The sequence below is a fragment of the Actinomyces oris genome (assembly GCF_001929375.1).
Classification (GTDB): domain Bacteria; phylum Actinomycetota; class Actinomycetes; order Actinomycetales; family Actinomycetaceae; genus Actinomyces; species Actinomyces oris_B.
In genome coordinates, this window is sequence record NZ_MSGO01000041.1 from 57,672 (window position 1) to 101,427 (window position 43,756).

The window sequence follows — 43,756 nt, forward strand, 5'->3', positions numbered from 1 at the left end:
GGGTGGGTGTGGCGCAGGTGGACGAGGAAGCGCGTCGTGGTGACCAGGTCGCGCTGCCAGACCTCCAGGTTCCAGTCCACCCAGGAGAGCACGGAGTCCTGGCAGTAGCAGTTGTTGTTGCCCTGCTGGGTGCGTCCCATCTCGTCACCGGCCACCAGCATGGGGGTCCCGGCGCTCAGCAGCACGGTGGCCAGCAGGTTGCGCATCGACCGGCGGCGCAGCACCTCGATCGGGCCACCGTTGATGCCCTCGACGACGTCTCCCTCAAAACCGTGGTTCCAGGAGCGGTTGTTGGAGTTGCCGTCGCGGTTGTCCTCCTTGTTGGCCAGATTGTGCTTGTGGTCGTAGACCACCAGGTCACGCAGGGTGAAGCCGTCATGCGCCGCCACGAAGTTGACCGAGCCCAGCGGGCCGCGACCGCCGGGGAACTCCCCGTGGCTGAACAGATCCGCGCTGCCCGACAGGCGCGTCGCCAGGTCACGCAGGTCCGAGCCCAGACGGCCCTTGGAGATCTCTGAGGCGTCATGCAGCCAGAAGGAGCGCGTGGTGTCGCGGAAGTGGTCGTTCCAGTCCTGGAAGGGCTCGGGGAACTGGCCGGTGCGCCAGCCGCCGGGCCCCACGTCCCAGGGCTCGCTGATGAGCTTGACGGTGCTGAGCACCGGGTCCGTGGCGATCGCCGTGAGCAGCGGGTGGCGCGGCGAGAACTCCGCGGCATGGCGTCCCAGGGTGGTGGCCAGGTCGAAGCGGAAGCCGTCCACGCCGACCTCGGTGACCCAGTAGCGCAGCGAGTCCAGGACCAGCCGGATCGCCCCGGTGGCTCGGAAGTCCACCGTGTTGCCGGTGCCGGTGACGTCCATGTACTGCGCCGGCAGGTAGGGGGCGTGCAGGTAGTAGTCCAGGTTGTCCAGGCCGCGCAGGCTCAAGGAGGGGCCGTCGACACCGCCCTCGCAGGTGTGGTTGTAGACGACGTCGAGCACGACCTCCAGGCCGACCTCGTGGAGCATGGAGACCATGCCGCGCACCTCGTCCAGGACCGCCTGCGGGCCGGCCGCACGCGCCGCGGCCGTGGCGTAGGAGGGCTCGGGCGCGAAGTAGCTGAGGGTGGAGTAGCCCCAGTAGTTGGTCAGGCCCCGCTTGGTCAGGAAGGGCTCGCTCACCGAGGCGTGGATCGGCAGCAGCTCGATCGTGGTGATCCCCAGGCCCTTGAGGTGCTCGACCGTCACCGAGTGGGCCAGCCCCGCGTAGGTGCCGCGAAGTTCCTCGGGCACGCCCGGCAGCTGGTAGGTCAGGCCCTTGACGTGCGCCTCGTAGATGACGGCGCGCTCGCGGGGCACGCGCGGCCCCGGAACCACCGGGAAGGTGTCGCCGGTGACCACGCCGACGACGGTGCTGCCGGCCGAGTCCAGGTGCGAGGGCCTCCAGGGCTCGGCCGCCGGAACCAGGTCGTCAGTGACCTCGTGGGCGAAGACGGCCGGCCCCAGATCCACTCGGCCGTCCAGGGCGCGGGCATAGGGGTCCAGCAGCAGCTTGCGGGGGTTGTAGAGCAGGCCCTCGTGCGGGATCCAGGGCCCGTGGGCGCGGTAGCCGTAGCGCTGGCCGGCTCCGACGCCGGGGACGTGGGCGCTCCACAGGCCCCGCGAGGGCCCGTGCATCCCGATCCGGGTCTCCTCCACCACGGCGCCGTCGGCACCCATGGTCAGCAGGCACAGGTCCACGGCCGTGGCGTGCGGGGCATGGACCGCGAAGTCCGCGCCGTCTCCGTTCAGAGCGACGCCCAGGCTGTGGTCGGGAGCTGCTGGCAGCTCGGCACGCGGTGCTGGAGCGGGCTCTGGCGTCGAAGACATGGGCCCATTGTCCTGGCGGCCGGCGGTTGCTACCACTTGAAGGGCAGTGAGGTCTCCCTCGTAGGAGTGCGCCGCGTCGCGTTCAGGTCACTGGGCGTGACGGCGTCGTCATCATCTCGTCGTCCCGTTCCTCGTCCTGACGCCGTGTCAGGGTGACTGAGTGCTCAGTGGTGAGATGCCGCTGTTATGGCAACCTTGAGCCCATGAGAATCGTGGTCTGCATCAAGCACGTTCCCGACGTGCAGTCCGAGCGTCGCATCGAGGACGGTCGACTCGTGCGCGGCGAGGAGGATGTCCTCAACGAGCTCGACGAGAACGCCGTCGAGGCCGCCGTCACTCTGGCCGAGGAGGCCGACGGCGAGGTCATCGCCCTGACCATGGGGCCTGAGGACGCTGAGGACGGGGTGCGCCGCGCCCTGCAGATGGGGGCCGACTCCGGGGTCGTCGTCGCCGACGACGACCTGGCCGGAGCGGACGTCGTCACCACCGCCCGGGTCCTGGCCGCCGCCATCGAGCGCATCGGCGAGGTCGACCTGGTCGTCACCGGGATGGCCTCCCTGGACTCCATGACCTCCATGCTGCCCGGCGCCCTGGCCGCCGCCCTGCACCGTCCGGCCCTGACGCTGGCCAACCACCTCGAGGTCGACGGCGGCGCCGTGACCGTCACCCGCACCGTGGGCACCGTCCGCGAGGTCCTCAGCGCGCCGCTGCCCGCGCTCGTCAGCGTCACCGACCAGGCCAACGAGCCCCGCTACCCCAATTTCGCCGCCATGCGCGCCGCGAAGAAGAAGCCGATCGACTTCTGGGACGCCTCCGAGCTCGGCCTCCAGATCGCTGAGCCGGCCGTCGCAGTCGTCGACGACGAGGCCCGACCCGCCCGTGAGGCCGGCATCATCCGCACCGACGCCGGGGAGGCGGGCCGCGAGCTCGCCGCCTGGCTCGTGGAGAACAAGCTCGTCTGACGGCCGGCCGCAGCGCCCGCCCACGTTCCGGCAGGGGCGCTGGACGCCGTCGCGCCGCCCGTCCGCCTCATACCACTCGCGAAGGAAGCTGATTCCCATGCTCGATGCCCCCCTGCTCGTCCTCGTCGACCTCGAGACCACCGAGGCCGCCCCCACCGGCCCCAGCCTGGAGCTGCTCACCGCCGCTCGGGAGCTGACCGGCGGGGACGTCGTCACCCTGGCCCTCCAGCCCCTGGGCGAGGCCGCCCGCGCGGCCCTGGCCGGCGCCGGCGCCACCCGCCTGCTGACCGCCGACCTGGGCGAGGCCGCCCACCTGCCCGCCACCGCGGCCGACGCCGTCGTGGCGGCCGCCGGCACCGTCCAGCCCGCCGCGGTCCTGGTCGTCTCCGACTACCGCGGCAAGGAGCTGGCCGGGCGGGCCGCCGTCGTACTCGGCTCGGCCTGCGTCTGCGACGTCACCGCCCTGGACGCCTCCGGCGCCGAGCTGCGCGCCTCCAAGCTGGTCCTGTCCGGCTCCTGGTCCACCACTGCCGGCGTCGCCTCGGGCGGCAACGCGCCGATCATCGCCGTGCGCCCCGGGATCGCCGAGGTCACCACGGCCGAGGGCGCGCCCCTGACGGCCGAGCCCCTCGAGGTCCCCATCAGCGTCGAGGCTGCCGCCGTGCGCCTCGTCTCACGCGAGGCCACCTCCGTGGCCTCCGGTCCGGCCCTGAGCGAGGCGCGCACCGTCGTCGTGGGCGGCCGCGGCGTGGACGGTGACTTCGACCTGGTCCGCTCCCTGGCCCAGCCGCTCGACGCCGCTGTCGGAGCCACCCGCGTGGCCTGTGACGAGGGCTGGATCGAGCGCAGCGCCCAGATCGGTCAGACCGGTGAGACCATCTCCCCTCGTCTGTACATCGGCCTGGGCGTCTCCGGCGCCGTCCACCACACCAGCGGCATCCAGGGGGCCGGCACGGTTGTCGCCGTCTGCGATGACTCCGAGGCCCCGATCTTCGAGATGGCCGACTTCGGCGTCGTCGGCGACGTCACCGAGGTCGTGCCCCAGCTCGTCGAGGAGCTCGCCAGGCTGCGCGGCTGAGCAGCTTCTCCAACGACATTGTGGGGGTGCCCCGTCGTCTCATTGACGGGGCACCCCCACAACGCGCACAGGGCGTCAGCTCCTCCGGTGCCCCAGTCCGGTGACCGTGAAGCCGTCCCCACTGGGGGTGAGGGTGAGCCAGGCCCCGTACTCGAGCTGGGCGGTGCGGGTGGGCACCGGCTGCATCCAGGGCTTGGACTGATCCTCCGAGGTGATCGGGCAGAGGATCGACCCCGGAGCCAGCTCCTCAGTGACCACCATGGTCCCGAACAACGAGTCCTTGGGTCCCGCCAGCAGGCAGGAGGCCACCGTGCCTCCTTTGGACAGGTAGGCGCTGCGCGCCGTGGCGTCACCGGCCTGCGTGGAGCCGGCCGGCTCATCCAGGGAGGAGAGCACCGCGGAGTCGACCTGGTCGGTGACCTTGCTGTCCTCCTTGGCGGCCAGGGCGTCGTAGACGGCCTGAACCTTGACCAGTGACGGGCGGTGGATGTCCTGGTTCGGGAGGTGGTAGACGACGTCGAACAGCGCCAGGGACTCACCGTCCCACTGAGCGGCGACGGCGGCTGTCCCCGAACCGGCGCAGGCCTTGCAGTCCATGTCCCCGGCGACCATGAACTGGGGCATGTCGAACATCACGGTTCCACCCACGACGCGCAGGTTGTCCATACGGGTTGCCGGGTTGTAGCCGATCTCGTTGCTGCCCTCCATGATGAGGGAGCCGACCATCTGCTTGTCGCCGTTGTAGGCGGCCATGACGTCGAAGGCCGCAGGAGTGCCGCTGTTGCACTCCAGAACCGCGACCGTCACCGGGGAGGAGCCGAAGAAGCCCGGCTGCGCCTCCTTCATCGCGACCGTGGAGTTGCTTCCGCCAGGACCGTTGGCCCCCGCCCGGTCGCGCTGCCGCCGGAGAAGGTGAGACTGATCTTCTCATCCTTCATCTTCTCGACCACCTGCGACTTCGTCGTGCCCCGGACCACGGAGGCGAAGCCGTCGGCGCAGACCGCCGGGATATCGAGGGTGGCGCCGCCCAGCTCCTCAAGGCTGGGAGCGGGCTTGGCCGTGGAGGTCGGGGCCGAGGTCGGCAGCGCCGTGGCGCGCGTCGAGCTCGAGCCGGAGTCGAAGGTCATGATTGACGTCGTCGAGCCGTTGAAGACCACGACGTAGCCGTCACCGGCCGCCCACGAGGTCACCGGGGTGGAGACTCGCCAGATCGTGCTCCCGTCGACCGGGTCGAGGGCGCGCAGCGAGTCCGGGTAGGCCATGACGAGGGCGCCCTTGCTGGTCTGCCAGCGGGGCACCGTCTCGGTGCCCAAGGTGTTGAGGGAGCCCGCACCATCGGGGAGCTTGCTCGACCACAGCACGCTGCTGCCGTCCAGACCGGCAACCGTGACACCGTTACTGACCACCCAGACCTCACGGCTCATCGGCAGGCTGGCACCGACGAGCTTGCGGGACGCCTCGACTCGGGTCGCCCACACCGGCGTAGTGCCGTCAAGCTTCAGGCCGGAAATCTTCTCCCCGTTGACACTCACGGTGCCGTCGGAGCTGACCGACAGGGGCGTCCCGCCCCCGGGGGCCTCGCTCAGCCGCACCGAGGTGGGTGCCGGTCCCGACGTCGCGGTGCTCGGTGACGCTGTGGCGCCAGGACCGGAGGACGGGGTGGGGGAGGCGACCACGGGGTTCGTGGGGGCCATGCCTTTGGGGATCGTCGAGGGTCCGGTCTGGGCGGGAGCGGCCGAGCGGTTATCACTCGGCTGGGGCGCAACCGGTGAGGCCGGCGCCGTGGGGGCGGCGGCGGAGACGGTCGACGGCTTGGCGGGGGCGTTGACCCCCGAGGCCAGGTCGATGCTGATCTGGTCACCGCAGTCGAAGGTCTTCGCGTTCATCCGGCAGTCGAGGTACTGACCCGCCAGATTATCGGGGATGGGAACCTGCCAGGCGGAGTAGGACGACGATGAGCTCGGGTTCAAAGCCACCAGGGTCTCACGCCGATCGGCGATCACCCGCAGGATCGTCAGCTGCTTGTTGGTGATGGCCACGGTGCCGCTGGCGTCGAAGGGTGCCGCCGCGAGCTCCTTGCCGAGGTTGGACAGGTCCTGCTGGGCCTTGAGGATCGGGGCCTTGACCATGGAGAGCGGGTCGGAGCTGCGCGTCAGCGCCCAGATGCCTCCGCCGCCGAGTGCCAGGACTAGGGCAATGACGGCGCTGAGGATCCCGAGCCGTGCCCGACGGCGCCGCTGGGCCGGGGGCGGTGAGGCGAGGGCAGGAGCGCCCTGAGACGGTGCGGCAGGTGGTGGGGTCGCGGATGAGGGGGTCTCAGAGGAAGGGGATTCGGGAGCAGAGGAGTCAGGAGACGGAGACATAACCGCAGCCTAGAAGGGAACAGTCCGGACGAGAGGCGGAATAGGTGACCGATCAACTGGTGGATAGGCGTCTTGCTGTGCCGACGCATATCCGGAGGAATGTGCCGTCATTTCGGCATCCGGTGCAGCCCGGGTGGGACGTCAGGCGACCGGGTGACTGGGGACCTGAGCGGAGGCGACGGTCGCCTGGGCCAGGACCCGGTCGCCGTCGGCGCCGCCGTAGATGACCAGGCTCTGACCTGCGGCCACGCCACGCAGGGGCGCGGTCAGCTCGGCGTGCAGGAGTCCCCGCGCCGCATCGACGCGGACCCTGGCTGGGACCGGGCGGCCGTGAGCGCGCACCTGAACGCTGGCCTCCTGCCAGCCGATGGCGGGGGAGCCGCCAGGATCGGTGCCGCCGGTGGTCGGGTGAGTGGCGAGCGGCTCGGGATCGGCGAGCAGAATGAGCCCGTCGCCGTCGACCACGGTGCGGCTGAGCAGCTCCTCGGGGCCGACGACGACCTCGTTGGTGGCCGGGCGGGTCTCGATGACGTAGCGGGGGCGGCCGTCGTCGGCCGGGCGGGACAGGCCCAGGCCCTTGCGCTGGCCGACGGTGAAGCCGAAGTAGCCCTGGTGGGTGCCCAGGACCTCGCCGTCGGGGGAGACCATGGCGCCCTGGCTGGCGCCGAGTGAGCGGGTGAGGAAACCGCGCGTGTCGCCGTCGGCCACGAAGCAGATGTCGTAGGAGTCCGGCTTGGAGGCCACCGGCAGGCCCCGGGCCTCGGCCTCGGCGCGCACCTGCGCCTTGGAGGAGGCATCCCCCAGGGGGAAGAGGGCCCGGGCCAGGCCCTCGCGGCCGGAGACGGCCAGAACATAGGACTGGTCCTTGGCGGCGTCGACGGCGCGGCGCAGCGTGAGGCCCTCGGTGTCACCGGGGCGGCCGGAGGAGGCGCCGCCGCTCAGGCGCGCGTAGTGGCCGGTGGCGACGGCGTCGAAGCCCAGCGCCAGGGCCCGCTCGAGGAGGGCGTCGAACTTGACGCGCTCGTTGCAGCGCACGCAGGGGTTGGGGGTGCGCCCGGCGCGGTACTCGTCGAGGAAGTCGGCCACGACGCGCTCCTCGAACTCCTCGGACAGGTCCCACACGTAGAAGGGGATGCCCAGGATCTGGGCGGCCCAGCGGGCGTCGGCGGAGTCCTCGATGGAGCAGCAGCCGCGCGAGCCCGTGCGGGTCTGGGCGCGGTTGCGGGTCAGGGCCATGTGGACGCCCACGACCTCATGGCCGGCGTCGACGGCGCGCGCCGCGGCCACGGCGGAGTCGACTCCACCGGACAGGGCGGCCAGGACGCGCACGAGGATCTCCTTCAGACAGACGGGTAGCCGTTGCTACGGGCCGTGGCAGGCTACCGCAGGTCGGTGGTGGCCAGGCAACCGGGAGAGCCCGAAGGGTCTGGTATGTACCGCATAGGATGACGGTGAGGAAGGAGTTGTCATGACTGACGAGTACGCCATTGACGCCCCCAGCTTCGCCCGGACCCTGCGCGATCAGCGCCGTACGCGGATGAAGGGCGGCCTGTACCACCTCAACCAGGTGCTCATGGCGTACAACTCCAACCGCATTGAGGGCAGCCGGCTCGATGAGGAGCAGACCCGGTTCATTTACGAGACCCGCACCGTTACGGGGGAGAACGTCGCCGTTGACGACGTCGTGGAGACGGTCAACTCCTTCGAGCTGTTCGATGAGATGATCGACCGCCTCGGTGAGCCGATCACCGCCGAGACGATGAAGGACTACCACCGAGTTCTCAAACGGGGCACCGCCGATGCGCGGCGGCCTTCATTCGCCGTCGGGGACTACAAGCGCGTTCCCAACGTGGTGGGCGGGCGCGAGACCGTGGCGCCCGAGCAGGTCGCGCTCGCCATCGACGATCTCATCGCACGCACCCCGGCGAGCATGACCTTTGATGACATCACCGACTTCCACTACCGCTTCGAGAGCATCCACCCGTTCCAGGACGGCAACGGTCGGGTGGGGCGGATCCTCATGTTCCAGCAGTGCCTGGCCAACGGCATCATGCCGTTCATCGTGCTCGACTCGACCAAGGCCTTCTACTACCGCGGCCTGAGCGAGTACGAGCAGGAGCCTGGGTTCCTACGAGAGACCTTCAGGTCCCTCCAGGACGACTACTACGCGCGCTTCGCCCGGTTCGTTGAGATGACGCCAGGGGAGTGAGGGGCGGCGTAGCTGGATCGAGAACTGCGTTCTCCGTCCAGGACGTACTTTTCCCCCAAACGACTGCTGACGGACACCAGTCGTTTGGGGGACAACGCAGTCCTCGATCAACAAGTACGTCCCCGATAACCAAGAACTCGGGCTACAGAGCGGATGGCCGGCTGTCCGGCGCTGTTGCGTGGCCGTTGAGGGGCGCTCAACGGGCGGCGAACTCGTAACCGGCGCGAATGAGGTCTCTGAGCCAGTCGCTCTGTGCGGCCTCCATCGTCTTGACGACGACGTGGTGATTCCACCTGTTGGCACTGACCTGGTCGACGCGGTGGAAGTGCGGGTCCTCCACGGGATGGTCGAGCTCACGCATTCGGAGAGCTACGCCATCCCGGCCGTCGTCGTCGGCACGTAGCTGACCGGATCGAGTCGCTTCGATTGCGGGCGCCGCAACGGAACCCACCGCCACCAGGTGACGCACCGCCACGCCCACTCCAGGGGACCGTAGGCGAACCGGGAGAGCCAAAGACGGCAGAACACCCATTGGAGGGGCAGAACCGCGGCAGCGACGATGAGACCGGGAATCACGTCGTGGGTGGAGCGCGAATCGAGCAGCACTCCCGCCGGCACCATGACGAAGGAAGCGGTGACGTAGCAGGTCAGCGCCATGCGGCCCAGGGGCTCGAATACCGCGCTCAGGGCCCGCCGCACCGGGGTGCGCCAGAGCAGCGCCAGAAGGCAGACATAGAGACAGGCCATGAGTCCTCCGGCGACTCCGCCCGCCGTGAAGAACCTGGGATCACCGCCCTCGGCGGCCTGCCAGGGGATCGCGGCCGCGCTGGCGGCTGCGAATACGAGCGTCGCCGCCCCGATCCGACGGTCGGCGTGCTCGAGCCGTGCCGGAAGGCCGTAGGCCTGGGCCGCCGATCCCAGAAGGAACAGCCCGGGCAGCGATAGTGCCCCTCCTCCTGTGAATGCGTAGGCGCCGACCGTCGCCAGCAGACCGAGTACCAGACGCACGGAGCGCGGGACCTTGAGGACGAATGGCAGGAGGATGGCTCCCGCAACCGCGTAGTCGCGCAGGATCTCACCGGGATAGAGGATCGAGTGGAGCAGCCCGATCACCAGGAGCGCGGCCAGGCGGCGCAGCAGGATCTTCCAGGCAGGGGCGCCTCGGCGGATCGCGGAATCGATGACGAACCCCATGCTCATTCCGAACATGAAGGAGAAGATCGGTACGAAGCGGGTCGCCACCAGGAAGTTCAGGACGTTCTCCGCCAACGGGACGGCTTGGAAGGGCCGGACCGGGACGTCATATCCCAGGTACATGAGATCGGCGGCGTTGACGAGGAGAATGCCTGCGACGGCGAAGCCGCGCAAGGAGTCGAGGAAATGGAACCGGTTGCTGGAACTCATGGAGCCGACCGTAGAACTCGACGACGGTCATCGTGACCGATGGGGGCCAGTTTCCACCCGGGGTTGCAAGGCGTCGGGGCGATTTCCAACTCGGGGACGCGCAACCGGTGCCGGGCTACCCACCCACGCGCACGAGTCCGCTCTCGTAGGCCAGCACGATGAGCTGGGCCCGGTCACGCAGCTCCAGCTTGCGCAGGATCCGGTTGAGGTGGGACTTGATCGTCGACTCGGCCAGGACGAGGTGCTGGGCGATCTCGGCGTTGCTCATGGCGCGTCCGACCAGCGTGACGATCTCCTTCTCCCGGTCGGATAGAGCATCGATGGACTCTGTATGTACGGTGCCGGCGCCGGGCTCCGAGGGGCCGGCTGGGCCGGCGGTGGAACCGGCGGGGGCGAACCACCGCTTCAGCAGCCGGCGCGTGGCCGACGGCGCCACCACCGAGTCTCCTCGGGCCACGGCGCGGATACCGGCCAGGAGCTCGGGCGCCGTCGAGTCCTTGAGCAGGAAGCCCGAGGCCCCGGCCCGCATCGCCGCCACGAGGTAGTCGTCCAGGTCGAAGGTGGTCAGGATGAGCACCTTGAGGTCGGGGTGGCTGCCCAGAACCGCGTGGGTGGCGGAGATGCCGTCCAGGGTGGGCATCCTGATATCCATGAGGACGATGTCGGGCTGAGTGGCCTTGACCATGGGAAGAACACCGACGCCGTCGGAGGCCTGGCCGACCACGCACATGTCCTTCTGAGCATCGAGAATCATGCGGAAGCCGGAACGGACCAGGTCCTGATCGTCCACCAGCGCAATGCGCAGAGTTCGGGTCATATCGGTTCTCCTCCTGGGTTCACGGCTGTCGACTGAGGGGCCTCGGAGGGAATGCGGGCGCGCACGATGAATCCTCCCCCGGGGCCCGGGCCGGCCTCCAGGGAGCCGCCGACCGCCGCCAGGCGTTGGCGCAGGTTCACCAGTCCCTGGCCCCCGCCGGTGTCCGCGGGCGTCTGCTCGGACGACGGGAGGCGACCGCCGGCCCTCGGGGTAAGCGCCCCGGCGCCGGGAGTGCTGGGCTGATCGGCGACGGTCAGAACGACCTCCTTGTGAGCCTCGTCGTCACGGTACTCCAGCCTCACCTCGACCGCGGCCGCCTCGGCGTGCTTGAGCACGTTGGTCAAAGACTCCTGCGTCGTTCGGTACAGGGCGAGCTCCGCCTGCGCGCTGAGCGGACTGCGGCCTCCCGTCTGCTCGCCCTCACTGATCAGCCGGTCGTCCACTGACAGGGTGACCGGCAGCCCGGTCGCACGGACGTCGTCGACGATCCTGGGCAGATCAGCGATCCTCGGGACCGGACGCAGCGGCGTCTCGGCGACGGGGGAGGCGGGCCGGGCATCGTCGGGCTCAGCGGGTTCTGCGGCGCTCCGGTGCTCTTCCGATTGCGGGGGAGAGGCCAGAGTGCGGGTCAGACTGCGGGTGTCGGCCAGGGCCGAGTGCGCGGTCGCCCGGATCTGCCCGAGCGCCTGAGCCGCCTGCTCCAGTCGCTCGTCGGCGGGGAGGTCGATGTCCTCGGAGCCGGCCGCCAGGTAGTGGCCCGCCTCGGCCTGCACGGCGATCAGCGCCAGGGCGTGTCCGACGACGTCGTGAACCTCCCTGGCGATCTCGTTGCGCAGCGCTGCGTCGTGCGCAGCCCGGCGCTGCTCCTCCGCCGTCAGGCGGCTGGCCCGAAGCTGGCGGCGCTGCGTCACGAATCTTCCCAGGCCCCAGGCGATAGCGGCGCTGCACAGCTGTGCGAAGGCGGCCTGCGCCATGTCCCGGGCCCAGAGGGAGAGCGGGACGATTCCCAGCTCATCCCGGTTCCAGTCCCACGCCCCCAGCGTCGAGCCGACGACAACGGCTATGGCCCACACCGGCGTGAGCCCCCGTTCGCCCCACCGGCCTGCCGCGTACAGGGACACGACGATCGTCAGATCCGCGGGCAGCGGAGAGTCGGTGACGCCGAGCTGGAGTGCGCACAGCACAAGATGGACGCCGAGGACGGCGTCGGGCCTCTCTCGGCGCCACCGCAGCACGATGACTGCCAGCGCAGCGCCGGCCGTGATGCCCCAGGAGCCGTCGGAGCCCTGCCATGTGCCCACGATCGCGAAGAGCGTGAGAACGACGGCGCCCACGACTCGCACGCAGCGGGTCACGATGCGTCTGTTCTGCTTGGGCATGCCCTCACTATGGCAGAGAGCTTCGGGCCGTAACAGCGTTTCGCCGCCGGAGTCAACCCGCAATATCGTCGCGTCATATGTGTCGTAGGTCAGGTGTAGGGATGTAGGTGTAGGTCAGACGGACCTACCTCAACGAGGAGACCCTACATGTCAACGATCACCCTTCAGCACCTGCTTGACGCCTGCAGCCCCGGCGGAGCCAGCGTCCTGACCTCGGTCACCCCCTTGGAGCCGGCGGCCGGCCCTCATGCCTCGGTCGCTCCGGCCAAGTTCGTCTCCGGTAGTAAGCCCGTGTTCGCCTATGAGCGACGCTTCTGGAACGGGGAAGCCGTCACGGCCGTCCTCATCGACTCCAAGCAGTCGCAGAACAACAGGTTGGAGGCTGCCGTTTCTGCGGCCATCGCGGATGGGGACCCCGTACTGGCCCGCACTCCACGTATTGAGCTGCACTTCGAGAAGGACGGCAAGGAGATCGTCTACAGCGATCTTGACCTGCCGCACCGAGCCTTCGATGGGCAGATCCGAGCCGGCACCATCAACGGAGAATCGGTGACCGCGGCTCAAGAGTACCGGGAGCTGCGGGACGCCACCGTGGCCCATGCGCGCCCGTTGCTGGAGCACAGCCCTATGACGCTCCTGCTCGGCGGTTGGGACGCCAGCCGTAAGAGCCATCAGGGGCGCTACCGCAGCATCCTCGTCGGTGAGATCATCGGGATCCTCGCAGACCAGGAAGGTGGACCGGAGGCGAACCAGTCCAAGCGTGGAGGAGCCCGGATCGATCCCCTGGGTGCAAGAATCCAGCTGGACCGGGCGGGCCGTAAAGCAATCGCTGATGCGCAGAAGGAAGAATTGTCAAAAAAGACGTATGACAATTCCATTGGTAAGGATGAAAAAGAAGGGTTGGCTCGACTTGGCATTGGGGCTATCCCGCCGTCATTGGAGCAGCTCGGTGGCGTCACCTGCCAAGCGATCATCCGCTCCCACGTGCTGAGCTTTGCTGCGCTTCGTGCCCTGCGCTTCGACTCTCCGACGCCGGAGGGAGACATCGCCTGTCGGGCGCTGCTGGCTGCACTCGCTCTCAACGGCCTGGCACGTTCCGATGCCGAGCTCCTCCTACGGGCCAACTGCGACCTGGTGGAGGCCGGCCCCGCAGTCGTCACCCTGGACAAGCGTTACGGGCAGAAGGAGAGCTTCGAGCCGCTGAGCATCGATCAGGCCCAGGACCTGCTCAGCGCCGCCATCGACTATGCGGTTCAGACGGCCAACCTGAACTGGGACGGCTTTATTCTCAACGTTAAGGGCAATCCGGTGATTCTGGCTGCTGCGACTGACGATGCGCAGGATGACTGATGGCTCCTGTCAGCATTACCGCGCACTTTCCGCTCGGCGTCTACCACGGGCATGCAGCTGACGGCAGCCCCGATCCGTTCCCATCGCCGGCTCGGTTGTTCTCCGCATTCGTGAGTGCCTCCCATACCGGGGTCACTGCGGGCGCTGACGGCCAGGTGGCCCCCGATATTGATGAGGCGTTGACCTGGTTGGAGGAGCACCCTCCCAACGGTTTGCATGTCCCGAGCATGGCTCCAGTTCAGTCAAGCAGTAGAGTCGCCTACCGGAAGACGGGCACGATCGAGAAGGATCAGCCTAAGACCGCTGCCAAGGCCATCTCCGACGGTTACGCGATCACTGGTGAGATCGGCTGGCTCTGGGATGACATGCCAGACGGTGTTTGTGACGCGCTCTCGCGGTTGTGTGAGGACGTGCCGTGCCTTGGAGAGATGGACAGTCCCGTGGTCATGAGCACCGAGAAGGTGGAGGCGAACTGGCGGCTCGATCCTGCCGCAACCGCCTTCACTCCTGAGGGTCTGCGCGTACAGGTCCCCGCACCGGGGCGAACCCGCGTGCTCCGCGAGCTGCATTCTCGCTCCCGGCCTCCTAAAGCGCCGACGGCGTCCGCAGACATGTTCCGTCCCTCGGGAGATTCCGTCAGAGCATTGCCAACCTCCGAGGAGTGCCTGCGGACGGTCAGGTACGAGGCTGTGAAACCTGTTAACAACGATGAGTCGCCTTGGGGCGATGTCCTGGTCTTCTCCGCCGCTGATGGGACCGAGCGAGCTTTCTCTGCGGAACGCCGATTGGGTTGGTGCGTCGCCTTCCACAAGGCACTCATTAAACGCATTGGTGAGGGAGCTCCTCCAGTCGTCACTGGGCACTACCAACGGGATCTGGCGGCTCCCGCCAACCACCTGGCCATCCAGTACGTTCCCGCCTCCGTTCTTGCCCAGTCGACGCTCAAAGCGGCATCCGGTGCTCCAGGCGCCTTCCTTGTCATGCTGCCCTCCGACATCGGCGATGACGACCGGGCCGTCATCTGGAGAGCCTTGATCGGAATGACCCAGGTGCGCTCCCGTTGGGCCGAGGCCCGTCTGCACCGGCTGGGGGAGGTCGCCGATGCGAGGACGTTCTGGCGCCCACCTGCTGATGGGACCCGACGCTTGTGGTCCCCGACGCCGGTGGCGGTGCCGGAGGTGACCCGCCAGCGAGGGAAGTGGACCTTCGAGGATGCGATCCTCCTGTCCCTGGGATTTGTGTGGCGCGATCACCTCGAAGCCGTGCCCAAAGGCACCCGGGGCTACCGCTCGTTGGCCGCCCAGGTACGTGAGCATGGGGCTGGAGCGATGTGGTACCACCGCATCACGAGGAACCCGAGCTCCTACGCCCATAAGATGCAGCGCGGCATGACCGCCCAGCCCTACACCGCACTCCTCAGCGCCGGGGACCTCCTGGCGAACACTGAACTGGCCGCCGTAGGGCAGAGCCGGCACCTGGGTGGGGGCCTGCTGGTACCGGCAGACCTGCCTGCCGAGCTCGCGCAGAGCGTAGTCGGGAGGCGGCCGTGATTGCCATCGAGGACTTCGGAGACTTCTTCGAAGCGGTTCACGGTGCCGGGAGGCGGCCCTTCGCCTGGCAGGAGGATCTGCTGAGGCGCCTGGTTGACACCGGGACCTGGCCCGAGCAGATCATCGCGCCGACCGGCGCGGGCAAGTCATCGGTCGTGGAGATACACGTCTTCGCCATGGCTCTGCTCGCGGTCGGTGCTGCTGAGCGCCTGCCCCGACGGCTGGCCGTGGTGGTCAACCGCAGGGCGCTGACCGACTCCCACGCCGCACGTGCGGCAAGGATTCGTTGCATCCTGGAGGAGGCGCCCGCGGATGACTCGATCCTCAGTCGTGTGCGCGACGCCCTGGTCGGACTGCGTGCGCCCGACGCCGAAGACAGGATCCCGCTGGTCACTACCACGATGCGGGGAGCGGCGGCCACGGACCGGGCCTGGCTCAACGCCCCGGAGGCGTGCGCAGTGCTGTGCATTACACCGGCCATGTGGGCGTCGAGCCTGCTGTTCCGCTCCTACGGTGCTTCCCGGCTCGCGCGTCCCAGGCTGGCAGGGATGCTGGCCCTCGATGCCACCGTGGTGGTTGATGAGGCGCACCTGAGCCGCCAGATCCTCGTGACTGCCCGGAGGGTGGGGCAGCTGTGCGCTCCAAGCGCGCAGCGGCTCGGAATCCCGGCGCTCCAGACCGTGGAGATGACGGCCACGCCCTCAGACGACGCGACAGACATCATCGGCGTCACTCCGGAGTCGCTGGCTCATGACGCCCGGTTGGCCGCTCGGGTACGGGCACCCAAGTCGGCTCGGTACGTGGAGACGACCGCGTGGCCCGTTAACGGGAAGATGACGAAGGCCTATCGCGATGAGTTTGTCTCTCAGGTGCTCGCCACTGTTGAGGATGCGCGCGAGCTCCTCCCCGAGGACCCTCGGACGGTGGGGTGTGTCCTCAACCGCGTGGACAGCGCGGTTCAGGTGGCGAAGGCTCTCGGCAAGGAGGGGCTGAACTGCCGGCTGTGGGTGGGGCGCATGCGCCCCTGGGACCTGGAACGCATGAGGCAAGACGAGCCTGGACTCTTCGATGTCTCAGGGCAACCGGGTATCGACGTTCTCGTGGCGACTCAGACCATCGAGGTCGGGGTCGACCTGGACCTGGTCCATATGGTGACCGAGCTCGCCCCTGCAAGTGCCCTGGCTCAGCGCGCCGGCCGGGTCAACCGGCAGGGGCGGCGTGACCGCGCGTGGTTCACCGTCGTCGGCCCTCCAAGGGAAGCACCGTTGAGCAAGGACGTACTACCGTACCGGAAGGAAGACCTGCTTGCTGCTCGCACATGGATTCTGAACCGTGCCGATGACGGCGACCTGTCTCCTCTGACGGTCAGCGAGAAGCCGAAGGCACCGCCTGCGGAGTCTTCGCGCCGCCTGCTGTACCAGCGGCCTGAGCCCTGGGATGCGGCCCTGTGGTCGAAGACGTCGATGAGGCTCGTCGTCGAACCGGAGCTCGATCTGTGGATCCGTGATGACCTCGACCCTGAGTCCGGAACTGTGGGGCTTGTCCTGAGGCACCTGAAGGACCTGCCCGATGCGACGGAGTGCGAGACTCTGCTGACTGAGGTTCCTCCGCAGGATCGTGAGGTCTACCCCATGACTCTGGCCACCGCACGGAAGGTGGTGCAGCGCCTGATAGAGGATACGGATCATCCTTTGGACCGGTCGGTGTTGTGGCGAGACGGGGCGATCCTGCCCCAGTGGCAGACGATGGTCCTCGAGGATGAAGGCGGAGACAAGAACACGTCTCGTGTGCTTCGCCCCGGCGACATCCTCATCCTGGATGCCTCCGTACCGCTTCTGACCTCCGGCGTCGTCACAGAGGATGGTGAGGAACGGGGCGAGCCGGTGCCCTACGGGGAACTCGACGGGGTGGCCGACGTCGTGACCGATCCTGATGAACTGCGCCGGCTGGCGGATCTGGAACCGGATGAGCTGAGTGACATGTTTCCGGGGGAAACAGTGGTGTGGCCTCCGGGGTGGTGTGAGGAGGACGAGCCCGCATGGATGGTTCGGCGCAGCAGCGTGACACCGGACGACGATTCCGACGACCGTTCCACCTGGTCCGTGAGCCACCGGGTACTCCTTGCGGACCACAACGCGGCGGTCGCCGCCCGCGCGGGGACACTTGCCGATGGCATCGGTATTGAGTCGGTGCCTGCAGCGGCCCTGAGAGAGGCCGGCACCTGGCACGACGTCGGGAAGAACGATGCCCGTTTCCAGCGGCTTCTGTGGCGGGGTGATCCCGGCGGCAGGGAGGTGCTTGCCAAGAGCGGGGGCCGCAGTGCATCGCTGGGGGCCGTGCGACGCGCATGGGCCGATGCTGGGCTCCCTGCGGGGTGGCGCCACGAGCTGGTCTCCGCAGCTGCTTACTGGGAGCAGGCTGAGCCCGACGGCGTCGAGCGAGAGCTCCGGGACCTGGTCGCCAGGCTGGTGGGGACCAGTCATGGTCGTGGTAGGCCCCTGTTCGACCACGACCCGGCCACTGCGGGCCCAGACCATGCAGATGCCTTGGAGGAGCTGGTGGGTGAAGGCGAGTGGGAGTCATTGATCGCCCGCACTGACAGGCAGTGGGGTCATTGGGGGACCGCCTATCTCGAGGCGCTGCTGCGTGCCGCGGACTGCATGATCTCCATGGAAGGGAAGTGATGGGGATGATCCTTGGTGGAGAAATCACCAGCGCGCTGACAACCTTCGCGGGACTTGGGCTGGCGCTCATTCTGGAAGGTGACGGGGCCGAGCGCGTCCGGCTCGGCTGGACCGACGCCGCCGAGCCCCGGATGATTGTCACCGCGGACGGCTACGACGATGCGGACATCGCGGTTGCTGTTCATGAGCACGCCGCGGCGTCTGTGGCTCCAGGAAGTTGGGTGCAAGCTGACTTGGAAAGCGAACCGTGGGTCGACAAGAAAGGTAGGTGGGTGGCCGCTGTTATGAGTCCTCGGATTTCCAGGCCTGATCAAGGAAAAGAGTGTAAGTGGGGGTATCTTCAAAGGCGTCGTCATTTTGTGATTGATCGGTGTCGGGAGGATGGTTCCAAATGGGGTGATCTGGAATTTATGGGTGGGCTTGGTGAGCCTTCCTACTGGTGGAGTAAGGTTGATGGTGGAGCCAGTAGATGGGAAATGAAAACTCGACAGAATTATCAGAACTTTGTTCATGATCGACTGCGAGGCTTGGCTGAGATCGTCGCAACTCGAGATGGGGAGAGTGTTAGGTCTGGGTTAGTTGGTGAAGTGGTAATAGATGAAGCATACGCGAAGGAGTCGTCAGAAAAATCGAGGACGGCCACTGGGCTGACCTCGCCTCGGTTCACCGATAGTGCCGTCGCCTGGTGCGCCCTGTGGGGGATCTCGTCATTCCCTGTCATCCACCGACTCATGGGAGCCTCCGTCACTGCCGGGGCAGTGCCGATTGGCAACTTCATCCCGACGCACCTGGTGGTCCCGGTCCTCGTAGGTCCTCATTCCTTGGACAGGTGGCGGGCGGTGGTGGTCTCCGAGCAGGTCATCCAGGCTGCGACGAGTACGGAGTCGGCTGCTGCAGTGAGAATGGCGCGTGCCTGGCTCGTGGCGCACAGTGCCCGAGCGATCCTGACGTTCCGCGTCAACGTCAGTGATAACCCCAATGCCCCCGAGCGCTCTTTGGGCGAGGGGAGACTGGAGGTGCTGACCTGAACAAGAGTCGGTCGCCCTTGAATCGGAGCGCCGGGGCGGCAGACAGCATCGCATAGGCGGGTGCCCGCACGGTTGGCTGTGTGGGTGCCCGCCAGTACGGTGAATTTTTCGCTGTTCCGACCTATGTCTTGAAGGTTCCTCAGGGCGTGCTCAGGTGGTGGAGCTGACATATCGCCACCGTTTTATCTGTCAAAGGAGACAGAACATGGATACTGGCATGGTTGCGGACCCGATTCCGATCAGTCTCGTGGTGCACACCATCTACTGCCCGAGGAGAGCCTGGCTCGAATCGGTGGGGGAGAAGACGGACACCGTGCAGATGCAAGCCGGAGTGGACGCTCACCGGCGCGTCGACAATGCCGCGGAGAGCAGGGCGAGTGAGTATCGGGCGGTGAACGTGCGATCAGAGCGCCTCGGGCTGTCCGGGCGCTGCGACGTTATTGAGGGCACAGATGATGGCCCGCTGACCGTCGTGGAGTACAAGGCCACCCCTGTGCGGCGTCGTCCCGAGGTCACTTATGCCAACCGGCTCCAGCTTGCGCTTCAGACCCTGTGTCTCAAGGAGATGGGACGAGAGGTTCGGTGTACGGAGGTTTACTTCACCGGACACCGCCGGCGAGTCGAGGTCGACCTGACCGATACTGACTTCGCCCGGGCTGAGGAAGCGGTCGCACGTACGCGCCGTCTGATTGGGGCGCCCCAGGCGCCTGAGCCGCCTGACGATGACAGTCGCTGCCAGTGGTGCTCTCACGTTTCTGTGTGCCTGCCTTCTGAGCATCGGTATGAGAACGCCCGGCGGCGGGTTGTCGCCTCCGCCCCCGACGCCCAGATCCTCCACGCGGCCACCGCTGGTTCGTGGGTGTCCCTCAGTGGCGGGCGAGTCGAGGCCACCAAGGGCGGAGAGCGCCTTCTCAGCGTGCCGATTGAACGAGTACTCGGTCTAGTGGTCCATGGGAACGTCGATGTCTCCTCGGCTCTGCTGCGTGAACTGTGCTGGCGCGACCGGTGCGTGGTGTGGTGCTCATGGTCCGGCCGAGTGATCGGCTGGTCTCAGGGCGCGGACTCTCCCAATGGACTCCAGCGGGTGCGCCAGCATGTTGCCAGCGCCGAGGGGAGGCTGGACATCGCCCAGCAGATGGTCTCGGCGAAGATCGCGAACCAGGCCACGCTATTGCGACGTAACGGTGAGGCCGCTGATACCGTGGAGCGGATGCGTCGCCTGCAACGCGACGCCGTGTCAGCGCAGTCGCTGGCAGAACTGCTTGGAGTGGAGGGTGAGGCTGCCGGGCTCTACTTCGATTCCTTCCCGACGATGCTCACCGGAAATACAGCGGCCTTTGCCGCGTCCCGGTGGAAAGGAAGACGACGCCGGCCGGCGCCCGACCCCGCCAACGCGGCTCTGGATTACACCTACGCCCTGCTTCTAGGAGACTGCATCCGATCGCTGGTGGCCTGCGGCCTCGACCCCCACGCCGGGTTCCTCCACTCCAGCTCCCGTAACAAGCCCGCTCTGGCACTCGACCTCATGGAGGAGTTCAGGGCGCCGGTGGCCGATTCTGTCGTCGTGCGTTCCTTTCGCAACGGTGAGCTGACCGAGCAGGACTTTTCAAGGGAGATGGGGAGCTGCCGGATGACGGACCGTGGGCGTAAGCAGCTGATCTCCGGGTTCGAGCGCCGCATTGAGACCTCCTTCCGGCACCCGGTGTTCGGCTACGACGTCACCTGGCGGCGAGCCATTGAGGTCCAGGCGAGACTCGTGCTCGGGACCATCGACGGGACTCAAGCGGCTTACAAGGGAGTGACGGTGCGCTGATGCGTGATGATGTCAGACGTGTTCTCGTGGCCTACGACGTCCCGTCCGACCGACGCCGGACGCGGGTGGCGAAGACGCTGCTGAAGTACGGGGACCGCATCCAGTACTCCGTGTTCGTGGTGGATGCGGCGCCGGCCAAGCTCCTGCGGATGCGGGGTGAGCTGGAAGAAGTCATCAAGACGGATGAGGACTCCGTACTCCTGTGCGACGTCGGCCTGCTGTCCTCCGTCGATGAGCAACGATTCTCCTACGTCGGCCTGACCAGGACCATCACGCCGGAGGGGCCGCTTATCGCCTGACGCGAGCGCTCCGGTACTCAAAGAACCCTGGGCAGCGCTCGCGGCAACAGAACGTTGAAATGGCGGGGATTCTGCGAGGTGAGGTGAGGGGTGGGGCGGCTGAGCGGGAGTCCAAGCACGGAGCGCTCGCGAAGCAGCCTCAGAGGGGCTTGGTGACGGGCTATACTGAGCGGACCGTTGCAGTTCCTTCGGGAACTGCACTTCATTGAGGCGAGCCCTACCTCTACGGGTGGGTGACGGATCGGCGGTTGCAGTTCCTTCGGGAACTGCACTTCATTGAGGCCTCAGCAGGTGAGCCAGGAAGCGCGCCAGGCGTTCCAGGTTGCAGTTCCTTCGGGAACTGCACTTCATTGAGGCGCCATCATCGTTAGGCCCGAGCAGTCGAAGCTGTCCGGTGTTGCAGTTCCTTCGGGAACTGCACTTCATTGAGGCGGGTCCGGTTCGCAGGCGGGCACGTGGGTCACTGGGTTGCAGTTCCTTCGGGAACTGCACTTCATTGAGGCGCGGAGGGCGTGACGGCGCTGAGGATGGACACGAGGTTGCAGTTCCTTCGGGAACTGCACTTCATTGAGGTAGGTGGGGATTGATGCACCTACTACGGTCGTCGATCCCCACCTACTGCTCTTTGTGCGTCACCTTCCAGGCTCGCCTGGCCCCTTCCAGGGCGGCGGGCAGGGCGGCGAGCAGGCGCTCGACATCGTCGGAGCCCGTCTCCCGACCCAGGGAGCAGCGCAGCGTAGAGCGGGCCGGCCCCTCCTGAAAGCCCATCGCCAGGAGCACATGACTGGGCTGGGTGACCCCGGCGTGGCAGGCCGACCCCGCCGATGCATCAACCCCCGCCAGGTCCAGGGCCATGAGCAGCGCCTCGGCGTCGGCCTCCTCGAACCACAGGTGCGCCGTGGAGGCCACATGATCGGCACCCTCCGGCAATGTGGCGTGAACACCCGGAAGTGCCCCAGCGCCCTCCAGAATCCGGCGCCGCAGCGCCGCCAGCCGGGACTCCTGCTCCTCCCTCTCGGCGACCGCCAGTTCCACCGCCAGGGCCAGCGCCCGGGCCGCCACCACGTCCTGCGTGCCCGAGCGGAGCCCCCGCTCCTGACGGCCCCCGCCCGTGGCCGGCGTCAACGCCAGGTCGCGGCGAACCACCAGGGCCCCTACCCCCACCGGCGCCCCCAGCTTGTGGCCGCTCAGGCTCATCGCATCCAGGCCCCAGCCATGGAAGTCCACCGGAACCTTCCCCAGCGCCGCAACTACGTCGGAGTGGATGGGCACGTACCCGGTCTCGCCGGGGCGCCCGGCGCCACTGGCCTCACGCACGCGCTCCACCAGCGCCGCCATGTCCTGAACCACGCCGGTCTCATTGTTCGCCGTCATCACCGAGACCAGGGAAGCGGGGGAGTGGTCGGTGCTGCCCGCCGGCGCCACCGCCCGATCCACCGAGTCGAGCTCGACCCGTCCGGTGCCGTCAACCTCCAGCAGGCTCAGCCCCGCCCCCAGCTGGTCCACGGCGGTGCGCGCCGAGTCCAGAACCGCCGGATGCTCGATCGGAGAGACCACCAGCCGCCCGCCCGGCACCGCTCGCGCCCGCCCCGAGACCACCAGGGCATCGGCCTCCGTGCCACCGGAAGTCAGCAACACCTCATGCGCATCCACCCCCAGAGCACTCGCCAGGCGAGCACGCGCCTGCGCCAGCAGCGCCCCCACCCGCCGGCCCGCAGTGTGCTGCGCACTCGGATTCGCCCAGCCACCGAGCCCACTGGCCAGGTCCTCAGCGACCTGCCGGGCGACCTCGGGGCGGACCAGGCAGGAGGCGGCATGATCGAGATAGGTGCGCACACCCCCAGCCTAGACGGCGGCTCAGAAGAGCCAGACTTTGTCCACATGGGACGGTTTTGAACCCGCTTTTCGCATGCGGAGCCAACCAGTAACGCTCTGACCTGTACAGATGCTCATGGCTCTCGACCGACTCGTCGCTAAAACCGTCCCATATGGACACATTCCCGCCGGCCCCGCCTCGCACCCGCGCCTCCGAGCCACAGGATGCGTCGTGGACGTCGCCGAGGAAGCTCCCAAGTCCCATACTCACCTCCTATCGGTATGGGCGCGCCCATGTGCGCCTCGAAGCAGGGGATGGGAGAGTGAACCCATGCGCACCGACCAGCTCGCCCTGTCCCGCTCCGCCACCGACCGCGACGCCGAGCGACGCAGCGAGCCCGGGCTGCTGGAGCGCCTCGCCGCCGACCCCGAGACCCGCGTGCTGCTGGTCGACGCCCGCGGCCGTGTCGCCCTGACCGGCCCCGCCATCCACCCCGACCTGCCTGACGACGGTCTCACCCCGCCCAGCCTCATCGGCAGCCCCGGCGCCACCGCCTGGGAAGGCCCCGGCACCCGCAGCGGCTGGGGCCTTCCCGACCTGCGCGTCGGCTACCTCGGAGCCTCCGCCCCCACCTGCTGCCCCGACCTGGCCGTTCTCTACATGGGCCGCGAGCTCGCCGATGACGCAGCCCCCACCGGCCCCGCCTGGATCGCTGTCGTCGTGCCCCAGGCCCTCGAGGTCCCCGACGCCCCCGAGCCGCCCGCCACCGGCTCCGACGCCGAGGGCACTGCCGTCGACCACCCCGACCTGCGCCGCCTGCTGGAGCGCTACCCGCTCTCCGCCCTGCGAGCCATGGGTGCCCAGATGACGGCCCGCGACGCAGGCCTGGCCACCACGGCCACCGCCCTGGCCGCCTGGCACGCCCGCTCCGCCTACTGCCCGGCCTGCGGCGGACGCACCGAGATCATCGAGGCAGGCTGGGCCCGCCGCTGCTCCGACTGCGCCACCGTCCACTTCCCGCGCACCGACCCGGCCGTCATCATGACGGTCACCGACACCTCCGACCGCCTCCTCCTCGTGCGCGGCGCCACCTGGGCTCCCCGGCGCTACTCGGTCGTGGCTGGCTTCGTCGAGGCCGGGGAGTCCGTTGAGGCGGCCGTGGCCCGGGAGGTGTGGGAGGAGACCGGACTGCGCGTGGCCGATGTCGAGTACGTCGCCTCCCAACCCTGGCCCTTCCCGCGCTCCCTCATGCTCGGCTGCCGCGCCCACCTGGCCCCCGGCGAGGACCGGCCCCGACCCGACGGTCAGGAGGTCGTCGAGGCCCGCCTCGTCTCCCGTGACGAGCTCACCGCGGCCGCCGACGACGGCAGCATCCTCCTGCCCGGCCCCACCTCAATCGCCCGCCTCCTCATCGAGGACTGGTACGGCGGCCCCATCGTCAGCTGACGCCACCCGGCCCGGGCCAAGGACCGTCGATTCCTGTCACCGCCGCGTGGCAGGCTGGTGCCGATGAGCCCGACCACCCCCCACCCCGCCCCTCTCGACGCATCGAGGCTCCTGGAGGCCCTCGACCCCGACCAGCGCGAGGTCGCCGAGCACCTCGAAGGACCCCTGTGCGTCCTGGCCGGCGCCGGCACCGGCAAGACCCGGGCCATCACCTACCGCATCGCCCACGGCGTGGCCACCGGCGCCTACCAGGCCACCCAGGTCCTGGCCGTCACCTTCACCGCCCGCGCCGCCGGCGAGATGCGCTCGCGCCTGGCCGACCTCGGCGTCCCCGGCGTCCAGGCCCGCACCTTCCACGCCGCCGCCCTGCGCCAGCTCACCTACTTCTGGCCCACCGCCATCGGCGGGCGTCGCCCCGACATCCAGGCCCACAAGGCGCCCCTGGTCGGTGCCGCCGCCCGCCGCCTGGGCCTGCCCACCGACCGGGCCACCGTGCGGGACCTGGCCGCCGAGGTCGAGTGGGCCAAGGTCACCATGACCCTGCCCGAGGACTACGCCCAGGCCGCCGTCGCCGCCGGCCGCACCGGCGTGGCCGGGCAGGAGGCGGCCACGGTCGCCCAGGTCCTGTCCCTCTACGAGGAGGCCAAGAGCGAGCGCGGCGTCATCGACTTCGAGGACGTGCTCCTGCTGACCATCGGGATCCTCCTGGACCGCGAGGACGTCGCCGCCCAGGTGCGCGGCCAGTACAAGCACTTCGTCGTCGACGAGTACCAGGACGTCTCCCCGCTCCAGCAGCGCCTGCTGGACCTGTGGCTGGGACGGCGCCGCCAGCTGTGCGTGGTGGGGGACGTCTCCCAGACCATCTACTCCTTCACCGGGGCCACGCCCGCGTTCCTCACCGGCTTCGCCACCCGCTACGAGGGGGCGCGCACCGTGCGCCTGAGCCGCGACTACCGCTCTACCCCGCAGGTCGTCTCCCTGGCCAACCGGGTCCTCTCGCGCTCGCGGCGCGGGGGAGGCGGCCTGCACCTGCCCGCCGGCGCCGTCGAGCTGGTCGCCCAGCGGCCCAGCGGCCCCGCCGTGCGCTTCGAGACCTACGACGACGACATCGCCGAGGCCGAGGGCGCCGTCGCTCAGGTACGCCGCCTGCAGGCCGCCGGGGTCCCCCTGAGCGAGATCGCGATCCTGTACCGCACCAACTCCCAGTCCGAGGTCTTCGAGCAGGCCCTGGCAGGCGCCCAGATCGGCTACCTCGTGCGCGGCGGCGAGCGCTTCTTCGAACGCGAGGAGGTCAAACGCGCCATGGCCGTCATCCTGGGGGCAGCCCGCACCGAGAAGGCCACTCTCACCGGCGACCTCGGCCAGGACGCGCGCACCGTCCTGGCCCGCGAGGGCTGGAGCGAGGAGCCGCCCGCACCCCGCGGAGCCGTGCGCGAGCGCTGGGACGCCCTCAACGCCCTGGTGGCCCTGGCCGATGAGATGGCCCAGACCCGCGGAGCCGATCTCGACGCCTTCCACACCGAGCTGCGTGAGCGCGCCGACGCCCAGAACGCCCCCACCGTCGAGGGCGTCACCCTGTCCTCCCTGCACGCCGCCAAAGGTCTGGAGTGGGACGCCGTCATCCTCGCCGGCGTCTGCGAGGGGCTGCTGCCGATCTCCCTGGCCGAGGGGCAGGCCGCCATCGAGGAGGAGCGGCGCCTGCTCTACGTGGGCGTCACCCGTGCGCGCGAGCACCTCATCATCTCCTACGCGCGCGCCCGCAACACCGGGGGACGGGCCGCCCGCAAGCCCTCCCGTTTCCTGGACGGCCTGTGGCCCACCGGCCACGGCGCCAAAGACGCCTCCCGGCGCCAGGGCCGCCGCAGCGCCAAGGAACGCTCCCGGCAGTCCGCCGCCGACTTCGAGGCCAACAACGACCCCCGCACCATCGCCCTGTTCGAGGAGCTACGGGCCTGGCGCTCCCAGGTCGCCAAGGAGAGATCCAGGCCCGCCTACACGGTCTTCGCCGACGCCACCCTGCGGGACATCGCCGTCGTCAAACCCACCAGCCTGCCCCAGCTCTCCCTCATCCGCGGCGTGGGCGCCACCAAGCTCCAGGACTACGGCGGGCCGGTCCTGGCCCTCCTGCGCGACTTCGAGGCCGAGAGCTGAGCGGCCCAGGCGAGCTCCTGCCCGACGGCGCTCACAGCTGCGAGCACAGGCACTCGGGGTGACGCTCCCAGGCCCTGTGCCGCCCCCGGGGCTCCTGGCCGGTGACCTCCACCGAGTGCGTGGACCACCACGCGGCCGAGCCCCCGCTCGCCTCCTCGCCCGGTTCAGTCTCGTCCTGGGCGCCGTCGGCCCCGGACGCCTGCCCCACCAGCGTGTCGATGACGGCCCGAGCCGTCGACGCCGCCGCCTCGTGCAGGACCAGGTGCTCGACCTCGGGCATGGGCAGGGTGCGCATCTGCGTGGCCAGTGCCGGCCAGCACGGGTCGGCGTCCCTCTCCCACAGGTCCAGGCAGGTCGAGCACGGGCCGCCGCCGCCCAGGACCGGCCCGATGCGCACCCCCGCCTCGCCGACGACGACCGGCAGGTGCACCACGTCCTCCTGGGCGAGCCGGCGCGCGAGCAGCGGCTCGATCACGTGCGCGTCCACCGTCACCATGACGTCGGGACGAGTGCGTAACGGCGCCCGCGTCCTCAGGGCCGGGAAGCGCGCCGACAGGAGCGGAGCCAGGCCCCCGTCCTGCGGGGACCGGGTGGACAGGATCGTGCCCACCCCCGCCTCCGCCAGCCACAGAGCAGTCTCCTGAGCCAGGGTGCTCACGCCGTGAAGCGCCAGGACGGCCTGGGACAGGACCGTGCCGCGGCCCTTGGCGTCAGCTCCCAGCCGGTCCCAGTAGACGCCGTCGGCCCCGCCGAGCTCGCTGGTCGCCGAGGCCACCAGCACCCCCTGACGCTCCAGGTCCGCGACGATCTGACGCGCCCGCGTCACTGGCACCCGACTGCGCCGGGCGGCCCGGTAGACGCCTGTGCTCTCCAGGTTGCGCGCGAACTCATCGAGCAGGCGCTGCTCGGCCAGGCTCAGGTCACTGACAATGGTGCGCCGCCCGGGGCTCGTCCCGATCTGGCTGACGCCCTGCTGACGCCACAGGATGGCGCACCCACCACGTACACGCATCGTGCCTCCTCACAGTCCTCCTGGAACCCGAAGGGGCGCCGGGAGCTCGACATCCTGACAAGCGCGTCAGGACATGGAGCGACACTGGCACGGGGTGGAGCCGAGTCGCCAGAGGCAGTTGCCGGGCTGTGGATAACTATCCCCGGCGGGGCGCCGGGTCAGCGGGGGTCACCTGGCTGAGCAGGTGGCCAGGCCGGAGGTGTCACCCGAGGCGATCGCCTGAGTGGCGGTGACGGCCTCGTGCAGGGTTCTCACGGCGAAGACCTGCATGCCCTTGGGCTCATGGCCCTTGACCTCGTCGCAGTTGCTCGCCGGGGCCAGGAAGAATGTGGAGCCGGCCTTTCTGGCACCGGCCATCTTCTGCTGGATGCCGCCGATGGGGCCGACCTGCCCGGTCATGTCGATCGTCCCGGTCCCGGAGATGTCCTTGCCCCCGGTCAGGGCCCCGGGGGTGATCTCGTCAACGATCCCCAGGGCGAACATCATGCCGGCACTGGGCCCGCCGACGTCGGACAGGCTGAAGGTGGCGTCCACCTGACTGTCCACCGAGATCTTCAGGCTCAGCCCCAGCAGGGAACCGGTCGCCCCCTCCTGCGGGGCGATCGTGGTGAGTGCGGCGCTCGTCTGCTGCTCGCCGCGGCGCACCCCGAGTGTCACCCGAGTGCCCTCGGCGATGGTGGTCATGAGCTCTCGCAGCTGGGAGAAGGAGGTGATGGTCGTGGTCTGGCCGCCCTCGGGAGTGATGGTCTCCAGGACGTCCCCGGTCTGGATCCCCGTTGAGGTCTGCTGCTCGGTCACCTGGGTGACGGTCAGGTGCATGGCGCCGGCCTTGCCGGTCTCGACGAGCGCGGCGATGACGGCGGAGTCCTGCGAGGCGGTCATCTGGGCCTTACCGGTCGCCTCGACCTGCTCGGCGCTCTGGTCCTGAGGACACACCTGGTTGCGGTCCACGATCCGCCTGTCCGCCGAGAACCAGGCGACGATGAGGTCGGCCGTGGTGACCGGGTAGCCGGGGCAGCCCGACACTGAGACCGTCGTCATCCGCAGGGCTCCCTCGGTCGGGTAGGTCTCAGTGCCCGAGACCTTCAGGACGTCCTGGCTCGACGACGAGCCGTTGTCCAGCACGTTCCAGGTCGGTCCGGGGGCCTCAATGACCACGTTGATCGGCACCGTGAAGACGGCGACGATGAGGGCCACCACCACAAGGACCGCCCCGGCCACCACGGAGCGCCGCAGCTTGCGCCGACGCCGGTCCTGCGGGGAGGGCTGCGTGTGCGGGGCCTCGGCGTGCCCGGCCTGGTCGAGCCGGTCGTCCTCATGCTCCCGCACCGGCTGGGGGTTGTTCGGGGAGGCTGAGCCCGCAGTGTCGGCGGCGTCGTGCTGGTCTGGGTGCGTCACGCGCTCATCATGCGACATCTTCCTGGGGAAGACGGGCAGATACCGACACGAACCTGGCACGAACCCGGCACGAAGTCGACACAGTGCCGGCACGATGCTGGCGCGGAGAAGCCCCGAGCCTCACCGGGATGGTTACGGGCACGCCGTCGGCGAACGGAACATAGCCGCGGCACAGGAATGGGTGCGACCATAAGGCCGTTAGCGACAGTGTCCAGGCGCCCCAGACGGCCTGGACGATGCCCAAGGACGACCCGGCGAGAGGAAACCCCGTGAGCGAGGACGCCTTCGACGAGCTCGAGAAGATGCTCGCATCACTGTTCGGCGAGCAGATGGCCTCCGACGCCGTCGGCGCCCTGCGCTCATCCGGGATGGATCCCAGCTCCATCGCCCAGATGCCGGGAGTGGGGGACGTCTCCCAGCTCAGTCCCGCCCAGCTGCTGGCGATGCGCGCCCAGTTCCAGCAGATGTTCTCCGCCTCCACCACCGAGCCGGTCAACTGGCAGATGGGGCAGGAGCTGGCCCTCCGGCAGGCGCGCGGCGACGGCGACCCCACGGTGACCGCCGCGGTCGCCGAGTCCACGCGCCAGGCCCTTCAGGTGGCCGACCTGTGGCTGGACACCGCCACCGAGTTCATGCCCGCCCCCGGGCAGCGGGAGGCCTGGAGCCGCAGCGCCTGGGTCGAGCGCACGCTGCCGGTGTGGAAGGACGTGTGCGCCCCCGTGGCCGAGGCCGTCACCGCCGCCCTGGCCCGCACCCTGGAGAAGCAGATTCAGGACATGCCGGCTGAGATGGCGCAGGCCGCCCAGCAGATGGGGGCGCTCGGCTCCATCATGCGCACTATGGCCGGCACGGCCTTCGGCCTCCAGATCGGCCAGGCCATCGGTGAGCTCGCCAAGGAGGCGCTGGGGGCCACCGACACCGGCCTGCCCCTGACCCGTGAGCCCGGCACGGCACTGGTTCCCGCCAACGTGGCCGCCTTCGCCGAGGGACTGGAGGTCGATGAGGACGAGGCCCGCATGTTCCTGGCCGTGCGGGAGGCCGCCACCGCCCGCCTCTACGCCCACGTGCCGTGGCTGCGCGGACAGGTGCTTCAGGCCGTGGTCGCCTACGCCCGCGAGATCCGCATCGACACCGACACCCTGGAGTCCGCCGTGGCCCAGGTGGATCCCAACGACCCCGACGCCCTGCGCGAGGCCCTTGAGAGCGGGCTGTTCGCGCCCCAGGAGACGGCGGCCCAGCGCGAGGCCCTTGAGGACCTGGAGACGCTGCTGGCCCTGGTCGAGGGCTGGGTCGAGGTGGTCACCGCTCGCGCGGCCGCACCGCACCTGCCCCACCTCATGGCGCTGGCCGAGATGATGCGCCGGCGCCGGGCCCAGGGCGGCGCCGCCGAGCAGGTCTTCGCCCGCCTCCTCGGGTTGACCTTCCGGCCCCGCCGGGCCAGGGAGGCCGCCGAGCTGTGGGCCCACCTGGGCGCCCAGGCCGGTGACGCCGAGCGCGACGCCTTCTGGAACCACCCCGACGTCATGCCCACGGCCTCCGAGCTCGCCAACCCCAGGGACTTCCTCACCATGCGGCGCATGGCCCAGGACATCGACGCCGAGATCGACGCCGACCTGGCCTCCCTGCTGGACGGGACCCTCGGGTACGCCGAGGGCGCCAAGGAGGCCGATGAGAACAGCCCCGAGGGGCTCGGGGACCGGATCTCCGCCTCCGATGACGCCTCCTCCCAGGAGCCCGGCCAGTCAGCCGATCCCGCCTCGGACGGCGCCGGGGACGACGACTCGCCTGGCGAGCCCGACGAGCAGGACCCGATCGGCACGGACAAGGCCTGAGACGCACGGAGCCACGCGGTACCGGCGAGGGGCGTCGAGCGCTCGCCCGACGGTGACCGGCTACAGGAAGGTCGCCGCCAGGGCCTCGACCAGGCCAGGAACCAGGCGCTCGCCCTGGTAGACCGAGGCGTCGTCGTCGTGACTGCGTGAGCGCAGCGCGCACCAGGACTGCCCACTGCGCAGGACCCCCACCACCATGCGGATGTCCTCGCGGTCCGGACGTTCCTGGAGGAAGGCGAGACGCTCGGCGGCATCGGCGATGGCCTCGGCCTCCTTCTGGGCCGCAGGCGGCAGGACCAGCCTCTCGACGCTGATGGCGGCGCCGTGGACGGAGTCGGGCCAGGCGAGCTGGGCCAGCAGGTGCTCCAGGTCCGCGGCGGGCGGCAGCCCCTCCTGCTCCACCACCATGAGCAGATCGGGGGCCGTGCGGGCCTCCTCCACGGTGGCGGCGTCCAGGAGACCGGCCACGTCCGGGTCGGTCTCAAGCGCCTCGGCGGTGCGCACCAGCGCGAAGACACGCACCGGCTGGTCCCAGCCATGGGCCGCCACGTGGGTCTCCGTCTCGGTCACCGCGCGGGCCAGGGCCCGTACCGAGGAGGAGACGGATCTGTCCGTGCCCGGGGTGGCCGCCTGGTCATGCATTGTGTCAGTCACGCCGCCATCGTCTCACTGGCGGCGCCGCCTCCTCCAATGACGAGGCTTCATCGGTCAGGGGGCGCCGTCCCCGCCCGAGTTCTCATCCTGGAGAAGGTTATGGCCGTGTCAGAGGTGTGTGGGACGATGGCCCCAGCGGCCCCTCCGGCCGATGACGCCGTGTTTCACCGTGTGCGAGGCGGCGTCACCATGCACGTCAGACAGGGAGCAGGATCGTGAGCACCAGGCCCGACGACGAGTCTCGGGACTCCACCTCCGAGGAGTCCTCGAGCAAGTCCACCGGCTCGTCCCGGCAGGGGAAGCCTGACAACTTAACCGGACTGTTCAGCCTTGGACGCAGGGGCGGGGGCGGGACCCGTCCTCCCCGCAAGCCGCGCAGCAGGACAGGCGGCGGTCGTCCTGGCCCGCTGGCCCTGACGATCTCGATCATCGCGGCCATCGCCGTGGCCATCGGCATCCTGTCGCAGGTGTGGACCGAGGTCCTCTGGTTCAGCCAGATCGGGTACGCCCGTGTGCTGTGGACGCAGTGGGTCGCCCTCATCGTCCTCTTCCTCGTGGGATTCGCCATCATGTTCGGGGCCGTCTTCGTCTCGATGACCACGGCCTACCGGGCCCGGGAGATCGGGATGCCCGACGACGAGGCCTCGCGTAACCTCGAGGCCTACCGCTCCGTCATCGAGCCCCTGCGACGGCGCCTGACCTGGGCAGTGCCGGCGGTACTGGCCCTGTTCGGCTCGGCCTGGGAGCTGGCCCCCAGCTGGCGGGAGATTCTGCTGGCCTTCAGCTCCCAGTCCTTCGGAGTCAAGGACCCCCAGTTCGGGATCGACATCTCCTTCTACGTCTTCATCCTGCCCGCGGTGCTGACGCTCGTGTCCTTCCTGTCCGGCGTCATCCTGTTCTCCGGGGTGGCCTCCATCGTCGTCCACTACCTGTACGGCGGTATCTCCGTGGTGCGCAAGCCCCACTTCACCAAGGCCGCCCGCATGCACCTGGCGGTCTTCCTGGCGCTGTACGCCGTCATCCGGGCCGTGGGCTACTGGCTGGGGCGTTACAGCGCCCTGTACGCCTCCAACTCCAAGTTCGACGGCGCCAACTACACCGACGTCAACGCGGTCATCCCCGCCAACGCGATCCTCGCGGCCATCGGACTGGCCGTGGCGATCCTCTTCATCGCCTCGGTGCGCTCCAGCTCGTGGCGCCTGCCGATCATCGGTGTGGTCGTCATGCTCGTCTCCTCCCTGGTGGTGGGGACCGCCTACCCGCTGGTCATCCAGAAGTTCATCGTCGACCCCAACGCCCAGCGCCAGGAGGCCGAGTACATCCAGCGCAACATCAACGCCACCAAGGCGGCCTACGGTCTGGAGAACGTGGAGACCACCAACTACGACGCCACGACGAAGACGACGGCCGGCCAGCTGGAGAAGGACGCCGAGTCCACCACCTCGATCCGGCTCCTGGACCCCGGGCTCATCTCCCCGACCTTCCAGCAGGTCCAGCAGAACAAGCAGTACTACTCCTTCGCGAACCGGCTCAACGTGGACCGCTACAAGGTGGGCTCCACCAGCCGGGACACGGTCATCGCGGTGCGTGAGCTGAACCTGTCCGGCCTCGGTGAGGAGCAGCAGACCTGGGTCAACGAGCACACCGTCTACACCCACGGCTACGGTGTCGTGAACGCCTACGGCAACACGGTGGCCACCCGCGGCTACCCCTCCTTCTGGGAGGGAGGCATCCCGTCCAAGGGCGACCTGGGCGAGTACGAGCCCCGGATCTACTTCGGTCAGTCCTCGCCGTCCTACTCCATCGTGGGAGGCAAGGACAACGGCTCGCCGCGCGAGCTGGACTACCCCGACGACAAGTCCAAGACCGGTCAGGTCAACACCACCTTCGCCGGCAACGGCGGGCCGAGCGTGTCCAACCCGTTCAACCGTCTGCTGTACGCCGCCAAGTTCCGGGAGGCCAACATCCTCTTCTCCCAGGAGGTGCGTGAGGGCTCCCAGATCCTCTACGACCGGGACCCGGCCAAGCGCGTTGCCAAGGTGGCTCCGTGGCTGACCCTGGACAACAGCCCCTATCCGGCCGTCGTCGATCACGATGACAACCCGGCTACCCCCAAGCGGGTCATGTGGATCGTCGACGGTTACACCACGACGAACAACTACCCCTACGCCCAGCACGAGTCCCTGGCCAGGGCGACGGCGACCGCCGACAACAAGGGCGGTCTTCTCAGGGCGCCGGAGGAGTCCAACTACGTGCGCAACTCCGTCAAGGCCGTCGTGGACGCCTACGACGGGTCGGTCAAGCTCTACCAGTGGGATGACAAGGACCCGATCCTCAAGGCCTGGCAGAAGGTCTTCCCCGGGACGGTCACGCCCATGAGCCAGATGAGCGCCGACCTCATCGCCCACATGCGCTACCCCGAGGATCTGTTCAACGTCCAGCGCACCATGATGGCGACCTATCACGTCAACGATGCCGCGGAGTTCTACTCCGGTGGAGACTTCTGGAAGATCCCGGACGACCCGACCACGCCCGGCCAGGACCAGCAGGCCCCCTACTACCTGACCCTCAAGATGCCGGGGCAGGAGCAGGCGAGCTTCTCCCTGTCCAGCGCCTACATCATCGGTGGAAACACCAACCGCAACGTGCTCACCGGCTTCCTCGCCGTGGACTCCGAGACCTCTCCCGGCACCGGGAAGAAGGGGGAGCGCAGCCCGAACTACGGCAAGCTGAGACTCCTGGAGCTTCCCCGGTCCTCGAACGTGGCCGGGCCCGGGCAGGTGCAGAACATCTTCGACTCCAACCCGGAGATCTCCAAGGAGCTGAACCTCCTCTCCCAGGAGGGCTCCCAGGTCATCAAGGGCAACCTGTTGACGCTGCCCGTGGGAGGCGGTCTGCTCTACGTCCAGCCCGTCTACGTGCAGTCGTCGTCCGGCACCCAGTACCCGCTGCTGCGCAAGGTGCTGGTCTCCTTCGGGGACAACGTCGGATTCGCCGACACCCTCTCGGGGGCACTCGACCAGGTCTTCGGCGGTAACTCCGGGGCGACCACGGGTCAGGAGGCCATCGACGGCGATGCCGCCGCGGCCAATGACACCAATGAGACGACCGATGGCAAGAACCCGACGGCGGATGGCGGGGCCAAGGCCTCGCCGGCCCCGAGCGCCGCGCCCACGGCCTCGGCCAGCGCGCCGCCCACTGCCTCCGCCACCCCGCAGGCCTCGGGATCCTCGGACCCGAAGGCGGAGCTCAACCAGGCGCTCTCCGACGCTCAGACCGCGATGACCGACGCGGACAACGCCAGGAGCAAGGGCGACTGGTCGGCATACGGCGATGCGCAGAAGCGTCTCAACGATGCCGTCAAGCGGGCCGTTGAGGCCCAGCAGAAGCTGGGCTGAGCCCGCTCGGCCGCTACTGAGGGCGTGCCCTGCGACCCGCCTCACCGGGCGGTGAGCAAGGGCACGCCCTTGCCATTTGCCTTAGGGGTGGGATGCCCCCTAAGGTTGGTCACACCGACGCGGGGTGGAGCAGTTCGGTAGCTCGCCGGGCTCATAACCCGGAGGTCGCAGGTTCGAATCCTGTCCCCGCTACCACTCCAGAAGGCCTCGGTCCCATCAGGGACCGAGGCCTTCATCATGCTTGCTCCCCATGCGAGGGTTATGGTTTATCGGGGGGCGCACCGGGGCTGCTGCGGTGCTGATCGCCATCCTGAGACTCCCACTTACGCTGCCGGTCTAGTCTTCCAGAGCGCTCCGGAAGGCGCAGAAACGGCCGCTCGAGCTGTCTGCCTTTCGCGCCGATGCGGCGACCACCGGTGGACTTGTCTGCATCGTTGAGGAAGAGCTAACCGCCATCCCTCAGGCGAGCCGGCCCTCGGCCTGTGCGCTACCGCCCGAGTTCGCGGAGGAACATGACGATGCCGGCTGCGACGGACACGTTGAGTGATTCAGCACCGGGCATCATGGGGATCGACGCGGTCAGGTTGATCGCGTGCTCCATTTCGGGGGAGAGGCCGTACAGCTCGCTACCGAAGACGAGGCCCAAAGGCTCGTCGCGACCCATCAGCTCGTCGATTCGTACCTGGCCATCGGCAGCCAAGCCGATCAGGCGGCAGCGCTGCTGCCTCGCCCAGGAAATGAGCTCGCTTTCGGTAGCCAACACGACCGGCAGCGAGAAGACGTAGCCGCGGCTAGCGCGCACCAGGCGACGATCCATCACGGACTCCAATTCAGAGCCACACAACACGACGCCTGACGCGCCGAGCGCGAATGCCGACCGCACGATCGCGCCGATATTGCCGACGATACGGACGCCATCGAGGACGACGACGTCACCGTTTCGGAGATCGATTTCATCTAACTGATAGCGCCGCGGCGTGTGCGCGACGGCCATCACGTCTGGGCGGCGGCCTGCCTTGAAGATTTGCGAAACCAAGGAGGAAGCGATGGTACGGAAAGGGATCTTCCTCTCCGCACACAGCTCGGCGAGCGCAGCAGGAACATGGGCTTCGCTGGCGTAAACTTCCATGAGTTTCACGCCGCCGAAAATGGCCTCGCGGATGGGGATCTCGTCTTCGAGGAACATGACCGCGCCGGGTTTGAACTGCGGCTTTGAAATGTCTACTATCCTCTGGATAGCCGGGTCGGAACGCTCGCTGATCAAAGTCGGATTATCGTTCATGCGATTGATCCTAGCTCTTGGAGTCAAAGGGTGGAAGCAATGAGGAGGTGTTCGAAGGCTTCTCGTGGGGTGAGATAGTCTGGGTGGCGCAGGGCGTTCGCCTGTGCTCTTGGGGGGGGTGCCCCTATGTGGTGTGTCAAGCGGCTGCGGGTAGTTTCGTGGCTGGTTGGGGGTCGTAGAGTGCGCCGTTGCGGATCATGGCGTGCAGGGTCAGGATGCGGCGGTGGGCCAGGGCGAGAACGGCCTGGTTATGACGCTTGCCTTGGTCTCGTTTGCGCTGGTAGTAGGCCCGGGAGACGGGGTCGGAGCGTAGTGAGGCGAAGGCGGACAGGAACATGGCGCGCTTGAGCCTCTTGTTGCCGCCGTGGGAGACGTGCTCGCCACGGATCGATGAGCCGGAGCGGCGTGTGACGGGAGCGAGGCCGGCGTAGGAGGCCAGCTGGGCGCCGGTGCCTGGAGGTCTTGCCCAGGGTTTCGGCCAGGAAGACGGCTGCGGTCCTGACCCCTGATCCCGGGCATGGAGGTCAGGACCTGGCACATGAGGGTGGGCCTGCACCAGGGTCACCGGCCTGGGCGGCGACATCGGCCCGCTGAGCGTGCAGGGAGATGAGCTGCCTGGCCAGGTGAGGTAGCACCGTTGCGGCGGCGTCGGTGCCGGCGACCACCACGGTCTGGTGCTTCAGGGCCGAGACGATCTGGCCCGCCCAGGCGGCATGCCGCCTGCACCCGTGCTTCTTGAGCCTGGCGTCAATCCTTGCCTTGCCCGCTCGCTTCAGATCGGCTGGAGTGGGCCAGGCGGCGATGACCTCCAGAATGGCGTCGTGCGCCCGGCCAGGGCCCCACCACGGCCTCGAGGGCGGGGTGGATCTGGGTGTACAGCCCCCGGATCCGGTTCGCGGTCTGGTTGACCTGGCGAGCCAGGTCCAGGTCGAAACCAGTCAGCATGCTCAGCGCCGCGGCATCCTCGTCCGAGGCGCTGACGGCTCTCAGGGTGTGAGGCATGCTCCTGGCAGCGCCAGCGATGACGGCCGCGTCCTTCGCGTCGGTCTTGGCGCTGCCCGGCGTCAGGTCAGCGATGCGGCGCATCGACAGCCCGGGCAGGTAGCCCACGGTGATGCCCATGTCCTGAGCCACCGCCACCGCCAGGGCCCCGATGGTGGCAGGCTGATCGACCACCACCAGCACCTGCCCCTTTGCCTGCAGGCGCTGGTAGACCTCACGCAGCCGGTCCTCGTCGTTGGGTAGGGCCTTGTCGAGGACCTTCTGCCCGTCCCGGCTCAGGGCCGTGGCCCAGTGATCCGTCTTGCCGACGTCGATGCCGATGAAGACCTCGATGTCCTCGATATTCATCTTCGTGCCGCCTCTCGCTGCATGGGTGCAGGGCCAGCCGGTGGACGACAGGTCCCGCACCCACGTATGCGTTAGACCTCACACACAGCGGGCCGTTCCCCTTATCAGCGGTCACCAGCGCCCGGCTGCCGCCGGTGACTTTCGCCCCCCGGATCATTAGAAGACAGGGGCAAGACATCATGCCCACAGCAGCTGGCCCAGCCCCGGACCACCCGGGACCACCAACAAGGTAACGGGGCGGTCAGGTGGCTGGTGCTGGGGGTATCAGCCGGGTGGTTCGCCCCCTCCGGGGTGATCGCAGTGCTGTGCCCACGGGCCCCGGCGATCGCCTCGCCTTCCCAATGGGCCGCTGCCCGTCGGTCGGTGGCCTCTTCGAGGCGCTCATCGATACTGGTATAGCGATGATCGGGGCCTTGTGCTGGCCCAGGGGTCGGCGAGGACACCTCCGGGTGCGCTTAAAGCACAGCATGTCCCATGCTTGCCAAGCCTTGCCCGTGACTGTCTGGCATTGGGTCGTTCGGCACGCATTATCGACATGACCGTCTCGGTCCCGGCCCTCATGCACGCTTCTCCAGGCAGGCCTGGACTCTTCGGTGCCCGTAAGCACTATCGGATTCCTCAAAAGCCTCCTTGACCGTTATGGCCAGCTCCTCTCCTCATATAGCGGTGACGCACCAGGGTCGGTTACTCCAGAACTAAGCGGTTGGACCTTGAGACACCGGACCACTGACACCTCAAGAAGACAGAGCAACGATCTTCTTCACAGACGATGAGCCCGCCAGCGCACGGACGCGCTCGCCCCTCACGAAGAAGGCGTCCGCTGTTCTAGGAACTCGTTGTCCCGGCACGGCTGCCTGTACTCCGCTCTCAGCTTCGCGATCCCCACCGATTCGTCGGCCGTCTGACCGTCCTGGGCGGTGAGCTGCTCCTTCTTGTATCCAACGACCCTGCCGCCCACTGCCCGGGCCACAAGACTGCACGATGGGTCGCCAAGGCCATCGCGCGCTCCTTCGCCGACGGACCCCGCGTACCCCCGGACCGAGCCCCTCCAAGCATCTCGCCAGCAGCACGGCCCTCATCCCGCCGACCCACGAGAAGATCCCCGCTCAAGACACGCTGCACACCCCAGGCCGTAGAAGCGTTGAATACGTGTGTACTCAAGTGAGATGGCGGGTCGTGAGCGAGACGAAGCGTCCACACTCTGAGACGGTTGGTCGGCAACCTGGAGGTCTCAGGTTCGAATCCTGTCCCCGCTTTCACTACAGAGGAGCCCAATTCTTTCCGGGACTGGGCTCCTCTGATGCTGTTTCCGTTGAAGGTGGCTGTGCGTACGGGGATGTGTTGTGCGAAACTCAAGCATGGCAAAGAAGCACCCCACCATGGATCGTTCCCTGTACGAGGCCGAGCTGCTGAGGCTGCAGGCGGAGCTGGTTGAGATGCAGGAGTGGGTCAGGGCCACCGGAGCCCGCGTCGTCGTCATCTTCGAGGGCCGCGATGCGGCAGGCAAGGGCGGGGCGATCAAACGCATCACCGAGTACCTCAACCCGCGTATCGCGCGCGTGGTCGCACTTCCCGTCCCCACCGAGCGTGAGCGCACCCAGTGGTACTTCCAGCGCTACATCGCGCACCTGCCCGCCGCCGGCGAGATCTGCCTGTTCGACCGCTCCTGGTACAACCGCGGCGGCGTCGAGCACGTCATGGGCTACTGCACCCCGGAGGAGCACCGGCGCTTCCTCCAGCAGTGCCCGGTCTTCGAGAGGATGCTCGTCGACGACGGCATCCTGCTGCGCAAGTACTGGTTCTCCGTTCCCCAGAAGGAGCAGTACAAGCGCTTCAAGTCGCGGATGACCGACCCCATGCGGCGCTGGAAGCTCTCACCCACCGACCTGGAGGCTCTGCCCCGCTGGGAGGACTACTCGCGCGCCAAGGACGAGATGTTCGTCCACACGGACATTGACTCCGCGCGCTGGCACGTCGTGGAGTCGGCCGACAAGCGCAAGGCCCGCCTCAACATGATCCACCACCTGCTGGAGTCCATTCCCTACGAGCACGTGGAGCGTCCCAAGATGAAGTTCCCCAAGAAACCCTCGTTCCCGTCGTCGGGCTACCGCCGCACGGACCGATCCCTCCAGAGCGAGGTGCCCGACTACGCCGCCACCCTCAACGCGGCCGATGCGCCCGAGCGTTACGTGGACCTTGAGGACCTGGGGATCGGTTAGGTACTGGCTTGTGATGGAGCCTTGACCTGATTGCTCTCTCGAACCGGCTGGGCGTGAAATATACTGCAACGCTGAGAACCTGATCGAGGAGGCTTACGATGTCTCAGTCCCCATCCCTGTTGCGCCCTCTGGTGGTCCTGGTGCCTGGTATCGGAGGGAGTGTGCTCGCCGATGCGGGTGGCCGCACTGTTTACGACGTCAACACGTCGGTGGGGGCAGCTAGGGCCCTCGATCCTGCGGTGCTGGCCGTGGACAACGAGCTGCGTGCGACGAGGCCGATCTCCTCCTACGGCATCGCCTTCAAACAGCTGGTGACAGGTTATGAGCACCTGTGGTCCGCTCTGGTTCAAGGGCTCGGGCTGTCGCAGGCGGAGACTGCTGTTGCGGGAGAGAGGCTGGTCAGGCCCAACGCTTCGCTGCTTGCGTTCCCCTATGACTTCCGGCAGTCGGTCGCACATACTGCAGAGCTCTTGGATCGAGAGCTCCGCCGCCGGGCACAGGGGCGGCCGGTGGTGTTGGTGGCCCATTCCATGGGAGGGCTGGTGGCTGCCTGGTGGTGGGCTTTTCTCAGCGATGGGATCGAGGTCAAGGAGATCGTCACCCTGGGGACGCCGTACCGCGGAGCGGCGAAGGCGCTCGATGTCCTGGTCAATCAGCTCTCGTTCTCCGGCCTGCGGCTTTCTGGGATCACTGAGGTCATCAGAGGGTGGGACTCCGTCTTCGACCTGCTTCCGCACTGTCAGGTTGTGGAGAAAGGGATGGGGCACTGCTACCCGTATGAGCTGCCGCCAGCCGTGACGTCGGTGATTCCGGACTTCGCCGCCCGGGCGCGCAAGGCGTATGCGGCCAACAGGGAGCTTCAGAAGACGCTGGAGGAGAGGGCGAGCCGGGAGGGAAATCCTCTGACGCTCTACTACTCCCAGGGGCACGCCACCTTGTCGCGGACGGTCCTCAAATCCGGGGTCTTGACGGTGTCGAAGGAGCCGCCCTCGTGGTTGCCGCGGGAATGGGATGCGGGTGACGGGACGGTACCCATGTTCTCCGCGATTCCCCACTTCCTGGAGGACAGTGCCCGGGCGTGGCACCGGTTGCCTCAGAAGCACCTCGGGCTGGTGGAGGCCGATGCAGTGGCCAACCATCTTGGCGGCTACGGTCTCAGGCCGCTGTCCGCCGCTGCCCGTGGCGGCGGGGATGAGGGACGGGGGGCCTACCTGTGTGTTGACCTGGACGACACCGTTCCCGCCAACGAGGAGCAGGCAGCTGCCGTGAGGGTTCTCGACGCTGATGGTTCCCCTGTGATCGCCAAGGATGTCGGGCTGCTGGCGGCAGGTCATCGGGTAAGGGGCGAGCGGGATGGCGAGTCCTGGAAAGTGACACTGCCCCCGCTCGATCCGGGTGTGCACAAGGTGACAATCCAAGCAGTAGGTCTGCCCGGAGGGAGTCGGGCCGTCTTTCATGGTCGAGTAGGAGCGGTGTCGTGCGAGAACCAGTGACGTGGGACCGGGGCGGGGACCCGGTGGGTATTGCGGCGGTCGTCCACCCCGGATGGGTCCAACGCGCGCTCACGGCTGAGGACTGGCGTGGCTTCCCCGGGAATGAACCCGGTGGGGGAGAAGGGTTCAGCAAGGTTGAGCGCATTGCGCAGCAGATCTTCGACAAGCTTGCCGAGCTGCATATCACGTATGTGCACGAGCCTGCCGAGAGTGTTCCAGGGGCGCAACGAGTTCGCGCTGTCGATGAGGTATTGTCCCTGGGGCAGGCGACCTGCCTCGATATGTGCGCAACGTTCTGCAGTGCCGCTCTGGATGCTGGGATCTACCCGCTCCTCCTGACGGTCCGTCAGGAGGAGCGCCGGCGCCATGCGCTCGTGCTCGTGCCTGTGGATCTCAGGTGGTCCTTTGGGGCGCCCGCCCTCCTCGATGAGGGCTTCTCCCGTAGTCCACTGATCCTCGACGGTGACGATGTCAGGGATCTTGTCGCGAGTGCCCCTGATGACGCGATGGGTGCCTGGCTGGCCATCGATGTGGAGCAGGCGACCTACTCAACCGACAGGGACGCCGGTGACTGGGCCTGCGCAATCGCCTCCGGTGCCTCCTATGTCAAGGAGTGGGACTGGGATGTATGCGTCGATGTTGGTGGTATTCGAGCCCAGCAGGACAACAGCTCGGAGCTCCCCACCTTGGCTCGCACTGAGAAGGTGCTGGCCCCCGGATATCTGCCGCTGCCTGATGACAGCACGCCGTTGCAGATGATCCAGACCCGTTACGGTGTGGTGCCATTCTGCTCTCGTCCTGAGTATAGGGAGCTCAAGGAATGGACGGTGGGAACTGCCAAGAGTCCCGGGCGGAAGCCAGATGTCTCGGTCGCCGTGTTGACCGGCGCGGGAGGGACGGGTAAGACCCGTATGGCGGCGCAGCTGTGTCACGATCTGGAGGTTCTTGGCTGGTACACGGGTTTTGTGCCCGCCAAGAGCGTGATGGAGAATGACGAACTGGCATATCTTGCGGAGCTCACCACCGAGCTTCTTATCGTGGTCGACTACGCGGAGGAGTACCGGCAGGAGCAGCTCGCGGCTCTGCTGCGCGCCCTGCGCGGGCGGCGTTCTCCCACCAGGATCGTCCTGACTGCAAGGGGCATCGACTCCTGGTGGGAGGATTTTCGTGAGGAGCTGGAGTCGGATGGCATTCAGCTAGGGCGGGGGCTCGTGAAGGAGCTGGAACCCAGACCTGACCCGGTATTGCTCTACCGTCAAGCAGTACGGGGGTTCAGTAAGGTCATCAACGGAGTAAATCCTCCAGAAGTGGTGATTCCCGAGCGTGCGGGGGATACGGCGCTCGATATTGTGCTGCAAGCATGGCTCGCGGTCGTTGACGACGATGGGATGCAGGACCCGCAGTCTGAGCGTTCGGTAGAGAGGGGCGCGAAAAGCGCAAGAGCTTCGAATCCAAACGCCCGAGACTCCCTGTACGATCGCGTACTGCGCCTCGAGTTCAACCGCTGGAGGACGTTCCCTGAGCTGCAGGACATCAGCCTCATTCATCTGCGCCGCATCGCTGCGACGCTCAGCCTGCTTGTGCCCGATGCCGGCCAGGTGGATGACGTCCTTTTTCGCCTCCTCGAGTGGAGGAATGAGCATCTCCGCAGGAGCAGGGTAGCGGAGCTGATGAGTACCACGCTACTGCGCTCCGCTGGCGACGGCACTGTCAGCCTGCGTCCGGACCCCGTGGCAGAGCACCTGATCCTCTCAGTATTCGGTGACGATCCGGACCAGGTGGACGCGGTACTGCCCGGGGATCCTCTGGATGTTCCCGGCATTAGTGAACCTGATGCAAGCGAGGCGACAGTTACCCGAGCTTTGATGCTCGGGCAGCAGGCCCAGAACCTCAGCCAGGTGATTACCCGTGCAGCATCGCAGGACAGGGAATCCGCAGTGAGACTCGCGCATCATGTTCTGAAGGCGTGTCCTCACCTGTGGTCCAGTGCTTTGGAGGTGGCGCTTGCACAGGGCGGCCCCTTCGCTCACGCGTTGGAACAGCTCATCGAGTCTGGTGCCGAACTGCCATGTGAGGAGATCCAAAGTGCCATTCCGCTTGGGCACAGTACTTTACGAGGTGTCGCCCTGGCTGCCATGCAACGTATGGAGGCTCCTTCCGAGCGAGATCCCGTGAAACGAGCGATCTACCTCCATCACCTGGCCAACAGGTTGTCGGATGCGGGGCGTTCGGTTGAGGCGCTGGAGGTGGCCCAGGAGGCCGCGGGTCTGTACCGGGAGCTGGCGCTGGCCTCTCCGGAGGTCTACACCCCTGACCTGGCGGCGTCGTTGAACAATTTGGCCAAGTTTCTGTCAGAGGTGGGCTTTTCGGTTGAGGCGCTGGAGGTGGCCCAGCAGGCCGCGGGCCTGTACCGGGAGCTGGCGCAGGCGTCTCCGGCGGCCTACACCCCCGACCTGGCGCTGTCGTTGAACAATTTGGCCAGCAACCTGTCGGCAGTGGGGCAGTATCAGGAAGCTCTGGAAGTGGCGCAGGAAACGGTGCGCTTGAGGCGCGCTCTGGCGGAGGCTTGGCCGGAGACTTACACCCCCGGCCTGGCGACATCGTTAGGCAACCTGGCCATGTTCCTATCGGCGGTGGGACAGGAACGGGAGGCGCTGGTGGCGGCTGAGGAAACGGTGCGCTTGAGGCGGGCTCTGGTGGAGGTTTGGCCGGAGGTTTACACCTTCGACTTGGCCATATCGTTGAATAGTCTGGCCAAGATCTTGTCCAGGCTAGGGCGTCGGAATGAGGGGCTGGTGGTGGCGCGGGAGGCTGTGAGGTTATTTCGGAACTTGGTCGAGGTTTCGCCTGCGGCCTACACCCCTAACCTGGCACTGTCATTGAGTAACCTGTCCAACTTCCTACCGGAGGTGGGACTGGTTCCTG

The 43,756-nt window shown here is 67.8% G+C and carries 30 protein-coding genes, 1 tRNA gene, 1 pseudogene and 1 CRISPR repeat array (1 of these 33 running past the window's edge); of the genes and pseudogenes, 17 read left to right on the forward strand and 15 right to left on the reverse strand.

Annotation, left to right across the window (positions count from 1 at the left end; translation table 11 throughout):
• Window positions 1–1,844: the 5' portion of a glycogen debranching protein GlgX gene (glgX, locus tag BKH32_RS10230; protein ID WP_075249940.1), read on the reverse strand. 574 nt of this gene lie to the left of the window's left edge; the window shows 1,844 of its 2,418 coding nt (coding positions 1–1,844); it begins with the start codon at window positions 1,842–1,844; the stop codon falls past the left edge of the window.
• 203 nt (window positions 1,845–2,047) lie between these two features.
• Between glgX and BKH32_RS10235 the strand changes: the two genes are divergently transcribed.
• On the forward strand, window positions 2,048–2,806 hold the full coding sequence (locus BKH32_RS10235; RefSeq protein WP_075249941.1) for an electron transfer flavoprotein subunit beta/FixA family protein: 759 nt from the start codon (window positions 2,048–2,050) through the stop codon (window positions 2,804–2,806).
• 97 nt (window positions 2,807–2,903) lie between these two features.
• Window positions 2,904–3,884, forward strand: coding sequence for an electron transfer flavoprotein subunit alpha/FixB family protein (locus tag BKH32_RS10240; RefSeq protein ID WP_075249942.1), 981 nt, complete (start codon window positions 2,904–2,906; stop codon window positions 3,882–3,884).
• A gap of 75 nt (window positions 3,885–3,959) precedes the next feature.
• Here BKH32_RS10240 and BKH32_RS14490 read toward each other — a convergent pair whose 3' ends face one another.
• The 3 genes from BKH32_RS14490 to mnmA all read right to left on the reverse strand — a co-directional run bounded on the left by BKH32_RS14490 (window position 3,960) and on the right by mnmA (window position 7,576).
• Window positions 3,960–4,730, reverse strand: coding sequence for a hypothetical protein (locus tag BKH32_RS14490; RefSeq protein ID WP_256691613.1), 771 nt, complete (start codon window positions 4,728–4,730; stop codon window positions 3,960–3,962).
• Entirely contained in the window at window positions 4,727–6,247 is a 1,521-nt protein-coding gene (locus tag BKH32_RS10245) for a hypothetical protein (protein WP_256691614.1), read from the reverse strand. The genes BKH32_RS14490 and BKH32_RS10245 overlap by 4 nt, the downstream gene beginning before the upstream one ends.
• 141 nt (window positions 6,248–6,388) lie before the next feature.
• Window positions 6,389–7,576: a tRNA 2-thiouridine(34) synthase MnmA gene (gene mnmA / locus BKH32_RS10250; protein ID WP_075249943.1), complete on the reverse strand. Its 1,188-nt coding sequence runs from the start codon at window positions 7,574–7,576 to the stop codon at window positions 6,389–6,391.
• Window positions 7,577–7,715: 139 nt separating this feature from the next.
• Between mnmA and BKH32_RS10255 the strand changes: the two genes are divergently transcribed.
• A complete protein-coding gene (locus tag BKH32_RS10255; RefSeq protein ID WP_075249944.1) occupies window positions 7,716–8,456 on the forward strand; it encodes a Fic family protein in 741 nt (246 codons plus the stop codon).
• 196 nt (window positions 8,457–8,652) lie between these two features.
• On the opposite strand, the gene BKH32_RS13955 is transcribed toward BKH32_RS10255, so the two are convergent.
• The 4 genes from BKH32_RS13955 to BKH32_RS10275 form a co-directional block, all read right to left on the reverse strand.
• Complete coding sequence (locus BKH32_RS13955) at window positions 8,653–8,817, reverse strand: DUF5655 domain-containing protein (protein ID WP_256691615.1); 165 nt, start codon at window positions 8,815–8,817, stop codon at window positions 8,653–8,655.
• Between the two features lie 8 nt (window positions 8,818–8,825).
• Window positions 8,826–9,860, reverse strand: coding sequence for a DUF418 domain-containing protein (locus tag BKH32_RS10265; protein ID WP_075249946.1), 1,035 nt, complete (start codon window positions 9,858–9,860; stop codon window positions 8,826–8,828).
• A 115-nt stretch (window positions 9,861–9,975) separates the two neighbouring features.
• Entirely contained in the window at window positions 9,976–10,677 is a 702-nt protein-coding gene (locus tag BKH32_RS10270; protein ID WP_075249947.1) for a response regulator transcription factor, read from the reverse strand.
• Window positions 10,674–12,056, reverse strand: coding sequence for a sensor histidine kinase (locus BKH32_RS10275; protein WP_075249948.1), 1,383 nt, complete (start codon window positions 12,054–12,056; stop codon window positions 10,674–10,676). Before BKH32_RS10275 ends, BKH32_RS10270 begins: the two co-directional genes overlap by 4 nt.
• Window positions 12,057–12,203: 147 nt before the next feature.
• On the opposite strand from BKH32_RS10275, the gene cas7g reads away from it, so the two are divergent.
• The 6 genes from cas7g to cas2 all read left to right on the forward strand — a co-directional run bounded on the left by cas7g (window position 12,204) and on the right by cas2 (window position 20,780).
• Window positions 12,204–13,406: a type I-G CRISPR-associated RAMP protein Csb1/Cas7g gene (gene cas7g, locus BKH32_RS10280; protein WP_075249949.1), complete on the forward strand. Its 1,203-nt coding sequence runs from the start codon at window positions 12,204–12,206 to the stop codon at window positions 13,404–13,406.
• On the forward strand, window positions 13,406–14,956 hold the full coding sequence (csb2, locus tag BKH32_RS10285; RefSeq protein WP_075249950.1) for a type I-G CRISPR-associated protein Csb2: 1,551 nt from the start codon (window positions 13,406–13,408) through the stop codon (window positions 14,954–14,956). Before cas7g ends, csb2 begins: the two co-directional genes overlap by 1 nt.
• Entirely contained in the window at window positions 14,953–17,640 is a 2,688-nt protein-coding gene (gene cas3g / locus BKH32_RS10290; protein ID WP_081376776.1) for a type I-G CRISPR-associated helicase/endonuclease Cas3g, read from the forward strand. The genes csb2 and cas3g overlap by 4 nt, the downstream gene beginning before the upstream one ends.
• A complete protein-coding gene (locus BKH32_RS13650; protein WP_143222793.1) occupies window positions 17,640–18,668 on the forward strand; it encodes a hypothetical protein in 1,029 nt (342 codons plus the stop codon). Before cas3g ends, BKH32_RS13650 begins: the two co-directional genes overlap by 1 nt.
• A gap of 205 nt (window positions 18,669–18,873) precedes the next feature.
• Window positions 18,874–20,481 carry a CRISPR-associated endonuclease Cas1 gene (cas1, locus tag BKH32_RS10300; protein WP_256691616.1) on the forward strand — a complete coding sequence of 536 codons (1,608 nt, stop codon included), beginning with the start codon at window positions 18,874–18,876 and terminating at the stop codon, window positions 20,479–20,481.
• Window positions 20,481–20,780, forward strand: a complete 300-nt coding sequence (cas2, locus tag BKH32_RS10305) for a CRISPR-associated endonuclease Cas2 (protein WP_075249952.1) — start codon at window positions 20,481–20,483, stop codon at window positions 20,778–20,780. The genes cas1 and cas2 overlap by 1 nt, the downstream gene beginning before the upstream one ends.
• A 176-nt stretch (window positions 20,781–20,956) precedes the next feature.
• Window positions 20,957–21,355: direct repeats of the CRISPR family, unit length 37 nt; unit sequence GTTGCAGTTCCTTCGGGAACTGCACTTCATTGAGGCG.
• Between the two features lie 40 nt (window positions 21,356–21,395).
• On the opposite strand, the gene BKH32_RS10310 is transcribed toward cas2, so the two are convergent.
• Window positions 21,396–22,616: a cysteine desulfurase family protein gene (locus BKH32_RS10310; protein WP_075249953.1), complete on the reverse strand. Its 1,221-nt coding sequence runs from the start codon at window positions 22,614–22,616 to the stop codon at window positions 21,396–21,398.
• Between the two features lie 310 nt (window positions 22,617–22,926).
• Between BKH32_RS10310 and nudC the strand changes: the two genes are divergently transcribed.
• Entirely contained in the window at window positions 22,927–24,042 is a 1,116-nt protein-coding gene (gene nudC, locus BKH32_RS10315) for an NAD(+) diphosphatase (RefSeq protein ID WP_075249954.1), read from the forward strand.
• 63 nt (window positions 24,043–24,105) lie between these two features.
• Entirely contained in the window at window positions 24,106–26,193 is a 2,088-nt protein-coding gene (locus BKH32_RS10320) for an ATP-dependent DNA helicase UvrD2 (RefSeq protein ID WP_075249968.1), read from the forward strand.
• 31 nt (window positions 26,194–26,224) lie between these two features.
• Here BKH32_RS10320 and BKH32_RS10325 read toward each other — a convergent pair whose 3' ends face one another.
• Window positions 26,225–27,205, reverse strand: a complete 981-nt coding sequence (locus tag BKH32_RS10325; protein ID WP_075249955.1) for a hypothetical protein — start codon at window positions 27,203–27,205, stop codon at window positions 26,225–26,227.
• Between the two features lie 168 nt (window positions 27,206–27,373).
• A complete protein-coding gene (locus tag BKH32_RS10330; RefSeq protein WP_178384618.1) occupies window positions 27,374–28,621 on the reverse strand; it encodes a YlbL family protein in 1,248 nt (415 codons plus the stop codon).
• Between the two features lie 251 nt (window positions 28,622–28,872).
• On the opposite strand from BKH32_RS10330, the gene BKH32_RS10335 reads away from it, so the two are divergent.
• On the forward strand, window positions 28,873–30,435 hold the full coding sequence (locus tag BKH32_RS10335) for a zinc-dependent metalloprotease (protein ID WP_075249956.1): 1,563 nt from the start codon (window positions 28,873–28,875) through the stop codon (window positions 30,433–30,435).
• Window positions 30,436–30,495: 60 nt separating this feature from the next.
• On the opposite strand, the gene BKH32_RS10340 is transcribed toward BKH32_RS10335, so the two are convergent.
• Complete coding sequence (locus BKH32_RS10340) at window positions 30,496–31,077, reverse strand: PPA1309 family protein (RefSeq protein ID WP_081376777.1); 582 nt, start codon at window positions 31,075–31,077, stop codon at window positions 30,496–30,498.
• Window positions 31,078–31,304: 227 nt separating this feature from the next.
• Here BKH32_RS10340 and BKH32_RS10345 point away from each other — a divergent pair, with 227 nt between their 5' ends.
• Window positions 31,305–34,487, forward strand: a complete 3,183-nt coding sequence (locus BKH32_RS10345; RefSeq protein WP_075249958.1) for a UPF0182 family protein — start codon at window positions 31,305–31,307, stop codon at window positions 34,485–34,487.
• A 118-nt stretch (window positions 34,488–34,605) separates the two neighbouring features.
• A tRNA-Met gene (locus BKH32_RS10350) sits at window positions 34,606–34,682 on the forward strand.
• A 292-nt stretch (window positions 34,683–34,974) separates the two neighbouring features.
• Here the strand turns inward: BKH32_RS10350 and BKH32_RS10355 are convergent.
• The 3 genes and pseudogenes from BKH32_RS10355 to BKH32_RS14765 form a co-directional block, all read right to left on the reverse strand.
• Window positions 34,975–35,769 (reverse strand): TrmH family RNA methyltransferase, encoded by a 795-nt coding sequence (locus tag BKH32_RS10355; protein WP_075249959.1) that lies wholly within the window; start codon window positions 35,767–35,769, stop codon window positions 34,975–34,977.
• A 136-nt stretch (window positions 35,770–35,905) separates the two neighbouring features.
• A pseudogene (locus tag BKH32_RS10360) lies at window positions 35,906–37,119 on the reverse strand (IS110 family transposase).
• Between the two features lie 557 nt (window positions 37,120–37,676).
• Window positions 37,677–37,766: a hypothetical protein gene (locus BKH32_RS14765; RefSeq protein WP_430383801.1), complete on the reverse strand. Its 90-nt coding sequence runs from the start codon at window positions 37,764–37,766 to the stop codon at window positions 37,677–37,679.
• Between the two features lie 732 nt (window positions 37,767–38,498).
• On the opposite strand from BKH32_RS14765, the gene ppk2 reads away from it, so the two are divergent.
• The 3 genes from ppk2 to BKH32_RS10375 all read left to right on the forward strand — a co-directional run.
• A complete protein-coding gene (ppk2, locus tag BKH32_RS10365; RefSeq protein WP_075249960.1) occupies window positions 38,499–39,338 on the forward strand; it encodes a polyphosphate kinase 2 in 840 nt (279 codons plus the stop codon).
• 98 nt (window positions 39,339–39,436) lie between these two features.
• Window positions 39,437–40,831, forward strand: coding sequence for a lipase/acyltransferase domain-containing protein (locus BKH32_RS10370; protein ID WP_075249961.1), 1,395 nt, complete (start codon window positions 39,437–39,439; stop codon window positions 40,829–40,831).
• A partial coding sequence (locus BKH32_RS10375) for a tetratricopeptide repeat protein (protein ID WP_143222795.1) occupies window positions 40,816–43,756 on the forward strand: 2,941 nt, incomplete at its 3' end. The genes BKH32_RS10370 and BKH32_RS10375, both read left to right, overlap by 16 nt.

Bases quoted from the DNA above. Each gene is read 5' to 3' on its own strand.
- BKH32_RS10320 (WP_075249968.1), top strand. From the start codon at position 24,106: ATGAGCCCGACCACCCCCCACCCCGCCCCTCTCGACGCATCGAGGCTC.
- BKH32_RS10235 (WP_075249941.1), top strand. From the start codon at position 2,048: ATGAGAATCGTGGTCTGCATCAAGCACGTTCCCGACGTGCAGTCCGAG.
- BKH32_RS10355 (WP_075249959.1), bottom strand. From the start codon at position 35,769: ATGAACGATAATCCGACTTTGATCAGCGAGCGTTCCGACCCGGCTATC.
- cas7g (WP_075249949.1), top strand. From the start codon at position 12,204: ATGTCAACGATCACCCTTCAGCACCTGCTTGACGCCTGCAGCCCCGGC.
- BKH32_RS13955 (WP_256691615.1), bottom strand. From the start codon at position 8,817: ATGCGTGAGCTCGACCATCCCGTGGAGGACCCGCACTTCCACCGCGTC.
- BKH32_RS10370 (WP_075249961.1), top strand. From the start codon at position 39,437: ATGTCTCAGTCCCCATCCCTGTTGCGCCCTCTGGTGGTCCTGGTGCCT.
- cas2 (WP_075249952.1), top strand. From the start codon at position 20,481: ATGCGTGATGATGTCAGACGTGTTCTCGTGGCCTACGACGTCCCGTCC.
- BKH32_RS10330 (WP_178384618.1), bottom strand. From the start codon at position 28,621: ATGTCGCATGATGAGCGCGTGACGCACCCAGACCAGCACGACGCCGCC.
- nudC (WP_075249954.1), top strand. From the start codon at position 22,927: ATGCGCACCGACCAGCTCGCCCTGTCCCGCTCCGCCACCGACCGCGAC.
- BKH32_RS10325 (WP_075249955.1), bottom strand. From the start codon at position 27,205: ATGCGTGTACGTGGTGGGTGCGCCATCCTGTGGCGTCAGCAGGGCGTC.
- BKH32_RS10245 (WP_256691614.1), bottom strand. From the start codon at position 6,247: ATGTCTCCGTCTCCTGACTCCTCTGCTCCCGAATCCCCTTCCTCTGAG.
- BKH32_RS10240 (WP_075249942.1), top strand. From the start codon at position 2,904: ATGCTCGATGCCCCCCTGCTCGTCCTCGTCGACCTCGAGACCACCGAG.
- BKH32_RS10255 (WP_075249944.1), top strand. From the start codon at position 7,716: ATGACTGACGAGTACGCCATTGACGCCCCCAGCTTCGCCCGGACCCTG.
- BKH32_RS13650 (WP_143222793.1), top strand. From the start codon at position 17,640: ATGGGGATGATCCTTGGTGGAGAAATCACCAGCGCGCTGACAACCTTC.
- cas1 (WP_256691616.1), top strand. From the start codon at position 18,874: ATGGATACTGGCATGGTTGCGGACCCGATTCCGATCAGTCTCGTGGTG.
- BKH32_RS10275 (WP_075249948.1), bottom strand. From the start codon at position 12,056: ATGCCCAAGCAGAACAGACGCATCGTGACCCGCTGCGTGCGAGTCGTG.
- csb2 (WP_075249950.1), top strand. From the start codon at position 13,406: ATGGCTCCTGTCAGCATTACCGCGCACTTTCCGCTCGGCGTCTACCAC.
- BKH32_RS10270 (WP_075249947.1), bottom strand. From the start codon at position 10,677: ATGACCCGAACTCTGCGCATTGCGCTGGTGGACGATCAGGACCTGGTC.
- BKH32_RS10340 (WP_081376777.1), bottom strand. From the start codon at position 31,077: ATGCATGACCAGGCGGCCACCCCGGGCACGGACAGATCCGTCTCCTCC.
- ppk2 (WP_075249960.1), top strand. From the start codon at position 38,499: ATGGATCGTTCCCTGTACGAGGCCGAGCTGCTGAGGCTGCAGGCGGAG.
- BKH32_RS14490 (WP_256691613.1), bottom strand. From the start codon at position 4,730: ATGAAGGAGGCGCAGCCGGGCTTCTTCGGCTCCTCCCCGGTGACGGTC.
- BKH32_RS10265 (WP_075249946.1), bottom strand. From the start codon at position 9,860: ATGAGTTCCAGCAACCGGTTCCATTTCCTCGACTCCTTGCGCGGCTTC.